59 protein-coding genes and 2 tRNA genes (1 of these 61 cut by a window edge) are annotated in these 54379 nt (G+C 72.9%); 18 read left to right on the top strand and 43 right to left on the bottom strand.

The features are described from left to right. On the bottom strand, positions 1–647 hold the beginning of the coding sequence (locus ABZ806_RS27445) for an MFS transporter (RefSeq protein WP_500220276.1). 988 nt of this gene lie to the left of the window's left edge; 647 of the gene's 1635 nt are visible here — the first part of the coding sequence; its start codon is at positions 645–647; its stop codon lies off the left edge, out of view. A 10-nt stretch (positions 648–657) separates the two neighbouring features. Then, positions 658–1341, bottom strand: coding sequence for an LppX_LprAFG lipoprotein (locus ABZ806_RS27440; RefSeq protein WP_500220275.1), 684 nt, complete (start codon positions 1339–1341; stop codon positions 658–660). Between the two features lie 156 nt (positions 1342–1497). Between ABZ806_RS27440 and ABZ806_RS27435 the strand changes: the two genes are divergently transcribed. Continuing rightward, positions 1498–1571: transfer RNA gene (locus ABZ806_RS27435), tRNA-Ile, on the top strand. A gap of 188 nt (positions 1572–1759) precedes the next feature. On the opposite strand, the gene ABZ806_RS27430 is transcribed toward ABZ806_RS27435, so the two are convergent. Continuing rightward, entirely contained in the window at positions 1760–2533 is a 774-nt protein-coding gene (locus ABZ806_RS27430) for an enoyl-CoA hydratase-related protein (protein WP_500220274.1), read from the bottom strand. A gap of 65 nt (positions 2534–2598) precedes the next feature. Between ABZ806_RS27430 and ABZ806_RS27425 the strand changes: the two genes are divergently transcribed. Continuing rightward, complete coding sequence (locus ABZ806_RS27425; protein WP_500220273.1) at positions 2599–2985, top strand: DUF7715 family protein; 387 nt, start codon at positions 2599–2601, stop codon at positions 2983–2985. Between the two features lie 17 nt (positions 2986–3002). Further along, on the top strand, positions 3003–3293 hold the full coding sequence (locus ABZ806_RS27420) for an MTH1187 family thiamine-binding protein (RefSeq protein WP_500220272.1): 291 nt from the start codon (positions 3003–3005) through the stop codon (positions 3291–3293). On the opposite strand, the gene ABZ806_RS27415 is transcribed toward ABZ806_RS27420, so the two are convergent. Together ABZ806_RS27415 and ABZ806_RS27410 are read right to left on the bottom strand one after the other, a co-directional pair. Next, the gene (locus tag ABZ806_RS27415; protein ID WP_500220271.1) at positions 3286–3636 is read right to left on the bottom strand and encodes an STAS domain-containing protein; all 351 of its coding nucleotides are present in this window, start codon (positions 3634–3636) and stop codon (positions 3286–3288) included. The genes ABZ806_RS27420 and ABZ806_RS27415 overlap by 8 nt on opposite strands. Before the next feature lie 32 nt (positions 3637–3668). Beyond that, positions 3669–4394 carry a neutral zinc metallopeptidase gene (locus ABZ806_RS27410; RefSeq protein WP_500220270.1) on the bottom strand — a complete coding sequence of 242 codons (726 nt, stop codon included), beginning with the start codon at positions 4392–4394 and terminating at the stop codon, positions 3669–3671. A 172-nt stretch (positions 4395–4566) separates the two neighbouring features. On the opposite strand from ABZ806_RS27410, the gene ABZ806_RS27405 reads away from it, so the two are divergent. The 5 genes from ABZ806_RS27405 to ABZ806_RS27385 are packed head-to-tail and all read left to right on the top strand — an operon-like array spanning position 4567 to position 9508. Beyond that, positions 4567–5367: an ABC transporter ATP-binding protein gene (locus ABZ806_RS27405; RefSeq protein WP_500220269.1), complete on the top strand. Its 801-nt coding sequence runs from the start codon at positions 4567–4569 to the stop codon at positions 5365–5367. A 50-nt stretch (positions 5368–5417) separates the two neighbouring features. Continuing rightward, positions 5418–6263, top strand: a complete 846-nt coding sequence (locus tag ABZ806_RS27400; protein WP_500220268.1) for an ABC transporter ATP-binding protein — start codon at positions 5418–5420, stop codon at positions 6261–6263. Then, positions 6260–7150, top strand: coding sequence for a branched-chain amino acid ABC transporter permease (locus ABZ806_RS27395; RefSeq protein WP_500220267.1), 891 nt, complete (start codon positions 6260–6262; stop codon positions 7148–7150). Before ABZ806_RS27400 ends, ABZ806_RS27395 begins: the two co-directional genes overlap by 4 nt. Beyond that, the gene (locus ABZ806_RS27390) at positions 7143–8243 is read left to right on the top strand and encodes a branched-chain amino acid ABC transporter permease (RefSeq protein WP_500220266.1); all 1101 of its coding nucleotides are present in this window, start codon (positions 7143–7145) and stop codon (positions 8241–8243) included. The genes ABZ806_RS27395 and ABZ806_RS27390 overlap by 8 nt, the downstream gene beginning before the upstream one ends. Beyond that, positions 8240–9508 carry an ABC transporter substrate-binding protein gene (locus tag ABZ806_RS27385; RefSeq protein ID WP_500220265.1) on the top strand — a complete coding sequence of 423 codons (1269 nt, stop codon included), beginning with the start codon at positions 8240–8242 and terminating at the stop codon, positions 9506–9508. Before ABZ806_RS27390 ends, ABZ806_RS27385 begins: the two co-directional genes overlap by 4 nt. A gap of 14 nt (positions 9509–9522) precedes the next feature. On the opposite strand, the gene ABZ806_RS27380 is transcribed toward ABZ806_RS27385, so the two are convergent. The 5 genes from ABZ806_RS27380 to ABZ806_RS27360 all read right to left on the bottom strand — a co-directional run bounded on the left by ABZ806_RS27380 (position 9523) and on the right by ABZ806_RS27360 (position 14523). After that, positions 9523–10032: a MarR family winged helix-turn-helix transcriptional regulator gene (locus ABZ806_RS27380; RefSeq protein ID WP_500220264.1), complete on the bottom strand. Its 510-nt coding sequence runs from the start codon at positions 10030–10032 to the stop codon at positions 9523–9525. Next, positions 10029–11516, bottom strand: a complete 1488-nt coding sequence (locus tag ABZ806_RS27375) for an MFS transporter (protein ID WP_500220284.1) — start codon at positions 11514–11516, stop codon at positions 10029–10031. Before ABZ806_RS27375 ends, ABZ806_RS27380 begins: the two co-directional genes overlap by 4 nt. A gap of 61 nt (positions 11517–11577) precedes the next feature. Then, complete coding sequence (locus ABZ806_RS27370; protein ID WP_500220263.1) at positions 11578–12384, bottom strand: ABC transporter ATP-binding protein; 807 nt, start codon at positions 12382–12384, stop codon at positions 11578–11580. Further along, positions 12384–13433, bottom strand: a complete 1050-nt coding sequence (locus ABZ806_RS27365) for a FecCD family ABC transporter permease (RefSeq protein ID WP_500220262.1) — start codon at positions 13431–13433, stop codon at positions 12384–12386. Before ABZ806_RS27365 ends, ABZ806_RS27370 begins: the two co-directional genes overlap by 1 nt. A gap of 52 nt (positions 13434–13485) precedes the next feature. After that, the gene (locus tag ABZ806_RS27360) at positions 13486–14523 is read right to left on the bottom strand and encodes a FecCD family ABC transporter permease (RefSeq protein ID WP_500220261.1); all 1038 of its coding nucleotides are present in this window, start codon (positions 14521–14523) and stop codon (positions 13486–13488) included. Between the two features lie 99 nt (positions 14524–14622). Between ABZ806_RS27360 and ABZ806_RS27355 the strand changes: the two genes are divergently transcribed. Continuing rightward, the gene (locus tag ABZ806_RS27355) at positions 14623–15651 is read left to right on the top strand and encodes an ABC transporter substrate-binding protein (RefSeq protein WP_500220260.1); all 1029 of its coding nucleotides are present in this window, start codon (positions 14623–14625) and stop codon (positions 15649–15651) included. An 11-nt stretch (positions 15652–15662) separates the two neighbouring features. Next, positions 15663–16493 (top strand): siderophore-interacting protein, encoded by an 831-nt coding sequence (locus tag ABZ806_RS27350; protein ID WP_500220259.1) that lies wholly within the window; start codon positions 15663–15665, stop codon positions 16491–16493. Between the two features lie 18 nt (positions 16494–16511). Here the strand turns inward: ABZ806_RS27350 and ABZ806_RS27345 are convergent, their stop codons facing one another. The 4 genes from ABZ806_RS27345 to ABZ806_RS27330 all read right to left on the bottom strand — a co-directional run bounded on the left by ABZ806_RS27345 (position 16512) and on the right by ABZ806_RS27330 (position 19547). Beyond that, positions 16512–16784: a DUF397 domain-containing protein gene (locus ABZ806_RS27345; RefSeq protein WP_500220258.1), complete on the bottom strand. Its 273-nt coding sequence runs from the start codon at positions 16782–16784 to the stop codon at positions 16512–16514. Then, positions 16781–17668 carry a helix-turn-helix domain-containing protein gene (locus ABZ806_RS27340; protein WP_500220257.1) on the bottom strand — a complete coding sequence of 296 codons (888 nt, stop codon included), beginning with the start codon at positions 17666–17668 and terminating at the stop codon, positions 16781–16783. The genes ABZ806_RS27345 and ABZ806_RS27340 overlap by 4 nt, the downstream gene beginning before the upstream one ends. Positions 17669–17796: 128 nt before the next feature. After that, positions 17797–18411, bottom strand: a complete 615-nt coding sequence (locus tag ABZ806_RS27335; protein WP_500220256.1) for a response regulator — start codon at positions 18409–18411, stop codon at positions 17797–17799. Further along, entirely contained in the window at positions 18399–19547 is a 1149-nt protein-coding gene (locus ABZ806_RS27330) for a sensor histidine kinase (protein ID WP_500220255.1), read from the bottom strand. Before ABZ806_RS27330 ends, ABZ806_RS27335 begins: the two co-directional genes overlap by 13 nt. Before the next feature lie 84 nt (positions 19548–19631). Between ABZ806_RS27330 and ABZ806_RS27325 the strand changes: the two genes are divergently transcribed. Continuing rightward, positions 19632–19814, top strand: coding sequence for a hypothetical protein (locus ABZ806_RS27325; RefSeq protein ID WP_500220254.1), 183 nt, complete (start codon positions 19632–19634; stop codon positions 19812–19814). Between the two features lie 39 nt (positions 19815–19853). Here the strand turns inward: ABZ806_RS27325 and mnhG are convergent, their stop codons facing one another. Genes mnhG through mbhE form a run of 6 tightly spaced genes read right to left on the bottom strand, consistent with a single transcriptional unit; the run spans position 19854 to position 25758 of the window. After that, entirely contained in the window at positions 19854–20183 is a 330-nt protein-coding gene (gene mnhG / locus ABZ806_RS27320; protein WP_500220253.1) for a monovalent cation/H(+) antiporter subunit G, read from the bottom strand. After that, positions 20180–20464: an MrpF/PhaF family protein gene (locus ABZ806_RS27315; RefSeq protein WP_500220252.1), complete on the bottom strand. Its 285-nt coding sequence runs from the start codon at positions 20462–20464 to the stop codon at positions 20180–20182. Before ABZ806_RS27315 ends, mnhG begins: the two co-directional genes overlap by 4 nt. Next, positions 20461–21033: a Na+/H+ antiporter subunit E gene (locus ABZ806_RS27310; RefSeq protein ID WP_500220251.1), complete on the bottom strand. Its 573-nt coding sequence runs from the start codon at positions 21031–21033 to the stop codon at positions 20461–20463. The genes ABZ806_RS27315 and ABZ806_RS27310 overlap by 4 nt, the downstream gene beginning before the upstream one ends. Beyond that, the gene (locus tag ABZ806_RS27305) at positions 21030–22550 is read right to left on the bottom strand and encodes a Na+/H+ antiporter subunit D (protein WP_500220250.1); all 1521 of its coding nucleotides are present in this window, start codon (positions 22548–22550) and stop codon (positions 21030–21032) included. The genes ABZ806_RS27310 and ABZ806_RS27305 overlap by 4 nt, the downstream gene beginning before the upstream one ends. Continuing rightward, complete coding sequence (locus tag ABZ806_RS27300; RefSeq protein ID WP_500220249.1) at positions 22547–22975, bottom strand: Na(+)/H(+) antiporter subunit C; 429 nt, start codon at positions 22973–22975, stop codon at positions 22547–22549. The genes ABZ806_RS27305 and ABZ806_RS27300 overlap by 4 nt, the downstream gene beginning before the upstream one ends. Then, positions 22972–25758: a hydrogen gas-evolving membrane-bound hydrogenase subunit E gene (gene mbhE, locus ABZ806_RS27295; protein WP_500220248.1), complete on the bottom strand. Its 2787-nt coding sequence runs from the start codon at positions 25756–25758 to the stop codon at positions 22972–22974. The genes ABZ806_RS27300 and mbhE overlap by 4 nt, the downstream gene beginning before the upstream one ends. A gap of 147 nt (positions 25759–25905) precedes the next feature. On the opposite strand from mbhE, the gene ABZ806_RS27290 reads away from it, so the two are divergent. From ABZ806_RS27290 to ABZ806_RS27280, 3 genes are read left to right on the top strand one after another with little or no spacing between them, the layout of a single operon-like run. After that, positions 25906–26337, top strand: coding sequence for a hypothetical protein (locus ABZ806_RS27290; RefSeq protein WP_500220247.1), 432 nt, complete (start codon positions 25906–25908; stop codon positions 26335–26337). Between the two features lie 18 nt (positions 26338–26355). Beyond that, entirely contained in the window at positions 26356–26766 is a 411-nt protein-coding gene (locus ABZ806_RS27285) for a peptidase inhibitor family I36 protein (RefSeq protein WP_500220246.1), read from the top strand. Between the two features lie 10 nt (positions 26767–26776). Further along, the gene (locus tag ABZ806_RS27280; protein WP_500220245.1) at positions 26777–27166 is read left to right on the top strand and encodes a peptidase inhibitor family I36 protein; all 390 of its coding nucleotides are present in this window, start codon (positions 26777–26779) and stop codon (positions 27164–27166) included. A gap of 48 nt (positions 27167–27214) precedes the next feature. Here the strand turns inward: ABZ806_RS27280 and ABZ806_RS27275 are convergent, their stop codons facing one another. The 3 genes from ABZ806_RS27275 to ABZ806_RS27265 all read right to left on the bottom strand — a co-directional run bounded on the left by ABZ806_RS27275 (position 27215) and on the right by ABZ806_RS27265 (position 29285). After that, positions 27215–28036, bottom strand: coding sequence for an AfsR/SARP family transcriptional regulator (locus ABZ806_RS27275; RefSeq protein ID WP_500220244.1), 822 nt, complete (start codon positions 28034–28036; stop codon positions 27215–27217). Positions 28037–28190: 154 nt separating this feature from the next. After that, a complete protein-coding gene (locus ABZ806_RS27270) occupies positions 28191–28934 on the bottom strand; it encodes a hypothetical protein (RefSeq protein WP_500220243.1) in 744 nt (247 codons plus the stop codon). A gap of 278 nt (positions 28935–29212) precedes the next feature. After that, positions 29213–29285: transfer RNA gene (locus ABZ806_RS27265), tRNA-Asn, on the bottom strand. A 143-nt stretch (positions 29286–29428) separates the two neighbouring features. On the opposite strand from ABZ806_RS27265, the gene ABZ806_RS27260 reads away from it, so the two are divergent. Next, positions 29429–29701 (top strand): YtxH domain-containing protein, encoded by a 273-nt coding sequence (locus ABZ806_RS27260; protein WP_500220242.1) that lies wholly within the window; start codon positions 29429–29431, stop codon positions 29699–29701. Here the strand turns inward: ABZ806_RS27260 and ABZ806_RS27255 are convergent. From ABZ806_RS27255 to ABZ806_RS27210, 10 genes are all read right to left on the bottom strand, one after another. Further along, positions 29698–30189: a hypothetical protein gene (locus tag ABZ806_RS27255; protein WP_500220241.1), complete on the bottom strand. Its 492-nt coding sequence runs from the start codon at positions 30187–30189 to the stop codon at positions 29698–29700. The two genes, ABZ806_RS27260 and ABZ806_RS27255, sit on opposite strands and share 4 nt — an antisense overlap. Positions 30190–30206: 17 nt before the next feature. Next, a complete protein-coding gene (locus ABZ806_RS27250) occupies positions 30207–31526 on the bottom strand; it encodes an amylo-alpha-1,6-glucosidase (protein ID WP_500220240.1) in 1320 nt (439 codons plus the stop codon). A 123-nt stretch (positions 31527–31649) separates the two neighbouring features. Continuing rightward, entirely contained in the window at positions 31650–32456 is an 807-nt protein-coding gene (locus ABZ806_RS27245) for an HAD family hydrolase (RefSeq protein WP_500220239.1), read from the bottom strand. Next, positions 32453–33589: a cysteine protease StiP family protein gene (locus tag ABZ806_RS27240; protein WP_500220238.1), complete on the bottom strand. Its 1137-nt coding sequence runs from the start codon at positions 33587–33589 to the stop codon at positions 32453–32455. The genes ABZ806_RS27245 and ABZ806_RS27240 overlap by 4 nt, the downstream gene beginning before the upstream one ends. Further along, entirely contained in the window at positions 33586–34938 is a 1353-nt protein-coding gene (locus ABZ806_RS27235) for a phosphoribosyltransferase family protein (RefSeq protein WP_500220237.1), read from the bottom strand. The genes ABZ806_RS27240 and ABZ806_RS27235 overlap by 4 nt, the downstream gene beginning before the upstream one ends. After that, the gene (locus ABZ806_RS27230) at positions 34935–36104 is read right to left on the bottom strand and encodes an HpcH/HpaI aldolase/citrate lyase family protein (RefSeq protein ID WP_500220236.1); all 1170 of its coding nucleotides are present in this window, start codon (positions 36102–36104) and stop codon (positions 34935–34937) included. Before ABZ806_RS27230 ends, ABZ806_RS27235 begins: the two co-directional genes overlap by 4 nt. A gap of 17 nt (positions 36105–36121) precedes the next feature. After that, positions 36122–36700 carry a TerD family protein gene (locus tag ABZ806_RS27225; protein ID WP_500220235.1) on the bottom strand — a complete coding sequence of 193 codons (579 nt, stop codon included), beginning with the start codon at positions 36698–36700 and terminating at the stop codon, positions 36122–36124. Positions 36701–36752: 52 nt separating this feature from the next. Beyond that, positions 36753–37877 (bottom strand): DUF475 domain-containing protein, encoded by a 1125-nt coding sequence (locus ABZ806_RS27220; RefSeq protein WP_500220234.1) that lies wholly within the window; start codon positions 37875–37877, stop codon positions 36753–36755. Positions 37878–37939: 62 nt separating this feature from the next. Continuing rightward, positions 37940–38518: a TerD family protein gene (locus ABZ806_RS27215; protein WP_500220233.1), complete on the bottom strand. Its 579-nt coding sequence runs from the start codon at positions 38516–38518 to the stop codon at positions 37940–37942. A 97-nt stretch (positions 38519–38615) separates the two neighbouring features. Continuing rightward, complete coding sequence (locus tag ABZ806_RS27210) at positions 38616–39191, bottom strand: TerD family protein (RefSeq protein WP_500220232.1); 576 nt, start codon at positions 39189–39191, stop codon at positions 38616–38618. Between the two features lie 196 nt (positions 39192–39387). Here ABZ806_RS27210 and ABZ806_RS27205 point away from each other — a divergent pair, with 196 nt between their 5' ends. Continuing rightward, positions 39388–40638: a molecular chaperone DnaJ gene (locus tag ABZ806_RS27205; protein WP_500220231.1), complete on the top strand. Its 1251-nt coding sequence runs from the start codon at positions 39388–39390 to the stop codon at positions 40636–40638. Between the two features lie 15 nt (positions 40639–40653). Here the strand turns inward: ABZ806_RS27205 and efeB are convergent, their stop codons facing one another. The 5 genes from efeB to dnaG form a co-directional block, all read right to left on the bottom strand. Beyond that, positions 40654–41880, bottom strand: coding sequence for an iron uptake transporter deferrochelatase/peroxidase subunit (gene efeB / locus ABZ806_RS27200; RefSeq protein ID WP_500220230.1), 1227 nt, complete (start codon positions 41878–41880; stop codon positions 40654–40656). Between the two features lie 33 nt (positions 41881–41913). After that, a complete protein-coding gene (efeO, locus tag ABZ806_RS27195) occupies positions 41914–43044 on the bottom strand; it encodes an iron uptake system protein EfeO (protein WP_500220229.1) in 1131 nt (376 codons plus the stop codon). 112 nt (positions 43045–43156) lie between these two features. Next, positions 43157–43627 carry a YbjQ family protein gene (locus tag ABZ806_RS27190; protein ID WP_500220228.1) on the bottom strand — a complete coding sequence of 157 codons (471 nt, stop codon included), beginning with the start codon at positions 43625–43627 and terminating at the stop codon, positions 43157–43159. Positions 43628–43763: 136 nt separating this feature from the next. After that, the gene (gene rpoD / locus ABZ806_RS27185) at positions 43764–44909 is read right to left on the bottom strand and encodes an RNA polymerase sigma factor RpoD (protein ID WP_500220283.1); all 1146 of its coding nucleotides are present in this window, start codon (positions 44907–44909) and stop codon (positions 43764–43766) included. A 71-nt stretch (positions 44910–44980) separates the two neighbouring features. Next, positions 44981–46936 carry a DNA primase gene (dnaG, locus tag ABZ806_RS27180; RefSeq protein ID WP_500220227.1) on the bottom strand — a complete coding sequence of 652 codons (1956 nt, stop codon included), beginning with the start codon at positions 46934–46936 and terminating at the stop codon, positions 44981–44983. Between the two features lie 253 nt (positions 46937–47189). Between dnaG and ABZ806_RS27175 the strand changes: the two genes are divergently transcribed. Beyond that, positions 47190–48464 carry an ABC transporter ATP-binding protein gene (locus ABZ806_RS27175; RefSeq protein ID WP_500220226.1) on the top strand — a complete coding sequence of 425 codons (1275 nt, stop codon included), beginning with the start codon at positions 47190–47192 and terminating at the stop codon, positions 48462–48464. Positions 48465–48899: 435 nt separating this feature from the next. Here the strand turns inward: ABZ806_RS27175 and ABZ806_RS27170 are convergent, their stop codons facing one another. Beyond that, positions 48900–49283, bottom strand: coding sequence for a MerR family transcriptional regulator (locus tag ABZ806_RS27170; RefSeq protein ID WP_500220225.1), 384 nt, complete (start codon positions 49281–49283; stop codon positions 48900–48902). A gap of 128 nt (positions 49284–49411) precedes the next feature. On the opposite strand from ABZ806_RS27170, the gene ABZ806_RS27165 reads away from it, so the two are divergent. Beyond that, positions 49412–50281: an LLM class F420-dependent oxidoreductase gene (locus ABZ806_RS27165; protein WP_500220224.1), complete on the top strand. Its 870-nt coding sequence runs from the start codon at positions 49412–49414 to the stop codon at positions 50279–50281. A 7-nt stretch (positions 50282–50288) separates the two neighbouring features. On the opposite strand, the gene ABZ806_RS27160 is transcribed toward ABZ806_RS27165, so the two are convergent. The 4 genes from ABZ806_RS27160 to ABZ806_RS27145 all read right to left on the bottom strand — a co-directional run bounded on the left by ABZ806_RS27160 (position 50289) and on the right by ABZ806_RS27145 (position 54269). Beyond that, on the bottom strand, positions 50289–50750 hold the full coding sequence (locus ABZ806_RS27160; RefSeq protein WP_500220223.1) for a GtrA family protein: 462 nt from the start codon (positions 50748–50750) through the stop codon (positions 50289–50291). 56 nt (positions 50751–50806) lie between these two features. Beyond that, on the bottom strand, positions 50807–52039 hold the full coding sequence (locus tag ABZ806_RS27155) for an NAD(P)/FAD-dependent oxidoreductase (protein ID WP_500220222.1): 1233 nt from the start codon (positions 52037–52039) through the stop codon (positions 50807–50809). A 121-nt stretch (positions 52040–52160) separates the two neighbouring features. Further along, positions 52161–53435, bottom strand: a complete 1275-nt coding sequence (locus ABZ806_RS27150) for a deoxyguanosinetriphosphate triphosphohydrolase (RefSeq protein ID WP_500220221.1) — start codon at positions 53433–53435, stop codon at positions 52161–52163. A 48-nt stretch (positions 53436–53483) separates the two neighbouring features. Further along, the gene (locus tag ABZ806_RS27145) at positions 53484–54269 is read right to left on the bottom strand and encodes a YdcF family protein (protein ID WP_500220220.1); all 786 of its coding nucleotides are present in this window, start codon (positions 54267–54269) and stop codon (positions 53484–53486) included. Positions 54270–54379 lie beyond the last annotated feature (110 nt).

Raw genomic sequence — 54379 nt, 5'->3', positions numbered from 1 at the left:
AGCAGCCCCAGCCCGAGCGCCAGCAGCACGCCCCCGACGACGTCCACGCCGGGCCGCTCCCCGCTGTCGGGCGCCGCGCCGCGCCCGCCCGGCACCGCGACCTGCACGGCCGCCATCGCCGCCACCACCAGCGGCACGTTGATCCAGAAGATCGCCCGCCAGTCCAGCACCGCCGCGATCCCCGCCCCGTACAGCGGGCCGAGCACACTCCCCAGCTCCTGCGCGGCCCCCACCGCGCCGAGCACCACCGGCCGCTGCCGCTCCTCCCACAGATCCCCGGCCAGCGCCATCGTCACCGGCAGCAGCGCGCCGCCCGCGATGCCCTGCACCACCCGGCCCGCCGTCAGCACCGGCACGTCCCCCGCCAGCGCCGTCACCACCGAACCCACCGCGAAGAACAGCAGGCACACCTGCAGCAGCGGACGCCGCCCGAACCGGTCCGACAGCTGCCCGAGCAGCGGCATCGCCGCCACATACCCCAGCAGGAACCCCGTCAGGACCGGCGTCACCCGCTCCAGCCGGTTGATCGGGATCCCGACGTCCTTCACCATCGGCACCAGGACCGTCGTCACCACATAGGCGTCCAGCGCGGCCAGCAGCACCACCGCGCCGCCCGCCCCGATCGCGACCCGGCGCCGCGTCCTCATCCCCGCCGCCCTACTTCGGCGCGCTGATCTTGTACGGGGCGTCGAACTCGGTGAACGAGATCACCACCGCGCCGCCCTTCGGGAACTGCCCGCGCACCTTCAGCAGCCGGTGATCGGCCTTCCCGACCCACACCTGGCCGTCCATGTCCGCGCTGATCCCCGGAATCAGGCCCGCGATCTGCGCCTTCGGCAGCTTCGCGCCCACCCGGTAGGCGTCCTCGCCGTCCACCTTCTCCACCGCCTGCGGCTCCGGCGCCGCCGCCGACGACAGCAGCATCGGAATCCCCCGCTGCGGATCCAGCACCGCCGACGGGTCGTACACCGACGCCGCCAGCGCCTTCGGCAGCTTCCGCCAGCCGCCCGTCCCCGCGTCCAGATAGATGCTGTCGCCCACCGCGACGACCTTCATCTCGATGTTCTGGCCCTGCTGCTCGACCGTCAGCGTCCCCTCCGCGTCCCCGCTCCGCAGCAGCTTCATGTCGCCGCCCTTCACGATGACCGGCGTCTTCCCGTCCGACTCCAGCGTGAACCCGACACTCTTCAGCGCCCCCATCGCCTGCGCCGCCTGCCGGAGCGTCCCCGCGGCGTCGAACTCCGCCTTCTTCCCGCCACCGCCGTCGTCCCCGTCATCACACGCACCGGTGAACACCAGCGCCAGCAGAACGGGAACGAGAACGAGCATGCGTCTGGACATACGCGGGACCCTACCGACGAGTCACCACACCCGTCACTCGCCTTCTGGTATGACTTCGCCCCGCCAAAAGGAGGACATCACCACGCGTCACAGCGCCCGCCCCCGCTAAGATTGCACGCGGCAAAACCCCCACCGGCACCCCGGGGGAACGGCCTCGGGGCGGTAGCTCAGCTGGTCAGAGCAGAAGACTCATAATCTTCCGGTCGCGGGTTCGAGTCCCGCCCGCCCTACAGCGATGGGACACGTGTGTCCGCGGAGAGCGCGGACCATGTCGCTTCCGCCATGCCTTTCCGGGGGGCGACCCCCGGACCCCCGATGTGGGGGCCTCCGCCCCCACGCCCCTCCCGGCCCAGGTCAGTGCGTATCCTCCGCTCCGCGCGGGGTTGGGCGTCTTGGGGCTCCGACCCTCCCGGTCGGGTTAGGCGGGCCAGGTGGGGTGGCGTTTTTCTAGGAACGCCTTCATGCCCTCTTGGGCCTCTGGGGTTTGGCTGGAGGCGGCCATTACCTCGATCGCGTAGGTGTAGGCGTCTTGTTCCGGGCGGTCCAGCTGGGCGTACATGGCCTGTTTGCCCAGGGCCTTGCTTCTCGGGCTGCCCTGGGTGGCCCGGGTGAGCAGGTCCAGGGTCGCCTTGTCCAAGTCGGCGTCGGGGACCGCGTAGTTGATCAGGCCCCAGTCGGCCGCCGTTCGCGCGTCGAAGATCTCGCCGGTCAGGGCCATCTCGGCGGCCCTCTTGCGGCCGATGTTGTGGGAGATCGCCACCAGGGGCGTGTGGCAGAACCAGCCGCCCTTGCCGCCCGGGGCCGCGAAGCCCGCGCTCTCGGCGGCGACCGCGAGATCGCAGCTGGCCACCAGTTGGCAGCCCGCGGCGGTGGCCAGGCCGTGGACCCGGGCTACCACCACTTGCGGGACGGCCTGGATCGTCCGCATCAGGTCCGTGCAGACCTGGAGGAGGTCGCGGACGTCGGCGTGCGGCGCCCCCGCCATGTCGGCGAAGTCGTGGCCGGCGGAGAAGACCGGGCCGTTCGCGGCCAGGATGATGCCGCGGGCGTCGGTGCCCGCGGCCTGCTGGAACGCGGCCGTCAGTTCGTGGAGGAATGTCTTGGAGAGCGCGTTGCGGCGTTGGGGACGGTTCATCGTGATCGTGGTGAACGGGCCGTCGCGGTCCAGCAGGACGTCCTTGTCTTCGCTCATGCTTTGAACGTTATGTCAGACCCCCGTCGTACGGTGGGCGGGTCCGAGGACCGAGGGGGTCTGCCTTGAAGCTGCTCACCGCGACCAACACCGGCCAGGGATTGCGCGACAACGACTTCGACTGGTGCGTCGAGGGGGAACTCGTCCACATCGGGATGGTGTGCGCCCGCGACCGGGACGACCCGGACGGGGGCTGCGGCTGCGGCCGGTCCTTCGCCGGGCTCAACTCGCACCGCGCCACGACGACCGCGATGGTCCGGGAGATACCCGGGTTCACCGAGGCCGACCATGTCCTGGCGATCCGGTCCAGCCTTGAGCAGCAGGGCTGCGATCCCGCGTTCGCCGAGCACGAGGCCGCGCTGCTGCGGTGCCTCGTGCGCGACTGGCCGGTGGGGGTGATCGTCGAGCGGCGGCTGGATGAGATCGTGGTGAGGCAGGTCGTCCAGCCATAGATTTCGGGAGGTGCCCGATGCTCGTCGCGTTCTCGGTGACCCCGCTCGGGGCGGGTGAGGAAGTCGGCGAACTCGTCGCGGAGGCGGTCCGGGTGGTGCGGGCCAGCGGCCTCCCCAACCGGACCGACGCCATGTTCACCACGATCGAGGGTGACTGGGACGAGGTCATGGCCGTGGTGAAGGACGCCACCGACGCGGTGGCGGCTCGGGCGCCGAGGGTCGGTCTTGTGCTGAAGGCCGACATCCGGCCGGGGGTGACCGGTGCCCTTGACGGCAAGGTCGAGTCGGTGGAGCGGCACCTCAGCTGAGCCAGTCCCTGATCTCGTCGTCGGTGGGCGGGAGGAGGCACCACAATGCCTCCTCCATCGAGCGGCACAGGGGGATCTCCAGGCGGAGGATCCGGAACAGCTTCGCCACGAACGGATGCACGCCCACCAGGGCCAGGTCTGTCCCACGGGCGCACTGGTGGACCATGCGCAGCCCGTCCACGTCGATGAAGGAGACCCCGGAGAAATCGAGGACGAGCGGCCGGCCGCACAGCGCCCGCAGCCTGGGCCCGACGTCACGACACGACGCCCGGTCCAGTTCCCCGGCGAGCATGACGGTGGTGTGGCGGTCGCTCTCGATGACGACGATGTCGGCGGCGGTCATGACGCCATGATGCTCGGCGGAGGCGTCCCCCGTCAGCTGAAGCAGGCCGGCACGCCGTTCTCGCCGCCGCGCGAGAAGCTGCGGAGGCGCTGGACGGCCGTGCCGTGGTCCCCCGGCTTCGTCCACGGGGCCTTGTCGCCGATGACCTGGAACGCGTCCACCAGCTCCTGCTCGTCGCCCGCCTCGAACCGCAGCGTGCCGTCGTCGGACGAGCCGTAGAGGACGGCCCCCGCCAGGCAGTCGGCCTGGAGCTCGGCGGCGGACGACACCAGGCCCCGGCGGAGCCTCGCCTGGATCGCGTGCCCCCACTCGTGCGCGATCACCAGGTACACCCACGCGTCGCCGCGCGCGTAGCCGGAGCGCATGAGGTGCGCGTCCCACGCCACGTAGTCGCCGGACGGGCAGTACGCCGCGTTGTCGCGGGTCAGCCGTTCCCTGCCGCAGCGGGGAGCCGAGGCCGGGTCGCCGCCGTCGTACAGGCCCACAACGCGCGGTGAGCTGTAGGAGCCGGTGAACAGCTCCGTCCAGTGCCGCCGCCAGTAGTCGTCCGTGGTCGTCTCGGCGGTGGCCAGGTCCTCCTGGAAACCGGCCTCGTCGAACGTGCCCGGCCCGGTCCGCTGCGGCACGGGGGTGCCCTGCGCGGCCGGGCGCACCTGGCCGGGCGGCGGCCGCAGGTCGAACTGGCAGGCGCCGGTCAGCGCGAGCGCGGCGGCGACGGCCGCTCCGGTGCGCCATCGCCGCTGAACATTCTCCCTCATGACGGGACATACGCACGCGCGCCGCCGATGGGTCGAACGGCGCCCCGACTGTGCTCGCCGCACAACCCGGGCGATCGCCGGTTGGACCCCCGCCACGTCTTGCCCCGGCCCCGTAGACGCAGGTCGGCGGCCCGTGCTGGGCTGCCCGCCACACGAACTTACGGAGGGGCGAATGGCGAACGGGACCCTCGCGGTCCGCGATCTGTCGGTGAGCTACGGGCGGGCGGTACGGGCCCTGCGCGGCGTCTCGCTGGACGTCCCGGCGGGCTCGGTCACGGCCGTGCTCGGCGCGAACGGGGCGGGCAAGACGACGCTGCTCCGGGCGATCTCGGGGACGCTGCCGTTCCATCGCGGCGCGGTGGACGGCGGCGCGGTCCGGCTCGGCGACCGGTCCCTCGTCGGGCTGCACCCGGCCACCATCGTGGCGGCCGGCGTGGTGCAGGTGCCGGAGGGGCGGCGGGTGTTCGGCCGGCTCAGCGTGGAGGAGAACCTGCGGGCGGGGGCGCTCGGCGCGCCCGGCCGCGGCGCCGCGGCCAAGGCGCACGGGCGGGTGCTGGAGCTGTTCCCGGTGCTCGCCGAGCGGGCCCGGCAGCGGGCCGGGCTGCTGTCCGGCGGCGAGCAGCAGATGCTCGCGATCGGGCGGGCGCTCATGGCGTGCCCGTCGGTGCTGCTGCTGGACGAGCCGACGCTCGGCCTGGCGCCGCTGATGGCCGAGCGGATCGCCGACACCGTCCGGGAGATCAACCTGCAGGGCACCGCGATCCTGCTGATCGAGCAGAACGCCGCGCTGGCGCTGGAGCTGTCGTCGGAGGCGCACGTGCTGGAGGTCGGCGCCGTCACGCTGCACGGGCCGTCGGCGGAGCTGGCCGCGAGCGACGAGGTCCGGCGGCGCTACCTCGGCGTCGGCGCCGAGGAGGACGAGGGCGACGGCGATTCCACGCCGCCGCCGTCGCTGGAGCGGTGGGCCGGATGAGCGGAGCGAACCGGGGGGAGCGGGGGGTCGTCCCCCCTCGGGAAACAGGGTTGAGCGAAGCGAACCGGGGGGGCGTCCCCCCTCGGGAAACAGGGCTGGGCGAGCTGGTGGTCGAGGGGCTCACGGTGCGGTTCGCCGGGCTGACGGCGCTCGACGGGGTCGGCTTCACGGTGGCGGAGGGCAGTGTCCACGCGGTCATCGGGCCGAACGGGGCGGGCAAGTCGACGTGCTTCAACGTGCTGTCCGGGGTGTACCGGGCGAGCGAGGGCAGCGTCCGGTTCGGCGGCGCGGAGCTGACCGCGCTGCCGCCGCACCGGATCGCCGGCCTCGGCGTGGCCCGGACGTTCCAGAACATCGCCCTGTCGCGGCATCTGTCGGTCGAGGACAACCTGATGCTCGGGCGGCACCGGCTCACCAGGGCCGGGTTCGCCTCGGCGGGGCTGCGCCTGCCGCGGGCGCGCCGCGAGGACGCCCGGCACCGCGAACGGGTCCGCGACATCGCCCGGTTCGTGGGGGTCGATGAGCATCTGGCGGCGCCGGTGGGGCTGCTGTCGTACGGCGTCCAGAAGCGGGTCGAGCTGGCCCGCGCGCTCGCGATGGAACCCCGGCTGCTGCTCCTGGACGAGCCGGTGGCCGGGATGAACGGCGCGGAGCGGCGCCGGATGGCCGGGGTCATCGGCCGGGTCCGCGCCGACCTCGGCGTCTCGGTCCTGCTGGTCGAGCACGACATGGGCATGGTCATGCGGCTGGCCGACGAGGTCACCGTGCTGGACTTCGGCCGGCGCATCGCGGGCGGCGCCCCCGAGCGGGTGCAGCGCGACCCGGCCGTCGTCCGCGCCTACCTCGGCGCCGCGCACGAGCCGCGCGAGGCCGCCGATTCGGAGGGAAACCCTTGAGCACGTTCATCGAGCTGGTGGTCAACGGGGTCTCGGCGGGGTCGGTGTACGCACTGATCGCCCTCGGCTTCGTGATCATCTTCAAGGCCACCGAGGTGGTCAACTTCGCGCACGCGTCGCTGCTGCTGGTGGGCGGCTACGTGACGGCGGTCCTGCACGACGACATCGGGTTCCTCGCGGCGCTCGGCGCGGGCGTCGCCGCGGCGGCGGTCGCGGGCGCGCTGGTGGAGTTCGTGGTGCTGCGCCGCGCCCGCGTCGAGGACCAGGCGGTGCTCGCGATCGTCACGATCGGCGTCGACATCGTGCTGACGACCGCGCTCACGCGGGAGATCGGCACGCAGGTCCTGTCGATGGGCGACCCCTGGCAGAACAAGATCGTGGAGGTGGCGGGCGTCGGCATCGCGCAGACCCGCATCGCCGCGTTCGCGGTCGCGTCGCTGCTGATCGCGGCGTTCCTGCTGGCGTTCCGCTACACCTCGTGGGGCGTGGCGATGCGGGCGGCGGCCGAGGACGGGGAGACGGCGGCGCTGATGGGCGTCCGGCTGACCCGCGTGTCGCTGGCCGCGTGGGCGGTCGCGGGGGCGCTCGCGGCGGTCGCGGCGCTGTTCCTCACCGTGTTCCCCACGCCGGGCCTGGACCGCAGCACGTCGTTCGCGGCGATGAAGGCGTTCCCCGCCGCGATCCTCGGCGGGCTCGACTCGACGACGGGCGCCCTGGTCGGGGGGCTGATCGTCGGGCTCACCGAGTCGCTGGTGACCGGCTACCAGGGCGACCTCGCGTTCATGGGTCGCGGCATCGGGGAGGTGGCGCCGTTCGTGGTGATGCTGCTGGTGCTGCTGGTCCGCCCGGCCGGGCTGTTCGGGACGAGGGAGCTGTCGCGTGTCTGAACGTCCGCTCCGCACGGCGGCCGCGCTCGGCGGCACCCTCGTCCTGCTCGCCATGCCCTTCTACCTGGACGCCTTCTGGCTCCAGACCGGCCTGTTCGCGATGTCGGCGGCGATCGGCGCGATCGGCCTGAACCTGCTGACCGGCGCGACCGGGCAGCTGTCGATGGGGCACGCGTTCTTCCTCGCGGTCGGCGCCTACGGGTATGTGTACCTGGCGTCCGACGGCGGGCCGCACGCCGCCGGCCTCGGGCTGCCGACGCCGCTGGCCTTCCTCGGCGCGATCGTCCTCACCGGCGTCGCGGGCGGCCTGTTCAGCCCCATCGCCGGACGGCTGCGCGGCGTCTACCTCGGCATCGCGTCCCTCGCGCTGATCTTCATCGGGCAGCACGTCCTGTTCAACGCCGAGACCGTCACCGGCGGCTTCAACGGCCGGGACGTCCCGCCGCTGGAGGTGGCCGGGTTCCGCTTCGACGACTCGCCCGAGCTGGTGCTGTTCAACGTGCCGCTCGGCGCGCTGGAGCGGCTGTGGTTCCTCGCCGTGCTGCTGCTGATCCCGGCGGCGTGGATCGCGCGCGGCATCCTGCGCGGCCGGCCGGGACGGGCGATGAACACGATCCGCGACCACGAGACGGCGGCGGCCGTGATGGGCGTGCCGGTGGCGCGCTACCGGGCCGGGGTGTTCGTGCTGTCGTCGATGTACGCGGGCGCCGCCGGGGCGCTGCTCGCGCTGGCGTTCCGCCGGACCGTCCCGGAGTACTTCGGCATGTTCCTGTCCCTGGACTACCTCGCCATGATCGTCATCGGCGGGCTCGGCACCGCCGCCGGGGCGATCGCCGGCGCGGTGTTCGTGTCGGTCCTGCCGCAGCTCCTCACCCGCTTCGGCGACGACCTGCCGCTCGTCGCCGCGCCGGGCTCCGCCGGGGTCTCCCCCGCCGAGGCCGCCCGGATCCTGTACGGCGCCGCCGTCGTCGCCGTCGTCCTGTTCCTGCCCGGCGGCCTGGCCGGGATGTGGCCGCGGCTGCGCACCGCCGCGTCCCGGCGCCGGGCCGCCCGTCCCCTCACCCGTCTCGAACAAGAGGAGCAACCCACATGAACCGAACGGCACGTCTCACGGCGGTCGCCGCCCTGGCGCTCGCGCTGCCGCTGAGCATGGCGTCCGGCTGCAGCAGCAAGGCGACCGGCGAGTCGGGCGGCACCGGGAAGGACGGTGTGAAGACCGGCCCCGGTGTCAGTGACGACACGATCCGCGTCGGTGCCGCGACCGACCTGACCGGCGTCTACGCCCCGCTCGGCAAGAGCCTCACCCAGGCTCAGCAGATGTACTTCGAGCAGGTCAACGCGCAGGGCGGGATCTGCGGGCGCAAGGTCGAGCTGGTCGTGCGCGACCACGGCTACGACGTGCAGAAGGCGGTCGCCGGGTACAGCGAGATGCAGTCGAGCGTCATCGGCCTCGCCCAGTTCGTCGGGTCGCCGATGGTGACGGCGCTCAACCAGCGGATCACCTCCGACAAGATGTTCGTGATCCCGAACGCGTGGGCGACGACACTGCTCGGCAACAAGTACATCCAGGTCACCGGCACGACCTACGACGTCGACATGATCAACGCCCTGGACTTCCTGACCAAGGAGAAGGGGATCAAGAAGGGCGACAAGATCGGGCACGTCTACTTCGAGGGCGACTACGGCGAGAGCGCGCTCGCCGGCTCGAAGTACGCGGCGGGCAAGCTCGGGCTGACGCTCGTCGAGCAGAAGATCAAGGCGACCGACAACGACATGACCGCGCAGGTCTCGGCGCTGAAGGACGCCGGCGTGAAGGCGATCCTGATGAGCGCCGGGCCGAAGCAGTCGGCGTCCCTGGCGGGCGTCGCGCGGGCCAAGGGGATCATGGTGCCGATCGTGGCGAGCAACTCCGGGTTCTCCCCGCAGCTGCTGCAGACCCCGGCCGCGCCCGCGCTGCTGAAGGACTTCTACCTCGCCAGCGCCGGCGCGCCGATCTCGTCCGACCTGCCCGCGATCACGAAGCTGGCCGAAGACTACGGCAAGAAGTACCCGGGGCAGCCGCGCGACAGCGCGGTCGTCAACGGCTACACCGGCGCCGTGATCTTCGCGGACGCGCTGAAGAAGGCGTGCCAGGCCAAGGACCTCACCCGCGAGGGCGTGATCACGGCGCACCGGTCGACGACCGCGCACGACGGCGGCTACGGCACCCCGATGGACTTCTCGAAGGTGGACGAGCCGGGCACCCGCAAGACCTACATCCTGCGGACCGACGCCAAGGCGCTCGGCGGCCTGGTCGTCGAGCGGGACGCCCAGGAGTCGGAGAACGCCGAGACCTACAAGGTCCCGTCGGGGGCCTAGGTCCCGTCCGGGGCTTAGGTCGCGTTCGGGGGCGGGGGGTCTCCCAGTAGGTGCAGGGCGATCCGGTCGAGGGCGGCGAGGTCCTCGGCCGGGACGCCGTACAGCTCCGGCGGCGGGGTGGCGAGGATGCGCTCGGCCTCCGCCGCCGCGGCGCGCCCGGCCTCGGTCGCCGTGACGAGCTTGGCGCGCCGGTCGGCCGGGTTCGGGGCGCGCTCGACGAGGCCGCGTCCGACCAGGTCGTCCACCACGACGGTGGCGTAGGGGCGGTCGGTGAGCAGGAGCCCCGCGACGTCGCCGAGCGTGAGCGGCTCGGGCGCGGCGGCGATGCGGCGCAGCGCCTTGGTCCGGAAGAAGCTCATGCCGAGCGCCTCGGTGACCTCCCGGCGCCGGTCGTTCCGCTCGTGGAACACGATCCCCAGGTTGCGCCAGGCGCGCGCGGCGACCTCGGCGGACGGCTCGGCGGCGGACTCGGCGGGCGGCCCGACGGAAGGCTCGGTGGCGGGCTCGGTGGCGGGCTCGGTCATCGGGTGCTCGCTCCCGTCACGTGGGGTCCCTCCGGGGCCGGGTCTCCGGCGTCGAACAGCTCGGTCACGTGCGCGGTGCTGCGCGCGGCCCGCCGGCCGGTGGTGACCGTGCCGAGCACGAGGACGGCCGCCGCGCATCCGGTCAGGATCCAGTATGCCGGGCCGGCGGCGGACACGAAGGCGTCCGCGCCGGACCCGCCGGACGCCGCGGACGCGGCGCCGGACGTCCCGGCGGCGAGCACCGCGCCGATCACCGCGACGCCGAGCGCCTGCCCGATCTGCCGGCTGGTGGAGGCGACGGCGGCGGCGACCCCGGCCTGCGCGCGCGGCATCCCGGACACGGCGGTGTTCGTGATCGGCGAGTTCACCATCCCGAACCCGATGCCGAACAGCACGTAGGACGCGAACAGCGTGACGTCGCCGGTCTCGGCGTCGAACGCCGCGAACAGCAGGCCGCTGGCCAGCATCGCCGCCCCGGCGATCTGCAGCGGCAGCCGGGGGCCGCGGCCGCCGACCAGGCGCCCCGACAGCGGGGAGACCGCGGCGGTCATCGCGGCCATCGGCAGCAGGTACAGCCCGGCGTGCAGCGCCGACAGGCCCCGGACGTTCTGCAGGTAGAGCGTGTTCAGGAAGAGGAACCCGCCGAGCGCCGCGAACCCGCTGATCGCGATCAGCGTCGCGCCGGAGAACGGGAGGCTGCGGAAGAAGCGCAGGTCGATCAGCGGCTCGGGGGCGCGCAGCGCGTGCAGGACGAACCCGGCGAGCGCCGCCGCGGCGAGCAGCGCGGCGCCGTAGACGGCCGGATCGCCGATGCCGCGGCCCGGCGCCTCGATGATCGCGTAGGTCAGCGTCCCGAGCAGCACGATCATGAGCGCCTGGCCGAGCGGGTCGGGCCGGCGCGGCCGCTCGGCGCGCGACTCGGGGACGAACAGCGCGGTCAGCGCGAGCGCGGCGAGGCCGATCGGCACGTTCAGCCAGAAGATCGACCGCCAGCCGACGGAGTCGACCAGGAGCCCGCCGACGAGCGGCCCCATCGCCATGCTGAGCCCGACGACGGCGCCCCACACGCCGATGGCGCGGGCCCGCTCGCGCGGCTCGGTGAACACGTTCGTGATGATCGACATGGCGACCGGGTTGAGCATCGACCCGCCGACGGCCTGCACGACGCGGGCGGCGACGAGCCAGCCGAGGGACGGCGCGAGGCTGCACAGCACCGACCCGGTGACGAACAGCGCGAGGCCCGTCTGGAACACCCGGCGGCGCCCGATCCGGTCGGCGGTCGCGCCGGCGAGCATCAGCAGCGAGGCGAGGACGATCAGGTAGGCGTCGATCGTCCACTGCAGCCCGGACAGCGAACTGTCGAAGTCGTGCTGCAGCGTGGGCAGCGCGACGTTGAGGATCGTGTTGTCGAGGCTGACGATGAGCAGGCTCATGCAGCAGATGCCGAGGACCAGTAACCTGCGGCGATGGCTGAGTTCGGGCACCGCGGTCCAATCGTTGTAAGCGTACAAACATTATAAGCCTACAACTAATTCGCGGCGGCGGTCAGCGCAGCGCGGGAACCCGGCCGCGCGCGGCCGGGATCACCAGCGGCGTCCCGGTCTCCGGGCACTCGATCACCCGGCACGGCAGCCGGAACACCTCCTCGACCAGCTCCGACGTGACGACCGCGGCCGGGTCGCCCGCCGCGACGATCCGGCCCTCCCGCATCGCGATCAGGTGCGTGGCGTACCGGGCGGCGTGGTTCAGGTCGTGCAGGACGGCGACGACCGTGCGCCCCTCCTCGTGCAGCCGGGCGCACAGGTCGAGGACCTCGATCTGGTGGGCGATGTCGAGGTAGGTCGTCGGCTCGTCCAGCAGGAGCAGCGGGGTCTGCTGGGCGAGCGCCATCGCGATCCACACGCGCTGCCGCTGGCCGCCCGACAGCTCGTCCACGTGCCGCTCGGCGAGGTCCTGGACGCGGGTCGCGGCCATCGACTCGGCGACGACCCGCTCGTCCTCGCGGGACCACTGCCGCAGCAGGCTCTGGTGCGGGTACCGGCCGCGCGACACCAGGTCGGCGACCGTGATGCCCTCCGGCGCGATGGACGACTGCGGCAGCAGCCCGAGCGTCCTGGCGAGCTTCTTGGCGGGCCAGCCGGCGATGGGCCGGCCGTCGAGCACGACCGTCCCGGCGGCCGGCTTCAGGATCCGGGCGAGCGCCCGCAGCAGCGTCGACTTGCCGCACGCGTTCGGGCCCACGACGACCGTGAAGGACCCGTCCGGCACGGCGACGTCGAGGTCCTCGGTGATCGTGCGCCTGTCGTAGGCGAGGGTGAGGCCCGTGCCGGTGAGGCGTGCGTTCGCGTCCATCAGATCCGTCCCGTCTTGCGTTCGGTCACGAGGAGCCAGACCAGGTACCCGCCGCCGAGGAGGCCGGTCACGACGCCCACCGGGAGCTGGCGCCCGGGGAAGGCGTGCTGCGCGGCCCAGTCGGCGGCCACCAGCAGCGCCGCGCCCATGCACATCGCGGGCAGCAGGTTGGGGCCGGTCGTGCGGGTGAGGCGGCGGGCGAGCTGCGGCGCGGTCAGCGCGACGAACGCGACCGGCCCGGCCGCCGCCGCGGCGAGCGAGGTGAGCAGCACGGCCGCGGCCAGCATGATCAGCCGGATCCGCTCGATGGGGACGCCGAGGCCGTGCGCGGCGTCGTCGCCCATCTCCAGCATCCGCAGCGCCCGGCCGCAGCCGACCATGACCAGCGGCCCGAGGACGGCGAGCGCCGCGAGCACGGGCGCGGTGTCGGCCCAGTCGCGGCCGTCGAGGCTGCCGGTCAGCCACAGCACGGCGCGGGCCGCCTCGGTGATCTCCGCCTGGGTGATCAGGTAGCCGTTCACGCCGGTGAGCATCGCCGCCACGCCGATGCCGACGAGGACGAGCCGCTGCCCGTGCGCGCCGTGCCGTCCCGCGACCGCGAACACGACCAGGCCGGTGAGCAGGCCGCCGCCCGCCGCGCCGGCCGCGACCGCGGCGGTGCCGCCGCCGGTCAGCACGATCGCCGCGAGGACGCCGCTCGCCGCGCCCTGGGTGAACCCGAGGATGTCCGGGCTGCCGAGCGGGTTGCGGGTCAGCGACTGGAAGATCGCGCCCGCCAGGCCGAGCGCGGCGCCGACGGCGAGCCCGGTCGCGACCCGCGGCAGCCGGATCTCGTTGACGATCAGCGAGTCGGCGGGCGCGCCGTGACCGAGCAGGGTGCGGACGACCTCGGCGGGGCTCATCGGGAAGTCGCCGCTGCCGATGAGCAGGACGCCCGTCCCGAGCGCCACCGCCAGGCAGGCCGCGGCGACGGCGAACGCGCGCGGGCGGAACCGGAACGACGCCCCGGCGGGCGTCCGGACGACGGCGAAGCGCGGCGAGCGGCTCACGGCCGCACCCCCCGCGCGGGGGCGGCGCCCCGCACGCCCCGGTCCGCTCCGCTCATCGCAGGCCCTTCCTCGGACGCCGGACGAAGTACAGGAACACCGGCCCGCCCGCGACGACCATCACGATGCCGACCTGGAGTTCGGACGGGCGGACGACGACGCGCCCGAGGACGTCCGCCGCCAGCATCAGCGCGGGCGACAGGATCGCGCAGTACGGCAGCAGCCGGCGCAGGTCGGGGCCGGTCAGCGCGCGGACGAGGTGCGGCACCATCAGCCCGACGAACATGATCGGCCCGCACGCCGCCGTCGCCGCGCCGCACAGCAGCGTGACCGCGGCGATCGCGGCGATCCGGGCGCGGCCGGGGTCGGCGCCGAGCGCGCGGGCCGCGTCCTCGCCCATCGCCATCGCGTTCAGCGGGCGGGCGAGCAGCAGCGCGAGCACGAGGCCCACCGCGACGAACGGGGCGACGCGGACGACGGTGTAGTCCTGCGCGGCGGCGAGGGAGCCGACCGTCCAGAAGCGCATCCGGTCCAGGGACGCGGTGTCGAGGAGCTGCACCGCGTTCACGTAGGAGTACAGCGCGGCGTTCAGCGCGGCCCCCGCCAGCGCGAGCCGCGCGGGGGTGGCGCCGCGCCCGCCGCCGACCGCGTAGAGCAGCACGGCGACCGCGCCGGCGCCGGCGAACGCGAACCACACGAAGCCGGTGAACGAGGTGATCCCGAGGAACGAGATCGCCGACACGACGGCGGCCGCGGCGCCCGCGTTGATGCCGAGGATGCCGGGGTCGGCGAGCGGGTTGCGGGTGAGCGCCTGCATCACCGCGCCGGCCAGCCCGAGCGCCGTCCCGGCGAGCAGGCCGAGCAGCGTGCGCGGGAGCCGCATCTCGTGGACGAGCGTGTACGCGGCCGAGCCGGGGTCGACGAGGCCGTCCCACGCCTGCCCGAGCGACAGCGGCTTGGCGCCGACGGCGAGGCTGAGCGCGATGGTGGCGAGCAGGAACAGGACGCCGCCGAGGAGTCCGGCCGTCCGCCAGGCGCGACCGGGTGGTGCGGCCGGCCGCTCGGCGAGCGGTCGCGGCGTGGTCGACAGCACGCTGGCGGGCCTCCTCTGGACAAGATCTTAGGTTAGGTTAACCTAAGTTCTCATCGGCCCACCATTCGGTCACCGTAGTTGATTCAGGAGAACGTTCGCATGTCGCATACCGGTGCTCGCCACCTCTCCCGCCGCGCCGTCCTGGGCGCCGGCGGCGCCTTCGCCCTCGGCGCGCTGATCAGCGCCTGCGGCGGCGACGACGGCGCGGGCGGTACCACCTCCCCCGGCGGCGGCGCCTGGACGTTCACCGACGACCGCGGCACGACGGTTCACCTCAAGCAGCGCCCGCGGCGGATCGTCGGCTACTCCGCCACCGCCGCCGCCCTCTACGACTTCGGCATCGACGAGCAGATCGTCGGCGTGTTCGGTCCGACGAAGCTGACGGACGGCAAGCCCGACCCGCAGGCCGGGAACCTGCCCGTCGACCGGCTGGAGATCATCGGCAACGCGTTCGGCGAGTTCAACATCGAGAAGTACGCCGCGCTCCGCCCCGAGCTGCTCGTCGACAACATGTTCATTCCGGGCGACCTGTTCTACGTCCCCGAAGAGAGCAAGGACAAGATCTACGCGCTGGCGCCGAGCGTCGCCATCGCCGCCGGAACCGTCGCGCTGCCGAAGCCGATCGAGCGGACCGCCGCGCTCGCCGCCGCCCTCGGCGCCGACCTGAAGTCGGCGAAGGTCACCGCCGCGAAGGCCCGGTTCGAGAAGGCCGCCGAGTCGGTGCGCGCGGCGGCGAAGGCCAAGCCGGGGCTGAAGGTCCTCGCCGCGTCCGCGAGCCCCGACCTGTTCTACGCCTCCAGCCCGGCCAAGAACACCGACCTCGTCTACTACACCGAGCTCGGCGTCGACCTCGTCGTCCCGGACAAGCTCGGCAAGGACGACTACTTCGAGAGCCTGAGCTGGGAGAACGCCGACAAGTACGACGCCGACCTCGTCCTCCTCGACTCCCGCACGCAGGCGCTCCAGCCGAAGGACCTCGGCGCCAAGCCGTCCTGGCAGGAGCTGCCCGCGGTGAAGGCCGGCCAGGTCATCCCGTGGCAGCCCGAGCCCCGCTTCTCCTACGAAGGCTGCGCGCCGCTGCTCGAAGCGCTCGCCACCGCCATCAACTCCGCGAAGAAGACCTCCTGAAAGGCGGCACGATGACGACTCCGGCCCACTCCTACGCCTTCTTCGACGTGCACGTCGTCCGCTCCGAACGGCTCGGCCCCTCCATGGTCAGGGTCACCCTCGGCGGGACGTCCCTGGACGGCTTCGCGACCGGCGGACGCGACCAGCGCTTCAAGCTGTTCCTCCCCCACCCGCACCAGGACGCGCCCGTCATGCCGGCCAACAGCGACGGCGCCACCTGGTACAGCGACTGGCGCGCGCTGGACCCGGCCGAGCGCGGCATCATGCGCTCGTACACGGTCTGCGACCACCGTCCCGGCGAACTCGACGTCGACTTCGCGCTGCACGGCGACGGCACGTCCGGCGCGGCGTCGCAGTGGGCCTCGGCGGCCGGCGCGGGCGACCGCGTCACGATCCTCGGCCCGACCGGCCCGGACAACGGCGGCTTCGACTTCCGCCCGCCGCCCGGCGCCCCGGTCGTGATCGCGGGCGACCTGACCGCGCTGCCCGCCATCGCCGGGAACCTCGCCTGGCTGCCCGCCGGGACGTCCGCGCAGGTCTTCGTCGACGTCCCGCACCCGGAGGACCGCCGCGACCTGCCCACCGCCGCCGACACGGAGATCACCTGGGTCGCCCCCGGCACCCTCGCCGACACCGTCCGCGACGCGAAGATCCCGGACGGCGCCTACGCCTGGATCGCCGGAGAGTCCGCCGTCGTCAAGGCCCTGCGCCGCCACCTGGTGAAGGACCGCGGCCTGGACCGCCGCGCCGTCACCTTCACCGGCTACTGGCGCCGCGGCGCCACCGAAGAAGACCTCCTCGCCGAATTCGAGGCAGGCGCCACCCCCGCGACCGAGGAGTAGGGCACGGGATGCGGCGGGTCAGCCCAGGTCGAGCCCGCCGCTCTTCACCCGCCGCGCGAACGAGCGCCATTCGGCGGACGCGAACACCAGCTTGGGCCCGTCCGGATCCCTGGAATCCCGCACCCCGACCGCCGCGGCAATCCCCACCACCTCGACACAGTCACCACCGGTGTCACCACTGCGGCTGCTCTTCCGCCAAGGAAGGCCTGCCACCTCGACGCATTGGCCTCCGGTGTCACCACTGCGGCTGCTCTTTCGCCACTGGATCTTCGACTCGCTACGGCCACTCACAGATCCTCCAAGATCGTATGAAGGAGCTTCAGGGACTCATCGGTACATAGCGCCGCGCCCCTGATCAAGTCGAAACGTAGCGCATATGCCCGAACCGTGCTTGCGCGCTCGATCAACTGCCCGCCCACGTGGCCCTCCACATAGGCGGCATCCGGCTCCTCGTCGAAGCCGAGAATCGTGAACGCACCCATGATCCCCGGATAGGCGCCCTTCGCGCTCGGGACGATCTGCAGCGTGACGTTCAGGCGGTCGGACATAGCGATCAGGTGCTGTATCTGACCGCGCATGATCTCCGCTCCCCCGACGGGCCTCCTGAGTGCGTACTCGTCGAAGACCACGACGACGTGGCAGGGGTCCTCTCCTTCGAGGATCGCCTGGCGAGCGAGCCGCGTCGTGACGAGTTCCTCGGCTTCTTCGGGCGACCGGCCCGCCTTCAGTTGCTCGTATGCGTACTCCCGAGTCTGAAAAAGACCGGTCACAGCCATTGCCTCGAACTTATGGATCACCCGCGCGACGGCCTCGCGCTGGAGGAATTCGGCGAAGCCGGGCGGAAGGAGCTGGAGTTGACCGACGCGCTGCATCCACTCCCAGATGCGAAGGAATGTCCCATTCGTCTCGAAGAACGTGTCGCAGTCCTTCGCGAAGTTCTCGGACGGTGCGCCGTCGCCCCGCTCGACCTGGCCGATCCGCTGGGGCGAGTAACCGAGCTTCGCGGCGAGCCGCGGGCAGCCGAGGCCCGCCATCTCACGGTGTGCGCGCAGTTCGGCACCGAAGTAGTCGACGGGGGACTTCGGAACACCGAGTTCGCGGGGACGGCGGGGCATCATCGCCTCCAGGGGGTGAAAGCGGCGGTGGTTCCGGTCACGCGAGAGGGGTGTCGCCACCTGCCGTCTCGCTCTTTACCGACCATAGAGTCATGACGATGGCCAGGGAAGCAATTACGCAAATAAAGCACTTCACGAAGTGCGGATTGCCGCCATTACGTCCCGAAATGGCACGGGCGGGGAGAAGGTCAGGGGGCGGGGATGAGGCCGTGTTGGAGGGCGGTCATCACTGCGGCGGTGCGGTCGGAGACGCCTAGTTTGGTGAAGATGCGCAGGAGGTGGGTCTTCACCGTCGCCTGGCCTATGTAGAGGCGTTCGCCGATCTGGGCGTTGGTGAGGCCCTCGGCGACGAGGGCGAGCACCTCCGCCTCGCGCGTCGACAGGACGGGCGGCGCGGGGGTCTCGCCGGCCGCCGCGAGGCGCGCCGACACCTCGGGCGACAGGACGCGCCGGCCCGCCGCGACGTTCCGGACGGCCGCGGCGAGGTCGGCGCGCGAGGCGTCCTTCAGCAGGTAGCCGGCGGCGCCCGCCTCGATCGCGCGGACGATGTCGGCGTCGTCCTGGAACGTCGTCAGGACGAGGACCCGGTGGCCGGGCAGGCGCTCGATCGCGCTCACGCCGTCGCCGGACGGCATCCGCAGGTCCATCAGGACGACGTCCGGGGCGATGCGGGGCACCAGGGCGACGGCCTCGTCCCCGGACGCGGCCTCCGCCGCGACCTCGATGTCCGGCTCGGCGGCGAGCATGCCGCGCAGACCCTCCCGGACGATCGGGTGGTCGTCCACGATCATCACGCGGAGCACGGGATCACCGCCTCGACCACGGTGCCGTCGCCGCCGGTGACGGTGAACGTCCCGCCGGCCTGCTCGACCCGGCTCCGCATGCCGCGCAGCCCGAACCCGCGTCCGACCTCCTCCGGCGCGAACCCGCGCCCGTCGTCGGCGACCGTCAGCCGCACCGCGTCCCCGTACTCCAGCCGTACCTTCACCTGCGTCGCCTCCGCGTGCTTGCGGACGTTCGCGAGCGCCTCCTGCGTCACCCGCAGCAGGACGACCTCGACGGCGTCCAGCGGCCGCGGCTCGCCCTCGACGGCCAGGCCGGCGGGCAGGTCGAAGTCGCGGGCCATCCGCCGCAGCGCCTCCACCAGGGAGCCGCCGTCCAGCGCGGGCGGCGCCAGCGCCGCGACGAGGCCCCGGGTCTCGGCCAGGTTCTCGCGCGCCGACCGCAGGGCCAGCTCCAGGTGCCGGTTCGGCCCGACCTCGGCCTCCGCCGCCTGCAGCAGCATCGTGATGGAGGTGAACCCCTGCGCGATCGTGTCGTGGATGTCGCGGGCCAGCCGCTCCCGCTCGGCGAGCACGCCCGCCTCGCGGCTGACGCCGGCCAGTTCGCCACGCGTCCGGTCCAGCTCCTCGATGAGGCGCTTGCGCTCGTGGTTCTGATGGCCCATCCGGCCGATGAACACCGCGAGCAGCACGCTGCAGGCGATGCCCGCCGCCACGATGACGACCGTCGCCGCCGTGCCCGCCCCTGACTCCGCCAGCCCTCGCCCGACCGGCCCGGACAGCAGGACGAGCAGCAGCGCGAACCCGCGCCCCGCCCCGTACATCATGTAGACCTGCGGGGCCAGCGCGGCGAGGGCCGTCGCCGTCACCGGCGCGAGCACCGTCGCGGGCACGAACATGCAGATCACCGCGATCGCGTAGATCTTGCATCCGGGCCGGGGCAGCTCCTGCGAGCGGAGCGCGTTCCGCCCGATCGCCACGTACGCCACGCTGAGCAGGACGAGCAGCGCGATCGCCGCCGACCGCCGTCCCGGCGGCAGCTCGTCGGCGGCCGTCGCGGCGATGGTCCCGACGAGCACCATCGCGAAGTAGGCGTCCCAGAACGGGTACGAGCGCCGCCAGACGTTCTCCGCCCGCGCCACCGGCTCCCCGGCCATGCCGCACCCCTCCGGTCACCGGCGACCCGCTGTCCACCGACCGGTGGATACTACTGGCCTCCAGGTCACGACAAGATCGAGGACATGAACAAGGACATCGCCCGGAAGGCCCTCTTCGCCCTCACCGTCCTCTACGGGCTCGCGATCGCCCTCCTCGCCATGCTGGACGTCGCGGCCGTCGGCGTCGTCGCGGCCGTCGGCGCCGTCCTCATCGGGCTCGGCTGGGGCTGCTCGGGCATGTTCGCCCGCGGAGGCGCGCGGTCCTGAACCCGCCGCGGGCACCCCGCGGGGGCGGGTGCCCATCCCTCACGGGTCGCGGCGGGTCTCGTCGATGGTGAGGGTGGCTGGGTCGATGACGCCGGCGCGGTAGGCGGCGCCGGCGATCGTCTGGGCGGTCACCGGCGCGGTGATCAGCTGGAAGACGGCGACCAGCAGCAGCGGGGTGGCGGCGGTGACCGAGCCGGTCTGCGGCGCCACCCCGGCGAGGACGAGCAGCAGCCCGATCGTCTGCGGTTTCGTCGCGGCGTGCAGCCGGGTGAGCAGGTCCGGGAACCGCAGCATGCCGAGCGCGCCGACCGCGCTGAACCCGGACCCGGCGAGCAGCAGGACGGCGCTGGCGGCGTCGGCGGCGGTCACGCCCGCCCCTCCCGTTCCCGCCGCTCCGCCCGCGCCGCCGCCAGGTGCGCGGCGCTGACCGATCCCACGAACCCCATCAGCGCGACCGCGACGAGGATCGTCGCGTTCGCCGTCTCCTTGTGGACGGCCGCGTGGATCGCGATGCCGCTCAGCAGCAGGACCGCGAGGATGTCCCCCGCCATGACGCGGTCGAACGTGGAGGGCCCGCGGACGAGGCGGGCGGCGGTCATCAGGAACGCGGCGCCCAGCAGCGCCATGGCCGCGGCGTAGACGATGCTCATCGGTCCTCCCTGGTCTCCCTGGTGGATACGTCTTCCCCGGCTGCTTCCCCGGCCGCGTCCTCGGAGGCGACGAGGGCGCGCATCAGCCGGTGCTCGGTGCGGAGCACGCCGTCCCGCGCGGAGTCGGCCTCCCGCCGGGACCGGACGGGCATGGCGTGGATGTGCAGCACGTGCCGGTCCCAGTCGAGGTCGACCAGCAGCGTGCCGGGGCGCAGCGAGATGCTCGTCGTGACGGCCAGCAGGATGATCTCCGAGCGCGTCCGGGCGTCCACCTCGACGATCGCGCCCTTCACCGCGCGCGGCCGGTAAAGGGCGTGCCGGGCGATGACCAGGCTGGACAGCAGCAGGTCCCAGGCGAACTCGAGCGCCGCCAGGACCAGCCACAGCGGCCGGACCCGCCGGAGCGTCGGGACGGCCGGCAGCCGGCTCACCCGGTAGGCGACGGCGACCGCGATGACGCCGCCGACCGCGACGAGGGCGTCGGCCCGTCCCCACAGCAGCAGCCAGACCGCGAACAGCCACACGCCCATGCCCACCCGCGAGACGATGCCGCGGACGTCCGTGCTCATCGCTTCCCTCCGTCCAGGACGGCGTGCCGGTAGGCGTCTCCGCTGACGAGGTCGCTCGCGGCGTGCCTGCTCCAGGACGCGAGCGGCCCGGCGAGCGCGGCGATGAGGAGCCCGGCGACGACCAGCACCGTGGTCACCGACTGCATGAGGCGCACGCCCCCGCGGGTGTAAGACTCGGACTTGGGAGGCTCCTGCGCGCCCTCCGGGCGGGTGCGCCAGAACCCGAGCGTCCAGATCCGGCTCATCGCCATGAGGGTGAGGACGCTCCCCACCACGGCCACGCCCGTCACCGCGTACGCCAGGACGCTGCCCGAAGCGACGCCCGCCTGGAACAGCGCGAGCTTGGCGACGAACCCCGACGTCGGCGGCACGCCGCTCACGCTCATCGCGGGGATGAAGAACAGCACGGAGATGAACGCCGACAGGCTCACCAGCCCGCCGAGCCGGTGCAGCGACGTCTCCCCCGTGTGGCCCTGGATCAGGTCGCTGACCAGGAAGAGCGTCGCCTGCACGACGATGTGGTGGACGAGGTACAGGATCGCGCCGGTGAGCCCCGCGACGTCGAACAGGGCGAGGCCGAACAGCATGTAGCCGATGTGCCCGACGAGGATGAACGAGAACACGCGGTGGATGTCATCGTGCGTCAGCGCCCCCAGCGTCCCGATGACGATCGTCGCGGCAGCGAGGACCAGCATCACCCAGGAGCCGTGCTCACGCGGGAACACCAGCGTCTCGACGCGGATGAGCGAGTACACGGCGGCCTTCGTCAGCAGCGCCGCGAACACCGCGGTGATCTTCGTGAGCGCGACGGGGTAGCTGTCGGGCAGCCACATGTGCATCGGCACGATCGCGCCCTTGATGCCGAACACCACGAGGAACAGCAGCCCGAGCGCGGTGCGGGTCGCGCCGGGCAGCTCGGGGACCCGCGTCGACAGGTCGGCGAGGTTGACCGTCCCCGCCGCCGCGTAGGTGAGGCCGAGCGAGGTGAGGAAGAGGATCGAGGACGTGAGGCTGACCACGGTGTAGGTCATCCCGGCCCGCACCCGCTCCCCGGTCGGGGTCAGCGTCATGAGGACGTAGCTCGACGCGAGCATGACCTCGAACGCGACGAACAGGTTGAACAGGTCCCCGGCGAGGAAGACGAGGCTGACCCCGGCGGTCAGCGTCAGGTAGGCGGGATAGAACACGCCGGGCTCGTGCCCGTCCGTCCCGCCGGCGCCCTCCCCCACGGCGTGCAGCATGACCGCCAGCAGCACCGTGCCGGACACCACCAGCAGCAGCACCGACAGCCGGTCGGCGACGAGCGTGATGCCGAGCGGCGCGGCCCAGCCGCCGAGCTGGACGGCGAGGACGCCGTCGCGCGCCACCGCCGCCAGCAGCGCCGCGCTCGCCGCGACGCCCCCCGCGGCGGCCAGCGGGCCGAGCACCCGCAGCCAGGCCCCCCGCCGCCGGGCGATCATCGCCAGTGCCGCGCCGAGCAGCGGCAGCACGAACGGCAGCGGGACGAGGACGTTCATGCGCCGTCCTCCGGCCCGGGGTTCTCCTGCTCCAGCGGCGTGGCCCGCGGCGTCTCGCCGGGGCGGTGCCGTTCAGCGCAGATCCGGCGGTCCTCGACGTCGTCGCGGACCTCGTCCCCGCCGCGGAGCCGCCGGCTCCGGTAGGCCAGGGCCAGCAGGAACGCCGTGACGCCGAAGGTGATCACGATCGCGGTCAGCACCATCGCCTGCGGGAACGGGTCGACCGCCGCGCCCGGCCCCTTCGCGCCGAGCAGCGGCGGCGTGCCGGCGGCCCCGCCCGCGAGCAGCAGGACGAGGTTGGCGCCGTGCCCGAGCAGCGAGAAGCCGATCACGATCCGGATGAGGGACCGCTGCATCAGCAGGTCGAACCCGGCGGCGAACAGCACGGCGACCACCACCACGAGGACGAGTCCGGGCCCGGTCACGACGGCTCCTCCGCGGCCTCGGGCTCCTCCGGCTCCTCCAGGCTGGCCCCGAGCGTGGTGAGGATCATCAGCACCAGCCCGAGCACCAGGAAGTAGACGCCCGCGTCGAAGAGCAGGTTGGTGGAGATCTCCACCGGGCCGAGCACCGGCACGGTGCCGCCGAGCTTCCGGGACGCCAGGAACTCCCCGCCGGACGCCCAGCCGCCCGCGCCCGTGGCGACCGCGATCCCCAGCCCGCCGCCGAGCAGGACGGCCGGGCGGACGGGCAGCGCGGCGGCGAGCTCGCGCCGCCCGCCCGGCAGGTACCGCAGCACGAACGCCATGCCGGCGACGAGGCCGCCGACGAACCCGCCGCCCGGACGGCCGTGCCCGGCGAAGAACAGGTACACCGAGAACACGAGGATCGTCGGGGTGAGCAGCCGCGCCACCGCCTCCAGCAGGACCGAGGAGCCGCCGAGCGGCGGACGGCTCGGCGCGGCCAGCCAGCGGCTCGGCGGCCCGGGGCCCGCCCCGGCCCGGCCGGGCCGCCGCACGTCCGGCCCCGTCAGCACCAGGCTCGCGACGCCCAGCGCGGTCGCGGCCAGCACCGTGATCTCGCCCAGCGTGTCGAGCGCGCGCAGGTCCACCAGGATCAGGTTCACCACGTTCTTCGTGTGCTCCTGCGCGGCGAGCCGGGTGTAGCCGGGACCGACCGGTGCGGAGTTCCGGCTCAGCGCCGCCACCGTCAGGAACAGCCCGACGAACCCGCCCATGCCGAGGCTGATCACGGCGGTGGCCGCCCGCGCGGGCGCCTTGCGCAGCCGCGGCGGGAACCGCTCCGGCAGCCGCCGCAGCACCAGCACCAGCATGAACAGCGTCAGCGTCTCCACGACCACGAGGGTGAGCGCGAGGTCGGGCGCGCCGTGCACGGCGAACAGGCCCGTCATCCCGTACCCGGTGCCGGACAGCAGCAGCACCGCCGACAGCCGGCCGCGCGCCCACATCGCCCCCAGCGCGCCGGCGATCACGATCGCGGCGAGGACGAGCTGCGCCGGATCGCCCCAGGCCCGCGGCGGCGACCACCCCGGGCCGGTGCCCCGGACGAGCCCCGCCACGAGCGCCGGCCCCGGCACGACCAGCACCATCAGCGCGATGACGCCGAGGTACACCGGCAGCGAGCCGATCTGCACCCGCCGGGTCACCGCGAGCGCGGCGGCCATCGTCGCGCCGACCACGGCGTCGTAGCCCTTCTGGACGTCGGGGAGCCACCACCGCCCGGACCGTCCGGGGAACGACCGGCCGAACGCGCCGTACAGCCCGGCGCCCGCCACGATCGCGGTCACCGACATCCAGAGCGGCAGCCCGAGCCCGTGCCAGATCGCCAGCTCGTACCCCGGCCCGTCGCTCCGCAGCGTCCCGGCATAGGGCCCGATGAGCCGCTGCAGGGCCCCGGGGACGAGCCCCAGGGCGAACCCGGCGGCGGACAGCACCACCACGGGGACGACCAGGCCCCAGGGGTCGTCGGGCCCCTGGTCCGTCGCGCCGGAGAAGGCGCCGTGCAGGAACCGCGCCCCGTAGGCCACGGTCAGCGCCGACCCGGCGACGGTCCCCGCGAGGACGGCGATGTCCCAGCCGCCGTGGGCGAACGCCTCGAACGCGGCCTCCTTCGCCACGAACCCGAGGAACGGGGGGATGCCGATCATGGACGCGACCGCCGCCGTCGCCGCGACCGCGAGGACGGGCAGCCGCCACCCGGCGCCCGACAGGTGGTCCGCGCGCCGCGTCCCCGTCTCGTGCTCGACCGCGCCGACCGTCAGGAACAGCGGCGCCTTGAACACCCCGTGGGCCAGCAGCAGCGCCCCGCCGGCCAGCGCCGCCGTCCGCGTCCCGTTCCCCAGCAGCACCATGAGGAAGCCGAGCTGGCTGATCGTCCCGTACGCCAGCAGCCGCTTCAGATCGTCCTGCCGGAGCGCGACCAGGCCCGCCACCACCAGGCTCAGCAGCCCGACCGCCAGCACCAGGGGCCGCCACGGAGCGACCCCGGCGAACCCGGGCGCCAGCCGGGCGACCAGATAGACCCCCGCCTTCACCATGGCCGCCGCGTGCAGGTAGGCGCTCACCGGCGTGGGCGCCACCATCGCCGCCGGCAACCACCCGTGCAGCGGGATCTGCGCCGACTTGGCGAACGCCCCCAGCAGCACCAGAACCACACCGACCCGGGCCGCGGTGCCCCCGGGCGGATCCGCCACCAGCGCCGAGATCCGGTACGTCCCCCCGGCCTGCCCCAGCACCACGAACCCGACGAGCATGACCAGCCCGAACGCGGTGGTCGTCAGGAGCGCCTGCGTGGCGGCCCGCCGGTCCGCCACCTGATCCGGACGCGTGTGCCCGATGAGGATGAACGAGCTCAGCGTCGTGAGTTCCCAGAAGACGTACAGGACGAGCAGGTTGTCGGCGAGCACCAGCCCGGTCATCGCCCCGGCGAACGCGACGAGCGTCCCGATCATCAGCCGCTCGGACCGCTGGAAGTACCACCCCGCGTAGCAGAGGACGACGGCCCCGACCCCGCCCACCAGGAGCAGCATCACCACGGCCAGCGCGTCCACCCGGAAGTCGAACACGAGCCCCAGATCGGACGACCACACGACCCGGGTGGTGAACTCCCGCCCCACCCGAGTAGCCGCCCAGGCGGCCGTGGCGGCGGGCAGAACGGCCGCGGCGCACCCCATGACCCGCCGGTACCGCCCCAGCCCCCAGGGAACGGCGACGGCCACGACGGCATAGACCCCGACCAACGCCAGCATGCCGCCCGCAGCCCCCTCCCAACGTCACAGGCGATCTACCCAGCAGGCGCACCCGAAACGGGACCCCCGCGCGGGCGGCGATAAGAGTTCGATAACGGGCGTCCCTAGCGTGTCCGATATCCGAGCACATCGACGGGGAGAGAACGGATGACGACAACGCGCATCCTCGGGGCCGCCCTCGCGGCGGCCGCCGCGCTGGGAGCGGTGGCGCCGGCCGGGACGGCGTCGGCCGACGGCGCGCCGAGCACGGCACGAGCCGCCTGCTGGACGGACGCGAAGATCGACGGGAAGCAGTGGGTGCGGACGTTCGACAAGGCGTTCGCCAACCCGAACTACCTCAAGTGCGGGTCTCCCGTCGGCTACCTCTACCAGGGCGAGAACTACGTCTACTGCAAGAAGTGGGGCCAGGAGTACACGGGCGCCTACGGCACCAACCACTGGTGGCTGTACACCGACCTCGACCAAGGCGCCACGCGCGGCTGGGTGTCGGCCTACTTCCTGACGGGGGCCGGAAACGGCGACGACAAGGCCGTCGACATCAACGGCACGACCATCAAGACCTGCTCCAAGGTCTACTGACGGGGAAACGGGGAGACGATGAGCAAGATCAGGATCGGGCTGCTGGCCGGAGCGGTCGCTGCGGGGGCCGTCGCCGCCATGGCGCCGTCGGCCGCGCTGGCCGCCGCGCCCGCCGGCACGGCGGCCGCCACCGACGGGACCTGCCCGAAGGGCGACGTGTGCGTGTGGAGCGGCCGGAACGCCACCGGCACCCGCTGCAACTGGACCGGCGACGACCCCGACTGGCAGGGCGGGGCGATCCGCTGCCGGCCGTACGGGTTCAAGGTCAACAGCATCTGGAACAACGGGTACACGAGCAACCCGTACAACAAGGTGCGCTTCTTCAAGTACGCGGACTACAAGGGCGAGATCTCCGACCCGGTCTCCGTCACCGCCAAGCCGATCAACGCGGCGAACGTGTCCATCCGCTCGCACCAGTGGTCGAAGTAGGGAGGCGCCCATGCACGCGATCAGGATCGCGGTGGCCGGGGTGGCCGCCGCCGGGCTCACCACCGTCCTGGCACCGGTCACGGCCCAGGCCGACGCCGGCGCCGCCGCCTGGCAGGGCTCCTGCGCCAAGGGGGACTTCTGCGTCTGGAGCGGGCAGAACGGCACCGGCACCAGATGCGCCTGGGACGGCGACGACCCCGACTGGCGCGGCGGCGACGTCCAGTGCAATCCGAGGTTCCTCGTCGCGTCGTACTGGAACAACGGCTACACGGGTTCGTACAGCAAGGTGAAGGTGTACCACTTCGCCGGCTACGACGGTTACTGGGGCACCATCCCCGCCGGCAAGCGGAACAGCTTCTGGGAGGGGCAGCTCATGAACTCCCACAAGTGGGTGAACTAGCCTCCCCCCGCAGGGCCGCCGGGCACCGCGCCCGGCGGCCCTCCGCCGTCAGCAGGAGCGGACGCCCCGGACGGGCACCGCCGTGCGCCGCCACCGGACCGCGCGGCCCCGCCCCCGCAGCAGGCCGGGCTCCCCCGGCCGCACCAGCGGATCGTCCCGCAGGATCCCCAGCTGGAGTTCGCGCAGCTCGCGGCCCGGCTCCAGGCCCAGCTCCCCGGCCAGCCTCCGGCGCCCCTCCCGGTAGACGCCGAGGGCCTCGCCCTGCCGCCCCGCCCGGGCCAGCGCCAGCATCAGCAGCGCCCGCAGCCGCTCCCGGTACGGGTGCTCCTGCACCGCCCCGATGAGCTCGCCGACCAGTTCGCGGTGCCGGCCGAGGCCCAGCTCCACGTGCGCGGCCTCCTCGATCGCGGTCAGCCGCAGCTCCTCCCAGCGCAGCGCGGCCACCTCGATCGCGCCGCGGCCGAGGCCGGCGAGGACGGGGCCGTCCCACAGCGACAGCGCCGCCCGGAACCGCCCGGCGGCCTGCTCCAGCCGCCCCGCCGCGACGTCCCGGCGCGCCTCGCCGATCCGCTCCGCCGCCACCGAGGCGTCGATCACGCCCGCCTCCGCGGGCAGCCGGTACCCGGGCCGGACGGTCTCGATCACGCGCTCGCGGCCCGCGTCCCGGAAGGCCCGCCGCAGCCCCGACACGGCGATCGCGACCTGGGTGCGGGCCGAGGACGGCGGGCGGTCCCCCCACACGACGTCCACCAGCCGGTCCACCGGCACCGGCCGGTCCGCTTCGAGGAGGAGCGCCGCCAGCACCAGCCGGGCCCGGCCGCCGCCGAGGTCCACCGGCGCTCCCCCCACCCCGGCGCGCAGCGGTCCCAAGATCCGAAAGCTCACCCGTTCCGTCACCGTCGCCTCTCCCCTTCCATGGCGGTTCGATGCGGGGTGCGGGGTATGCCCCGAACGTTAGATGCCGGACCGCCCGGACAGTTCCGAGCGGCACCGTTCTGAACGTTCAGAACAACGAAGGCCCAGGTCAGCAGCGCCGGGTGATCGCGGGGTCGGGCGCCGCCCCGACCCGCAGCTCGGACGCGGGGACATAACCCCACCCGTGCAGTTCGGGCCGTCCCGTCGCGCGGTCGCCCTGCGTGTAGTACCAGACGTCGTTGCCGCCGGGATGCGCCTGGCCGCGCGTCCAGCAGATGAACCAGCTCGGATCGGTCTCCAGCACGGCGACCTCGGTGCCGAACGCCGCCCCCTCGTACACACCGACGCGGGGCCGGTTCGGGCACTGGAACATGTACGGCCACGTCCGCTGCGCCCGCGCGTCGTCGATGGTGCCGCTCAACCGCTGGCACCCCTCTTCGGAGCCGCCGCGGACGCCCACCCAGACCGCCCCGGCCACGACCACCACGCCGACACCCGCGACCGCGACCCAGCGGCCGCGCCGCCACCGTCCCCGCCCGCCGGCCGGGCCGGCCCCGGCGAGAAGCCGCCACTGCGCACTCCACCGCTCGGCCTCCGCCTCGGCCGAGGGCCATTGCGCGTACCGCAGGCACGCCTCGACGAACCGGACCGTGGCGGTCTCCGGCGGCATGGTCAGCGGGTTCCGGCCGATCAGCGTCGAGACGGCGGCGGGCGAGAGCCCGTCACTGCGCCCGCAGAGCGCGCGGTACTTGGGCCTTCCACACCATTCGTGCAGGGCACGGAGCTCAGCGGTGAACTCCGTCCAGGTGGAGGCGTCCTCGGGAGCGGGCGGGGAGCCGGGCAGAGCGGGCAAGAAGCACTCCTGGGGGGTCAGGCGGGGCGCACTCCCTGTGCCTACCCATCCACCCTCGACCAGCGAACCCACCAGGGCCACACATCTCGCCGGAGCCGTTATGAAGGCCAACGCCACGGACCCGATCAAACCCAACCCGTGCGCACGCCCCGAAAGGGGCGGGCGGGCGGGGGATGGCGGCGGCACCCGGGGGGCTCCGGGGGTCGCCCCCCGGAAAAACACTGCGGGCCGACGCGAAGGCGAGCCAAAGGCTCACCGAGCAGGGTGAGCCGCCTCGGCTCCCGCGATTGGACTCGAACCAATAACCTGCCGGTTAACAGCCGGCTGCTCTGCCGATTGAGCTACGCGGGATCGTGCGTCCGACGGGGTGTTTCCGCCCCTGTCGGCGGCACCAGGTTAGCGCATGTGGGGGGTCTTCGCGCACACGTCAGGGGTGGGGGCGCCGCTGACGGGTATGGGGGGTGTCACGATTCCGCCGTCAGTGGGAGTTGGACATGAAGACGCGCATGATGTTCATGGCAGGCGCCGCGGTCGGCTACGTCCTCGGGACGAAGGCCGGGCGCGAGCGGTACGAGCAGATCAAGCGGCTGTCGCAGCAGGTCTCGGAGAACCCGAACGTGCAGGAGGCGGCCGGGATGCTGCGGGCCAAGGGCGAGGAGTTCGCCGGTGCGGCGCGCGGCAAGGCGAACCATCTGAAGGACCGGGTGCCCGAGCAGGTGCCCGGGCGCGGCAAGGCCGAGGACCAGCCGACGGCGTACCCGGGTTAGAGGCCGGTCTGGCGGCGCAGTTCCTCCAGGGCCTGTTCGGCCTGGGCGCGCAGCCCCGGGTCGGACGGGTCGAGGCCCGCGTCGAAGACGAAGGTCCAGCGCACGTCGCCGCCGGCGGCGGGGCGCCGGGCCGCTATGCGGACCTTGCCGCCGGGGAGTTGCACGTGGTGGCTGACGGCGATGGTGGCGGTGACGCGTTCCCGGACGGTTTCGGGGACGGAGCCGGGGTCGGTGAGCCGGACGTGGTGTTCGGGGCCGGCGGAGGTCTCGTGGACGTGGAGCCACCCGTCCTTCCAGGTGGCGTGGTCGACGTGTTCCCAGGGGATGCGGGTGAAGCCGCCTGCGGGGTCCGGGACGTGCAGGGCCGTGGTGGTGGCGATGACGTGGGATCCGCCTCGCGTGGGGGCGGTCGCGAGGACGCGTTCGCCGCGGTCGAGGGTGAGCGCGGCGCGGACTTCGGCGGGCAGGGTGCCCCGGAGCAGGCGCATGTCCTCACGGTAGGCGATCAGGCGGCCTGGGGGGCACGGCGGGCCCCGAGGAGGTCGAGGACGAGCGCGGCGGACCAGGCGTAGTCGTGGCTGCCGCGTCCGGTGCCGTCGAAGGGGTCGAAGAACTCCCGGAAGCCGGACTGGCGGACGAGCCGCATGGTGGAGCCGTAGAGCAGGTCGGCGACGACGGGCAGGCCGTGGCCGAGGGCGCCGTACCAGACGAGCCAGTTGGTGCTGATCCAGGTGGGGCCGCGCCAGTAGCCGCCGCGGTCGAAGGCGGGGGCCTGGATGTCGCAGCTGGGGACGGGGTAGCCGGCGGCGCCGGCGAAGCGGGCGGACAGCAGGAGGTCGACGAGGCCGCGGACGATGGGGGCGGGCAGTTCGGGGTCGAGGAGGGGGCCGAAGGAGCCGACGGTGATGACGGGCAGCAGCCGGTCGTCGCGCAGGTCGCGGGCGCGGAAGCAGCCGGTCTCGGGGTCCCAGAGGCGGTCGAGGACGGCGCGGTGGACGCGGTCGGCGTGTTCGCGGTGCGGGGCGGGGTCGGCGCCGATGATCTCGGCGATGCCGGCGAGGGCGTGGGTGGAGGCGAGGTAGACGGCGTTGACCAGGGGGTCCTCGACGGCGAACGGGTGCGCTTCGCGGAGGTAGCCGGGCCGGTAGCCGGCCTCCCGCATGAGGGCGACGAGGCGGACGTAGCGGTCGTAGTCCTCGCCGGTGGGGAGGGTGCGGGGGCGCTGCGCGGGCGCGTAGGAGGACGGCGGGAGCCGCAGGGCGGCCAGCGGCCGGTCCCAGGCGGGGCTGTTGTCGAGCCCGGACTCCCAGGGGTGGCAGATCGCGATGAGGCCGCTGGAGTCGAGGTCGCGGGCGCGGGCGAGGTAGCGGTGCTGGGCGGTCAGCATCGGGTAGAGGCGGGCGAGGAACGCGCGGCTGCCGTCGAGGTCGGTGGCGCATTCGTGGAGGCGGAGGGCGGCGAGGGCGTGCAGCGGCGGCTGGGTGAGCCCGGAGGTGTGGACGCCGCGCGGCGCGTCCGGCTGCCGTTCGCTGCGCCACAGGTCGGGGCCGGGGAAGAACGCGCGCCGGGCGAGGCTCGTGTTGAAGACGATGTGCGGGAGCATCCCGTCGGCCCACTGGCCGCGGAAGAGGGAGAGCAGTTCGGCTTCGGCGCGGTCACGGCGGTGGCGGGCGAGGCCCATGCTGATGAACGCCGCGTCCCAGCTCCACTGGTGGGGGTAGAGGCCGGGCGACGCGGCGGTGGCCGTTCCCGTCCAGTTGGCGTCGAGGACCCTGGCCGCGGCCTTCCACAGCGCGGTCTCGTCACCGGTGAGGCGGGAGCTCATGTGGTCCAGGTGACCTCCTCGGTGGGAGAGGGGCTCACCATGATTGTCACCTCAGATCGCGGCGGCGGCGACCCCTGCGGGAGTGTCGATTCTCTACGGGGGCGGGAGGGGCGTCGTGATTTTTCACGGTTCCGTCGCACGTTCCAGGAGCCATTCCGCGATCTCCTCGCCCGCGGCGATGCCGCGGGCGGCGGTGACGGTGGTGCGGGGGGACGTCCAGCCGGTGTCGTGCAGTTCGCCGTGGGCGGGACGGACCGCCAGGTCGGCGGCTTCGAGCAGTTCGATGTCGAGGAGGGAGTCCCCGGCGGCCAGCGTCGTGGACGCCCCGGTGCGGCGGGCGACCTCCTCGGCGGCGGCGGCCTTGGTGAGGCGGGCGGGCAGGCAGTAGACCTTGCGGCCTTGCAGGGACGTCCGCCAGCCGCGTTCGGCGCACCAGCCGGTGAGGTCCTCGACCCACCCGGCGGGCAGTGCGGACCTGTCGACGACCGTGTAGGCGAACAGGTCGGACGCCGTGCGCTGCTTCAGCACGAAGTCGCCGCCCGACTGGGCGAGATGGTGCTGGACGTCCGCGAGCGGCGCGCACCCGTCCGCGATGCGGGCACGGACGGTCTCGGCCCATGCCGGGTCGTCCTCGCCGTCCACGAGGAGGTGGCCGCCGTTCGCGCAGATGGCGTACGCGGGCGGCTTCTCCAGCAGGTGGACACGCCGGTACTGCTCCGGTGTGCGCGTCGTCGTGGGGACGAGCGTCGCGGCCGTCGCGAGGGTTTCCAGCGTGCGCGCGGAAGCCTCGGTCATGTAGGAGAGCGGCGCGCCCTGGTAGAACTCCACGCACAGCAGGCGGGGCATCGCCTCATCGGGCCCGTCCAGGGCGAACGCGGCCGCTGAGTAGATGAGCGTACGGTCGAGGTCCGAGCACACCAGGACGGTCACTGAACGGCTCCCTGGCCGAAGCGAGGATGGATGAACCCCATGCACGCGTAGGGGAACCGGTCGGGCTCGACCTCGTGGACGGGCACGCCGCGTTCGCCGGCGAGCAGCCGGATGTGCGTCACCTCGGGACCGGCGTCGGCCCGTACGAACACCTTCCACGGGACGCGCCGCAGCAGTACCCGCGTCGTCTCCCCGATGCCCGGCTTGACGAGGTTGAGGTCGTCGATCCCCTCCGCCTCGGCACAGCGCCGGACGGCCTCCCAGCCGGACCAGTCGGGCGCGCGGTCGGCGGCGCGGAGTTCGGGCAGGTCCTTGGCGACGCGTTCGGCGACGTCCGGGAACCGCGCGGCGACGGCGTCGAGGAACACCGCCGACACGTCGTCGCCCGCGAGGTCCCGGTAGAACTTCGCGCCGTGGAAGTCGCCGGGCCCGATGAGGGAGTCGTTCAGGACCGTCCGGCTGACCAGGCCCGACACCGTCGAGTTGAGGCACGCGGACGGGATCAGGAAGTCGTCGCGCGTCCCGTAGAGCGGCGTGCACCGCCCCGGGTCGGCGAGGACCGCGAGGTCGGGGCGGAACGGGTGCGGCGCCAGCGCGGCGGTCAGCTCCCGCGTGATCGCGCCCTTGCCCGTCCAGCCGTCCACGAACATCACGGACGCGGGGTCGTGGTGCCCGGCGAGGTATCGCAGCGCCGCGGTGTCGATGCCCCGGCCCCGGACGATGCTGGCGGCGTAGTGCGGGACGTCGAGGCCGTGCGCGTACCGCGCCCAGCGGCGCATCAGGATCCCGACGGGCGTCCCGGCCCGCGCCAGCGACACCAGGACGGCGCCCGGTCCGCGCTCGGCGAGGATCATCTCGGTGACCAGCCCGGTCGCGTACGCGAGCCGCTCCGCCGACGCGTCCAGGGCCCGGTGGAACAGCCGCCGGTACTCCGGGCCGGGCTGGTACTCGACCGGCAGCGACTCGGCGTAGTGGGCGCGCCCCGCCTGGATCGCCGCCTCCCGCTCCTCCGTGGAAGCCTCCAGGCTCACGTGCGAGAGGTCCTTGAGCAGCCAGGCGACGTCCTCCGCCGGGTAGCTGCCGAAGGACGGCCCGTACAGCGGCCCGTGCACCGGCCCGTCCAGCGGCTTCACGAATCCCTCCCATGGGCGGGGACGACGGCGAGCAGTACCGGCGCGAGCGCGCGCAGCCGTTCCAGGAGGCCGCCGGCGAGCGCCTCGGTGTCGCCGGCGTCGTCCACCACGAAGATGATCTGGTCGAACCCGCGCTGACCGGAGCCGGCGACCACGTTGTAGGCGTACCGCTCCCCCGGCCCATCGGCGGGCTCGTCATGCGAGGGGAACACCAGCCGCGTTCGTATCGCGTAACCGGGGTCGTCCACGGCGAGCACGGGCGAACGCGTGGTCGTCGAGTAGCGGACGTCCACGGACGGCAGCGCGTCGGCAAGCGCCTCCGCGAGACGCAGCGGCGTGTACATCAGCTCCTCGAACCCCAGCACGAGCACCCGCGAGACGTCGCCGAGCCCCGCGGCGAGGACGTCGGCCATCCGGGCGAGGTCCTTCTCCAGCCGCGCCCGATGCTCGGGCCGGAAGCCGTGCCGTCCGCCGTCGGGCAGCCCGGCGGGCCACTCCAGCTCCGCCCGCGCCACCTCGAACGGCGGCCCGTCCGGGACGGCGGAACCGCCGGGCAGGCCCGCCACGAGGGCCTGCCCCGCCTCCAGGACGCCTTCGGGAAGCTCGACCCGCCCCCGGGCCAGCGCGACGGCGTCGATGCGGGCGCCCAGCCGGCCGGCGAGATCGTCCATGCGCGCCCGGTCCTCGGCGCCGCGCAGGTCGACCAGTGCCGCCAGGACGTAATGGCCCCTCGGCCGGACGGCGTGCAGTGCCTCGATGGTGTTCAGCACCGTCCGGCCCGTGGACAGCTCGTCGTCGACCAGCACCACCGGCACGTCCCGGTCGAGCATCGCCGGGTCGGCGGGCAGCAGCAGATGGCTCGTGGCGTGGCTGTGCTCCTCCTCGAACCCGCCGTAGGTCGCGAATCCGGGCACGGGACGCCGCGTCGAGTGCAGGTAGTAGGCGCCGCCCAGCGCGTCCGCCACGGAATGCCCCAGGGCGGTGGCGGTCTCGGCGTAGCCGAGGACGATCGCGTCCACGGGGACCCGGGGCGCGCGCATGAGGTCGCGCAGCGCGGCGGCGGCCCCCGGCGCCCCGTCCAGCGCGTCCGGCAGGAGCGGACCGGGACCGGCCGCCTCCTCGCCCCGCAGGCGCCCGCGCACCAGCTCGCCCAGCAGCAGCCCGGACCCGTAGACGAGCCGGGGATCGGTCGGGACGTGCTTGCCCAGCACGGCCGACACCAGCAGGTGCGCGCGGCGCGGATTGCGGCGCACGGCCAGCCCCACGAGGGACGACAGCCCGGCCCCCACCGGGCGGGAGCCGTCCGCGAGCCGCACCCCGAGGCGCGAGGAGACCCAGGAGGACGTCACCGGCTGCCCGCCGCTTCCAGCAGCTCGACGAACGTGACGCCCTCCGCCGCGACCCCGAACACGCGCGCCCGCAGCATCAGCCGCTGCGCCCACGCGCGGTGCGGTTTCGCCTCGTTCATCTTGTTGGCGTACGAACTGGCCATCGCCCCGCCTCCGGCGACGCCGAGGATGTCGGCGGCGTCGCAGTACTCCTCGTGCGTCACGACCGACAGGGCGTGCACGGCCGCGACATGGCTCGGATGGATCACGGTCTTCCCGAGCAGGCCGTTGGCCTTGTCCAGGTGGACCTCGCGGATCAGCCCGTCCAGGTCCGCGGTGATCAGCCGCTGCCGCAGCGGCGCCGCCTGCTGCGCGTCGAACGGCGACTGGCGCAGCTGCGGCTTGAACATCCGCTCCCCCGCCGAGAAGTACTCCCACACCGGCCCGGTCACCACGTACCCGGTGCCGTCGGCGCGGCCGAGCACGTTCACCACGTCGCAGATGACGCCGGCGACGGGCCGGATGTCGTAGATCGTGAGGTCGGGCGGGCGGCGCAGCCCGTACGCCGCCGACATGTCCGTGGCGCCGAGCCGGACGGCGAGGATCCGCGAGCGGTGCTTGGCCAGCAGCCGCGCGATGTCGTCCAGCATGTCCGCGCGGGTCTCGGCGTACACCGCCTCCGGGCTCTCGATCACCGGCATCGCGAGCAGCCGCTGCCCGGTGCGGGCGGCGGCGTCCGCCAGCGCGTCGAGGAACGCGCCGCCGTCCGCCGGGGTGAACTTCGGCAGCACGAACCCGCTGACCAGCGCGGCGGCGCCGCCGAGCCGGCCGAGCAGGTCGCCGATCTGCCGGGGGTCGCGGATCCGGACGAACAGCAGCGGCACCTCCGCGCCGCGCTCCCGGCAGGCCGCGTCCAGGTCGCGGAGCTGCGCGACCAGGTTCGCCTCGCCGGCCTCGACCTCGTCGTCGCCGATCGCGTCCTCCAGGCACACGACCATGCTCATCACGCCCCGCCGCGCGGACCGCTCGATGTCGGCGGCGAGGCCGGGCCGGGTGGCGGGGCTGTACAGCGTCGCGCCGAGCGCCACCGCCAGCACCGCCGGGTCGCCGTGCCGGTCGAACGGGCGCGGATGCCGGTAGAACAGGTGCTTGCGCCGGGCGGTGTCGATGTGGTCGAAATGCCGCATGGACGGCTGTCAGCCCGTCACAGGTGGGCGGACACGGCCGGCAGCAGGTGCTGGAACGTGCGGCCGGTCGCGGTCGCGCCGATCGCCGTCATCGACCAGCCCTGCCCGTCCCGCGCCACCTTGGCCATGATCTGCGCGTTGTGCTGGCCGGCGCCGCTCAGGTCGTAGCGGGCGATCTCCTCGCCGGTGCCCTCGTCCACCAGCCGGCAGAACGCGTTCGCGATCTGCGAGAAGTCCTGCCCGGTGAAGGAGTTGACCGTGAACACCAGCTGGACGACGTTCGCGGGGACGCCCTGCAGGTCGACGTTGATGACCTCGTCGTCGCCCTCGCCCGCGCCGGTCAGGTTGTCGCCGGTGTGCTGGACGGACCCGTCCTTGCTGCGCAGCTGCCGGAACCACACCTGGTCGGCGAGGTTCCCGGCGGCGTCGAACAGCAGGCAGGACGCGTCCAGGTCGATCGACTGGGCCTTGCCCTTGCCGAACAGGCCCTTCTTGGCGACGGCGTCCCAGCCGAGCCCCATCCGGACCCGGCTGAGGGTGCCGCCGCCTGGTTTGGCGAGCGAGACCTTCTGCCCCTTCTGCAGCGAGATCGACATCGTTCGGCTCCTTCGGTGGATCGATGCTGGTCGCGGGGTGGGGTCGGCCGGGTCAGACGTTGCTGGAGTGCAGCTGCTTGTCGCCGCCGGACGGCGAGCCGGAGGCGTCCCCGTCCGCGCCGCGGTTGCGGACGATGGAGCTGACGAACGCCGCGATGATCAGCCCCGCGCCGAGCCCGCCGGTGATCCACTCGGGCACGTGGTGGCCGATGCTGATCAGCATGCAGGTCGCGAGCGCGCCGATCGCCCAGTGCGCGCCGTGCTCCAGGTAGACGTACTCGTGCAGGGTCCCCTTGCGGACGAGGAAGACCGTCAGGGACCGGATGTACATGGCGCCGATGCCGAGGCCCAGCGCGATGACGATCGGGTCGGTGCTGATCGCGAACGCGCCGATGACGCCGTCGAAGCTGAACGAGGCGTCCAGCACCTCCAGGTACAGGAACAGGAAGAACCCGGCCTTGCCGGTGGCCAGCGCCAGCGAGCTCGGCCCGGACTTCGCCGGTGCGGCCGCGCGCTCCTCGCCGTCGCCGTCCTCGTCCTCCTCGTCGTCCCCGCTCGCCTCGGAGAACAGCTCGCCGAGCCCGTTGACCAGGATGTAGGTCACCATGCCGAGCACGCCCGCGATCATGACGTTGCCCGGGTCCTCGGCGGTCAGCCACGCCACCAGCGCCAGCGAGCCGCCCGCGACGACCACCGCGAGCTGGTCGAGCTTGCCGATGCGGGCCAGCGGCCGCTCCAGCCACGGCAGCCACTTCTCCGCGCGCTCCTCGAACACGAAGTTCAGGAACAGCATCATCAGGAACATGCCGCCGAACGCCGCGATCATCGGGTAGGCGCCGTTCATCAGCTCGTGGTAGCGGTGCTGGTCGTTGAGCGCGAGGTCGAACGCCTCGACCGGCCCCAGCTTCGCGGTGATGCCCACGATCAGCAGCGGGAAGACCAGCCGCATGCCGAACACCGCGATCGCGATGCCGACGGTGAGGAAGATCTTCTGCCAGAAGGGGCTCATCCGGTCGAGCACCTTGGCGTTGACCACGGCGTTGTCGAACGACAGCGAGATCTCGAGGATCGCCAGCACGGCGACCAGGGCCAGCCCGGTCGGCCCGTCGTAGAAGAAGGCGGCCAGCAGCCCGAGGGCCGTGATGCCGAAGGACCAACCGAAGGTGCGAAGAATCATGCGCGTATCTCTGCTAGTGAGGACGGCCGGGCGTGGCGGCCGCGTGCGGGGTGCGCCGGCCGTCAGCCGACGTTGACGCCGAAGTCCGTGGCGATACCCGCCAGACCCGAGGCGTACCCCTGTCCGACGGCCCTGAACTTCCACTCGCCGTTGTGGCGGTACAGCTCGCCGAAGACCATCGCCGTCTCGGTGGAGGCGTCCTCGGTGAGGTCGAAGCGGGCGAGCTCGTTGCCGTCGGTCCGGTTGACGATCCGGATGAAGGCGTTGCGGACCTGCCCGAAACTCTGGTTCCGGTTGTCGGCGTCGTAGATCGACACCGGGAACACGATGCGGTCGCACTCGACCGGCACCGCGTTGAGGTCGACGTTGATCGACTCGTCGTCGCCCTCGCCCTCACCGGTGAGGTTGTCGCCGGTGTGCTCGACCGAGCCGTCCGGGCTCTTCAGGTTGTTGAAGAACACGAAGTGGTGGTCGGACATGACCTTGCCGGTGCCGCCGAGCATCAGCGCGGACGCGTCCAGGTCGAAGTCGGCGCCGGTGGTGGCGCGGACGTCCCAGCCGAGGCCGACGGTCACCGCGGTGAGGTTGGGGGCGGCCTTGGTCAGCGAGACGTTGCCGCCCTTGGCGAGTGAGACTCCCATGTTCGGGCCGTTCCCTTCCTGGTGTTCCTGTTCGGTTGCGCGGCACGGGGGGCCGCGGGATCGGGCGTTCCGGCCGGTCGCCCGGCCGGACGCCCGATCAGAGGTTGACGCCGAAGTCCGCCGCGATGCCGGCCAGCCCGGAGGCGTAGCCCTGGCCGACCGCGCGGAACTTCCACTCGGTCCCGTTGCGGTACAGCTCGCCGAAGACCATCGCGGTCTCCATCGAGGCGTCCTCGGACAGGTCGTAGCGGGCCATCTCGACGCCGTCGGCCTGGTTCATCACCCGGATGTAGGCGTTGCGGACCTGCCCGAAGTTCTGCCCGCGGCTGTCGCCGTCGTAGATCGACACGGCGAACGCCACCCGCTCGGCCCCGGCCGGCATCGCACCGAAGTTCACCTTGAGCTGCTCGTCGTCGCCCTCGCCCGCGCCGGTGGTGTTGTCGCCGCTGTGCTCGACCGCGCCGTCGGGGGTGCGCAGGTTGTTGAAGAAGACGAAGTGCTGGTCGGTGATGATCTTGCCGGAGCCGTCCAGCACCATGGCCGAGGCGTCGAGGTCGAAGTCCGTGCCGGTCGTGGTGCGCAGGTCCCAGCCGAGACCGACGATCACCGCGGTGAGTCCGGGTGCCTGCTTGGTGAGCGAGACATTGCCGCCCTTGCTCAGGCTGACGGGCACGATGGGCCTCCAAGATCGCATGCTGTGGCGGACGCCGACCCGGCGCCCAGCATTATCGACGTAGCAGCGATGCTATCCGTTCCATGCGTTGTGAACCTGTGACGGCATTCCACGTCACACCGGGCGGTCGCGCGCACCCGGGGCGCGAAACACCGGCCGTCTGGGCCAGACTGGGCAGGGACGAGAGGAGGCCGCGTTGCGGGGACCGGGCGACCAGCGCCGCCGGGGCGGCCGGGGTGCGCAGGCGGCTGCCGCGGCGACCGAGGCCAGGGAGGCGGCCGCGACCGCCTTCTACGACATGGACCAGGCGCAGAAGTACATCGACGGGCGCGTCACCGTCTTCGAGGACCTGGACGCGGCCGCCGCCGCGCCCGTCCGGCGGGAGTTCGGCCTGCTGTCGGAGTCGGCCGACGCCGCGTCGGTCGCCTACATCTCCGTCCTGGACGCGCACGACCTCGATGACCGGGACCGGTCACCGGCCGAGTACGACGCGGCCCGCCGCGCGTTCGTCGCGTCCGCCGAGCGGCTGGGGCAGGTCACCGGGAACCTGAACGGGTTCGCCGAGCGGCTCGCCCCCAAGATGGCCCGGCTGGAGGCGGCCCTCGACCAGCTCCCGCCCCGGCTGACCGCCGCCCGGGACGCCGTGGCCGCCGCCGGCGCCGCGCTCGCCGCCGCGAAGGACGCGGGGATGGACGCCTCCGAGCCGGAGGCCGAGCTCGCCCGCGCCAGGGAGATCCTCGCGCGACTCGGCTCCAAGGGGCTCGGCGGCGTCGGGCTGGACGGCGCGATCCGCCGGGCCGAGGAGGCCCGCGAGATCGCCGGGCGGGCCCGGGAGGCCGCCGCGGAGCTGCCGCAGCTCGCGCAGAAGGTGCGCAACTCGCTCGCCTCCGTCCGGACCCGGTCGGACGCCGTCGCGAACCGGGCCGGGCCCGTCCGGGAGGCGATGCGGGTGCTGCTGCGCGGCTACTCACAGGCCTGCTGGCAGGATCTCAGGGGCGCGCCCGAGGCCATCGAGGGGGCCGTCACGCGGGCCCGGGAGCGGCTGAACGAGGCGTCCGCGCACGTCTCGCGCACCGAGTGGAAGGAGGCGCAGCGGGCGCTCACCGCCGCGCGCACCGAGCTGAACGCCGCGGACCGCCGGGCCGGCCAGGTCACTGGCCGGGTGGAGGAGCTGAAGGAGGTCGCCGCGGACCCGGCGAAGCCCGCGGAGAAGGCCCAGTTCGCCGTCCGCGACGCGCAGCGGCTGGCCATGGCCCAGCCGGGCGGTGCCCCGCCGCAGCACGCCCGGGTGCTCGACGGGCTCGTCGAGCGGCTGGAGAACGCGCCGAAGCGGCTCACCGGCGTCCACCCCGACTACTGGGCCTACCTCCAGGAGCTTGAGGCGATCAAGACCGCCGCCGGCGACGTGGTGAGCCGCATCCGCGCCGAACGCGCCGGGCCGGGGTAGCCGCTAGGCGAACCGCTAGGCGAACAGGGTGTCGCCCCAGTGGCCGCCTTCGCGGACGCCCGGCGGGCACGCGTAGACGCCGGACCCGACGTGCTGGATGTACTCGTTCAGCGCGTCGGTGGCCAGCGACTGCTGGACCGGGATGAAGCCCTTGCGCGGGTCGCTCTGGAACGCGATGAAGAACAGCCCCGCCTCCAGCCGGCCGAGGCCGTCGGACCCGTCGGTGAACGAGTAGCCGCGCCGCAGGATCCGCGCCCCGTGGTTGGAGTCGGGATGGGCGAGCCGGACGTGCGCGTCCGGCTTCATCCGCGCGAGGACGGGCCTGTCGCGCTCCTTCTCCGCCCCGACCGGCGCGCCCTCGCCCTTGCTGCGGCCGAAGATGTCCTCCTGCTCGCGCAGCGACGTCCGGTCCCAGGTCTCGATGTGCATCCGGATGCGGCGGGCGACGAGGTAGGAGCCGCCCGCCATCCAGCCGTCGCTTTCGCCCGCCCACACGTGCTCGTCCAGCAGCGCCCGGTCGCCCGACCCGATGTTGTCGGTGCCGTCCTTGAACCCGAACAGGTTGCGCGGGGTCTGCGCGTCCGGCGTCGTCGAGGACGTCTTGCCGAACCCGAGCTGCGACCAGCGGACCGAGACCGTGCCGAACCCGATCCGCGCCAGGTTCCGGATGGCGTGCACGGCGACCTGCGGGTCGTCCGCGCACGCCTGCACGGCGATGTCGCCGCCGCTGCGGTCGGGGTCGAGGTTGTCGCCGGGGAAGTGCGGCAGGTCGACGAGTGCGGCGGGGCGGCGGGCCCTGAGGCCGAACCGGTCCTTGCCGTCCTTCTCGAACAGCGTCGGCCCGAACCCGATGGTCAGCGTGAGCCGGGACGGCGGCAGGCCGAGCGCCTCCCCGGTGTCGTCGGGCGGCGCCACCGGCGACCCGGCGACCGCGCCGTCGCCGACGGGCCGGCCGGCGGTCATCGCGGCGGCCGCGTCCGTCCACTCCTTGAGCATCCGGACGAGCCGGTCGCGGTCGTCGGTCGTGACGTCGAACGCCGCGAAGTGCAGCCGGTCCTGGACGGGCGTCGCGATGCCCGCCTGGTGCGCTCCGCGGAACGGGACGGCGTCGCCGGCGCCGGTGTCCTCGTCGGCGAACGCCATCCGGTCGATGCCCGCGCCGGCGGCGGCGCCGGCGACCAGGCTCGCGCCGGAGAAGGTCAGCATCCTGCGCCGGGACATCCCCGGCCGCGCCTCGGTCATCCCGCCGCCATCCCTTCGGTCGTGTCGCCCGCGCTACTCGGCGACGACTTCGGCGAGCTTGGACAGCGGCTCGCCCAGCGCGTTCACCGCGTCGGCCAGGTCCTTGCGGTCGTCCTTGCCGACCTTGTCATAGGAGACGTAGCCGTCGCCCTTCTCGTGCTTCTTCAGCAGCGCCCCGACCTTGGCGAAGCCCGCGTCGAGGTCGCTGGCGAGCTGGGCGTCCCGCTCCTGGACGACCGGCTTGAGCAGCTCGTAGATCTTCTCGGCGCCGTCGACGTTGGCCTTGAAGTCGACGAGGTCGGTGTGGCTGAACGCCTCCTCCTCGCCGGTGACCTTGCCGGTGGCGACCTCGTCGAGCAGCTCCTTCGCGCCGCCCGCCATGTCGTTCACCGGGTCGAGGGTGAGGCCGGGCAGCCGCGACTTCAGCGTCTCCAGGTCCTCCAGCAGCCGCTCGCCGTACTTCTCCTTGCCCTTGACCGAGCCGTCCTCCCAGAGGGCCTTCTCCAGCAGGTGCCAGCCGGACCAGTCCTTCTTCTCCTCCGGCTTCAGGTCGGCCTCGCGGGCGTCGACCTTCGGGTCGATGTCGCCGAACTTCTCCGCGACCGGCTCGATCGTCTCCCAGCCGACGCGGGACGGCGCGTACAGCTCCTTGGCCTTCGGCACGTCGCCGGCCTTCACCGCGTCGACGAACTCCCGCGTCTTGGCGATGGTGTCGTCGAGCTTCACGATGACGAACGCCTTGTAGTCGGCGGCGGCCTTGGTCAGCCGCGCGTCGTCGCCGCCCGCGGCCTCGCCGGTGACCGTCACGTTCTGGGTCGGGCCCTTGCCGGTCTGCCCGGCGCTGCACAGCAGCGTGAACTGCCCGGCGGGCAGGTTCACCACGAAGTCGACGCTGGTGCCGGGGCCGATGTTCTCCCGCTCGGCGAGGATCTTGCCGTCCGCCTTGAGGACCTCGAACTCGTTGACCTTCGATCCCTTGTTGCTGACCTTGAAGGTGATCTTGCCCGCGGTGAGGTCGGTCTTGGCCACCTCGCAGGAGTCGTCGGTCGCCGTCACCGGGATGGCCCCCGCAGCGTCCGCATCGCCGTCACCGCCGCAGGCCGAGAGCAGGGACATCGACACGGCGGCGGCACCGGCCAGAGCGAGGGCGGACACAGGACGCATGGGGGTCTCCAGGGGCGAGCAAATAGTTAGGCTTACCTAAATTAGCGAAGCCTGTCCTCAGCCCGTCAAGTGCCCCCCGCGACAGTGAGCCATCGCACGCCCGCGGGGCCGGTCAGCGGGGCCGGTCGCGCAGGCCCATCGTGAGGTTGCGCGCCGCCATCGGCGGGCCGCCCGGCTGCGGGTCCCCGTAGGGCGGCAGGTGGCCCTGCTGCGGCGGCCGCTGCTGCTGGTACTGCGGCGGCTGCTGCTGCCCCGCCGGCTCCGCCCAGACCGCCGTCCCGTACGCGCAGACCTCGAAGCCGCCGCCCACGTGGGCGGTGTCGAAGCGCATGCCGACGACCGTGTTCGCGCCCTTGCGGCGCGCCTCCTCGCCGAGCCGGTCGAGCGCCTCCCGGCGCGCGGCGGCGAGGCTGACGGCCGGCCGCTCCCCCGTCACCCGGAACGTCGAGCTGCTCCCGCCCTGCGCGGGCTGGCCGGGCTGCGCGGGCGCGCCCTGCTCGGCCTGGAGGGACGTCCCGAAGACCTCCCCGAGCACGCTCCTGATCTCGTACCCCGGCACGCCGTCAGTCGTCACGATCAGCATGCTCACCACGGTAGATGACCGCCCGCACGAAAAGCGACGAATCACCGCGAGTCGCCCGGACGGCGCCGCCGGAGGACGACCGTCCCCCCGGCCGCGCGGCCGGGGGGACGGTCGGTCGTTCCGGATCCGCCGCCCGTCACTCCAGGTATTCGCGGAGCATCTGGGCGCGGGACGGGTGGCGCAGCTTCGCCAGCGTCTTGGACTCGATCTGGCGGATCCGCTCCCGCGTCACGCCGAACTCGCGGCCGACCTCCTCCAGGGTGCGGGGGTGGCCGTCGGCCAGGCCGAAGCGCAGCTGGATGATGCGCTGCTCCCGGTCCGACAGGGTGCCGAGGATGTCCTCCAGCTGGTCCTGGAGCAGGATGAACGCCGCGGCCTCGATCGGCACGACGGCGTCCGCGTCCTCGATGAAGTCGCCGAGGTCGGAGTCCTCCTCGCCGATCGGCGACTGCAGCGAGACCGGCTCCTGGGCGATCCGCTGGATCTCCACGACCCGGACGGGCGACAGCCCCATCTCCAGGCCGATCTCCTCGGGCGTCGGCTCCCGGCCGAGGTCCTGGTGCATCTGCCGCTGCACCCGGACCAGCTTGTTGATCGTCTCCACCATGTGGACCGGGATCCGGATCGTCCGGGCCTGGTCGGCGATCGCCCGGGTGATCGCCTGCCGGATCCACCAGGTGGCGTAGGTCGAGAACTTGAACCCCTTGGTGTAGTCGAATTTCTCGACCGCACGGATGAGCCCGAGATTTCCCTCCTGGATCAGGTCGAGGAACAGCATTCCCCGGCCGACGTAGCGTTTGGCGATCGAGACCACGAGCCGCAGGTTGGCCTCGATCAGGCGTTGCTTCGCCCGCATGCCTTCGCGGGAGAGCAGTTCGAGGTCGAGCAGCTCGCCGCGGGCGAGGACGGCGGTGCGCGCCATCTTCTCCTCGGCGAACAGTCCCGCCTCGATCGATTTCGCGAGTTCTACTTCATCTTCTGCCGTGAGAAGCGGTACGCGACCGATCTCTCTCAGATAGATCCGGACCAGGTCGCTCGTCGGCGCCCGCTTGCCGAGGTCTCCCTCGTCCGCTCGCGTGACGTCCTCGGTCTCCTGCTGAGACTCGAGGACCTCCACCCCCTGCTCCGCGAGCATCCGGACGACCCGTTCCATGGAGTCGTCCGGCAAGTCCGAGCGATCGAGTGCGGCAGCGACGTCCTCGACGGTCACACCGCCGCGTTCTCTGCCACGTGCGACAAGGTCCGCCACCTGATCAACCGATGGCGCCTCGCTTGGCAGCACCGAAGGGCCCACGTGGACAGTCTGCGACAAAGGGGGCCTAGATCACAGGACCCATTTTGCGCTCACTTGCCTTACTGTGATCCGAGCCCTCGCTCGCGCAACACCCGTCTCTGCTGCTCAAGCGCGACAAGATCGCCGAAGAGCTTGTGGTACTCCTCCTGCGCCTCGACCGGATTCAGCCGCCCGAGTTTAGATTTCGCATCCGCGATCATGCGGGTGAGCTGGCGCTCCTGTATCCGGGCGAGCAGTTCCATGGCATAACGGTCATCCGATTCATGGGACGACCGCACCGGTTCCACGCCGAACTTCGTGATCAGGTCTCTGACCTGGTCGTTGGGGGCGCCCTCCAGCAGCAGCGCCACCCACTCGGCCGCGTTGCCGGCCGCCGTCACGCCGCCCGCGGCCGCGAGCACCGCCCGCACCGCCGCGTGCGGCGGCGCGATGAACGCCTCGGCGGGGACCTCGTCGAACACCGGCCCGAGCAGCGCCGGCCGCTGCACGGCCAGTTTCAGCAGCTCGCGCTCGCGCTGCACCTCCGGATCGGACGGGTCGAACGCCGGCCGCCGCGGCGGCCGCGCCTCGCCGGGCCCGTCGCCGGGCCGCCCGTTCCCGGGCCCGCCGTCGCCGGGGTGCCCGTCCCGGCGGCCGTTCCCGGCCGGGCCGCGCCCGTGGCCGGCCCGCTCGCGGGCGTGCCGGCGGTTCGCCAGCTCGCGGACGCGGCGCAGCACGAACTGCTCGTCCATGATGCCGAGCCAGCGGTCCAGGTTGACGGCGTACATGTGCCGGCGGGACCGGTCCTTGATGGCGGCGACGACCGGCGCGGCCGCGTCCAGCGCGGCGAGCCGCCCCTCGACCGTGTCGAGGTCGTGCTGCTCGATCGCGCTGCGCACCGCGAACTCGAATAGCGGCAGCCGGGCCGCGACCAGGTCGCGCACCGCCGCGTCGCCGTTGCGGATCCGCAGGTCGCAGGGGTCGAGCCCGTCCGGCTGGACGGCGACGAACGTCTGCGAGACGAACTTCTGCTCGTCGTCGAACGCGCGCAGCGCCGCCTTGCGCCCGGCGGCGTCGCCGTCGAAGGTGAAGATCACCTCGCCGCGGAACTCGTCCTGGTCCATCAGCAGCCGGCGCAGCACCTTGATGTGGTCGTCGCCGAACGCCGTGCCGCAGGTGGCGATCGCCGTCGGGACGCCCGCCAGGTGGCAGGCCATCACGTCGGTGTAGCCCTCCACCACCACGGCCTGCCGGCGCCGCGCGATCTCCTTCTTCGCCAGGTCGGCGCCGTACAGCACCGAGCCCTTGTGGAAGAGCGGCGACTCGGGGGTGTTCAGGTACTTGGGGCCGTCGTCGTCCTCGTAGAGGCGGCGCGCGCCGAACCCGATGACGTCGCCGGACAGGTCGCGGATCGGCCACATCAGCCGGCCGCGGAACCGGTCCATCGGGCCGCGGCGGCCCTCCTTGGCGAGGCCGCCGGCGACGATGTCGCGGTCGGCGAACCCGCGCCCGCGCAGGTGCCGGACGAGGCCCTCCCACTCGCGGGGCGCGAACCCCACGCCGAAGCGGGCGGCGTCGGCGGCCTCGAAGCCGCGCTCGGACAGGAACGTGCGGCCGATCGCCCCCTCGGGGGACTCCAGGTTGCCGGTGTAGTACTCGGCGGCGGCCTTGTGCGCCTCGATCAGCCGGGCGCGCTGGCCGCCGTCCTGCCGGGGGCCGCGCCCGCCGCCGTCCTCGTAGCGCAGCTGGAGGCCGGCCTGGGCGGCGAGCCGCTCCACCGCCTCGGAGAACGACAAGTGCTCGATCTCCTGGACGAACTTGATGACGTCGCCGCCAGCCTCGCAGCCGAAGCAGAAGTACAGCCCGCGCGATGGCGTCACGTTGAACGACGGCGACTTCTCGTCGTGGAACGGGCACAGGCCCTTCAGGTTGCCCCCGCCCGCGCTGCGGAGCTGCAGGTACTCGCCGATCACGGCGTCGATGGACGCCCGCTCGCGGACGAGCGCGATGTCCTCATTGCGAATCCTGCCTGCCACGACGAAGGAGTCTACGGCGGGGGCGCGACATCCCGCGCTTCCGCACCCGAACCCGCTCCCGGAGCGGGACCGGACCGGCTCCGGAGGCGCCCTCCGGATGGCCGGGGAGCCGCTCGTCCCGGCGGGAACGCCGTGGTCGATGGCCGGACTCGGCCGGATCCGCACCCCGTAACCACGGATTTACTCTGGACAACACGGACCGTCGCGCGGTGTGATGACTGACCGAGATTTTGCTCACACCCAGGCGGACGCGATGACGGATGTTGTGCTCGACGGCGTCGACAAGGTGTATCCGGGCGGGTTTGTCGCCGTCCGGAAGGTCCGCCTGCGCATCAACGACGGCGAGCTGTTCGTCCTGCTCGGGCCGTCCGGCTGCGGCAAGTCCACCATCCTGCGCATGATCGCCGGACTGGAGGAGATCACCTCGGGCGACCTGTGGCTGAACGGGAGCGTCGCCAACGACCTGCCGCCCCGCGACCGGAACGTCGCCATGGTGTTCCAGGAGGGCGCGCTCTACCCGCACCGCACGGTCAAGGGCAACATGATGTTCCCCCTGGAGGTGTCCGGCGACGACCGGGCCGAGGCCGGCGCGAAGGTCGTCGAGCTGGCCCGCGCGCTCGGCCTGAACACGATGATCGACCGGCTGCCGCGCACGCTGTCGGGCGGCCAGCGGCAGCGCGCCGCGATCGGCCGGGCGCTGATCCGGGAGCCGTCGCTGTTCCTGATGGACGAGCCGCTGTCCAGCCTGGACGCGGGGCTGCGCACCGAGCTGCGGGTCGAGATCGCCGCGCTGGTCCGCTCCACCGGCACCACCACCGTGTACGTCACGCACGACCAGGTCGAGGCCATGACGATGGCCGACCGGATGGCGGTGCTGCGGGACGGCGTCCTGGAGGACGTCGGCACCCCCGAGCAGATCTACGAGGACCCGGCGACCGTGTTCGTGGCCGCGTTCCTCAGCTCCCCTCCGATCAACCTGATGCAGGCCACCCTGTGGGCGATCGAGGGCGAGGGGCTGCTGCTCGACTTCGGGCCGCAGCGGCTCCTGGTCCCCTGGGACGATCCCCGGGCGTCCGCGCTGATCAGCCACCACGGCCGGCCGGTGATCGTCGGGATCCGGCCGGACACCCTCGTGCCGATCGCGCCGGGCGCGCCGGCGCCGCACGGGTCCGTGCTGTCCGGGCAGGTCCGGGCGCTGGAGTTCCACGGGCACGAGTGGCTCGCCTACGCCGAGGCCGGCATCCCGACGGTCGACGCGGCCGAGGTGGGCCGCCCGCCGCAGGCCCCGTCCGCCACGGCCGAGCGCCCCGGATGGCGCGACCGCATGCGGGAGATGATCGGCAGGCCGCCCCCCGACGAGCCCGCCCCCGAGGAGCACTCCGGCCACCACCGCCGCTCCGACCTGGTGTTCCGCATCGCACCCGGCGACCGCCCGAACCGCGGCGACCACGTGGCGCTGACCGTGGACCTCGGCCGCGTCCTGTTCTTCGGCGACGACGGCCGGCGCATCACCCCCGTCCAGCGCTGATCACGCGACGACCCCGCGCAGCCCGCGCAGCCCCGCCTCGATCCGCGGCAGCGGCACGGCCCCGTGGCCGAAGACGAGCCCGGGGACGGCCGGCCCGGTGACCGCGAACTCCGACAGCGCGAACAGCCCGATGCCCGCATCGAGCGCCCGCGGCGACCGCCGCCTGCGCTGGCAGCCCGGCGTGCCAGGGCGAGACGTAGCGCGCCATCCGGAACGCGCGGTGCAGCGACGGCGGCGCCGCCAGGAACCCGAGCCGCAGCACCGGCCGCATGATCTTGGAGAAGGTGCCGGTGTACAGCACGCGGCCGTCCTCGTCGAGGCTCTGCAGCGGCTCGATCGGCCGCCCCCGTACCCCGGCCATGATCGCGGCGCGCAGCCGCGCGTAGATCTGCCCGGCGAGGCGGAGACGTGGGCGCGGGCCGAGCGGGTGCTCGGTCAGGCGGGCGCGGGAGCGGCCTCGCAGACCGCCTCCCGGTAGAGGTCGATCTTCCACTTGATGTGCTGCTGCTGGGCGCGCAGGCCGGCGATCTGCTCCTCGACCCGGCGGTCGTGCTCGCGCAGCAGCTCGAACCGCTCCTGGAAGGTCTCGGTGCCGCCGCGGGCCAGTTCGGAGAAGCGCAGCATCTCCGCGATCGGCATCCCGGTGACGCGCAGGCACCGCAGCATGCCGAGCCAGGCGAGGTCGTCGTCGGTGAACACGCGCCTGCCGGACGCGTTGCGGGCGATGCCCGACAGCAGCCCGATCTTCTCGTAGTAACGCAGCGTGTCGATGCTGAAACCGCTCTTCTCGGCGGTCTCGCCCGGGGAGTAGGAGCTCACGCCGTCCAGGATCGCACCTGGAGCGCACTCCAGGTCAACGTCCGCCCGGCGGGGCGGCTTGACCTGGAGTGCGCTCCAGATCGCAGAGTGGAGGGGAAGGCGGACGACGAACAAGCGGAGGGACTGCCATGCGCATCGGACTTCAGGTTCCGAGCTTCACCTTTCCCGGCGGGCCGGAGCAGATCGCCCCGACGTTCGGCCGGATGGCCCGCGACGCCGACCAGGGCGGACTGCACTCGCTCTGGGTGATGGACCACTTCTTCCAGATCCGCGGGGTGGGCCCGTCGGAGGAGCCGATGCTGGAGGGGTACACGGCGCTCGCCTACGCTGCGGCGCTGACGGAGCGGATCACCCTCGGCACGATGGTCACCGGCGTGACCTACCGGCACCCCGGCATCCTGGTCAAGACCGTGACCACGCTGGACGTCCTGTCCGGCGGGCGCGCGTGGCTCGGCATCGGCGCGGCGTGGAACGACGAGGAGTCGCGCGGCCTCGGCGTCCGGTTCCCGCCGACCGCCGAGCGGTTCGAGCGGCTGGAGGAGACGCTGCGGATCGCCCACCGGATGTGGGAGGGCGACGAGTCGGCGTTCGAGGGCGAGCACTACGCGCTGGAGCGGCCGCTGAACTCGCCGCCCGCGCTGCGCCGCCCGCATCCGCCGGTGCTGATCGGCGGGGGCGGGGAGAAGAAGACGCTCCGGTTCGTCGCCAGGTACGCCGACGCGTGCAACCTCTTCGACGGCGACGAGCTGCCGCACAAGCTGGACGTCCTGCGGGAGCACTGCGAGCGCGAGGGACGCGACTACGGCGAGATCGAGAAGACGTCCCTCAGCCTCGTCACCGGCACGCCGTCCGTGGACGAGGTCGTCGACAGGGTCGGGCGGCTCGCCGAGCGCGGCATCGACCACGCGATCTTCTCCCAGGGCACCGGGCAGGACCTCGCCGGAGTCCTGTCCGAGGCCCTGGCCCAGACCGGAGAGCTCGTCCCGGCGGGGCGCTGAGCCCCGCTCACGCGGCCGCGGGGGTGAACACCCACTTCTTGTAGGACCAGTAGCGGAAGGCCGAGCCGAGGCCGACGCCGGCGAGCAGGCCGAGGTTGTAGGCGATCCCGCCGTGCAGGCCGAGGGTGTAGTAGGTGAAGCCGGTGCACAGCACCTGGATGAGCAGCCCGACGCCGTTCAGCGCGAAGAAGATCGCGACCTCCCGGCCGGAGCCGTCGCTGTCCCGGTGCCGGAACGTCCAGTGCCGGTTGAGCAGGTAGGAGGTCAGCGTCGACACGATGGTCGGGACGACCACGCTGGTGACCGGGCTGCCGCCGAGCCACGCGCGCATCAGGTTGGCGCCGAAGATCATGATGAGCGTGCCGACGCACCCCACCAAGCCGAAGCTCAGCAGTTCGCGGAGGAAGGTCCGGTACGCCGGGGCGGAGGAGACCGATTCGACCGGTCTCGACCGCTGCACAGTACTCACTCGCCCAGACCTTACCTGAGTAGGACATATGCGAAAGTCGCTATCCCCCTAAAAGATCAGTTATGCCGCGTGTCGGCCAGCGGCACCTTCGGGTCGGCGAGGCGGGCGGCGTCCACGGGGCGGCCGGAGCGGATCAGCGCCTGGACGTCCCCCGTGACGTCCCACACGTTCACGTTCATCCCCGCGACGACCCGGCCGCCCGACAGCCAGAACGCGATGAACTCCCGGGATTCGCGGTCTCCCCGGTACACGACCTCGTCGTACTCCCCCGGCGAAGCGACGCCCGACATCTCCATGCCGAGGTCGTACTGGTCGCTGAAGAAGTACGGGATCCGGTCGTAGACGACCTCCTGGCCGAGCATGGCGCGGGCGGCGGCGGGCCCGCCGTGCAGCGCGTTCGCCCAGTGCTCCACGCGGATCCGGCGTCCGAGCAGCGGGTTGTAGGCGTTGGCGACGTCGCCCGCGGCGAAGATGTCGGGGTCGGACGTGCGCAGCGACTGGTCGACGAGGACGCCGTCGGACACCTCCAGCCCGGCCTCCTGCGCGAGCGCGGTGTTGGGCCGCACCCCGATCCCGACGATCACGACGTCCGCGGGGACCTCGGCGCCGCCGGAGGTGACGACCGCCGACACCTGCCCGGCGCCCCAGAACCCGGCCACGCCGTCGTCCATCCGCAGGATGACGCCGTGCTCGCGGTGCAGGCCGGCGAACATGCCGCCGAGTTCGGGCCCCACGGCGGCGTGCAGCGGCGTCGGCTCCGGGTCGATGAGCGTGACCTCGTTGCCGTGGGAGCGGGCGGCGGCGGCCGTCTCCAGCCCGATCCAGCCCGCGCCCGCGATCACCACGCGCCGCCCGCCGTGCGCGAGCGCCTGCTTCAGCGCCGCCGCGTCGGCCATCGTGCGCAGGTAGTGGATGCCCTGCAGCTTGGAGCCGGGCACCTCCAGATGGCGCGGCGACGCACCGGTCGCCAGCAGCAGCCTGTCGTAGGCGACCGGTTCCTTGGTGGACAGGCGCACCTGGTGCGCCTCCCGGTCGATCGCGGCGACGGACATGCCGAGCCGCAGCTCCACGTTGTGCCCGTCGTACCAGTCGGGCTCCTGGACGTGCGCCTTCTCGCGGGGCTCCCGGCCCAGCAGGAAGCCCTTGGACAGCGGCGGACGCTCGTACGGCCGCTCGATCTCGTCGCCCACCAGCAGGATCCTGCCCGTGAAACCCTCCTCGCGGAGCGTCTCCGCCGCCTTGGCTCCGGCCAGGCTCGCGCCGGCGATGACGAACGTCTCCTCGGGCATGGCGACCTCCTGTAGTTGACTTGTAGCTATCCCTACAGGCGCCCCTGGGACGAGACAAGAGCCGTCAGCGGGCGCGTCCGCACGTATTTCCACGCCGCGCCGGCCGGGAGGCAGGCGCCGATCAGTGCGGACGGCCGCCGAGCATCCGGTGCCGGGCCATCGCGGAGAGATCGGTCAGCGAGGCGATCTGGTCGACGACGGCGCGCAGCCGGGCCGCGTCGTCGGCGGCGCGGGTGAACGCCTCCCGGAACCCGGGGTCGAGCGTGCCGGGAGCGCCGGCGAGCATCAGCTCGGCCAGCTCGGTGATCAGCGTCCGCTGGCGGGCCCTGATCTCCTCGTGGCTGATCCACACGTAGTGCGCCGTGATGCCCTTGAGCAGCGCGTTCTCCATCCGCGGCACGCGCGGGACGATCAGCTCCGCCGCGTACCGGGTCAGCGGCCGGTCGCCGTAGGCGTCCCTGGTCGCGGCCTCGGCGGCGAGGCAGAACCGCCCGATCAGCGTGCTGGTCAGGTTCTTCAGCGCGGCCAGGCTGCGCGGCGTGCCGTCGTAGCGGTCCGGCCAGCACGGCTCGGCGAGCAGCGCGGCGAAGCGCTCCTCGAGCTCGCCGAGGTCGGCGCCCGGGCAGTACAGCTTCGCCGCGGTGGCGGCGACGAGCCGGCGCTCGGCCGGGTCGGCGAGCCGGGCGAAGTCGATGTGCCCGGCGACCAGCGCGTCCTCCAGGTCGTGGACGGAGTAGGCGACGTCGTCGCTCCAGTCCATGACCTGCGCCTCGAAGCACGTCCGGCCCTCGGGCGCGTCCTCGCGGACCCAGGCGGCGACGTCCATGTCGTCCTCGTAGACGCCGAACTTCCCGTTCACCGCCTCGGCCTGCGACCACGGGTACTTCATCGCGGCGTCCAGCGCCGCGCGGGTCAGGTTGAGGCCGACGCTGCGGCCGTGCAGGGGCGGGCCGTCCGGCGCGAACGACTTCGGCTCCAGCCGGGTCAGGACGCGCAGGCTCTGCGCGTTGCCCTCGAAGCCGCCGCAGTCGCGGGCGACGATGTCCAGCGCGTACTCGCCGTTGTGGCCGAACGGCGGGTGCCCGATGTCGTGCGACAGGCACGCCGCCTCGACCAGGTCAGGGTCGCAGCCGAGGGCCTTGCCCAGCTCCCGGCCGACCTGCGCGCATTCCAGCGAGTGGGTCAGCCGGGTGCGCAGGCTCTGCACGGTGTCGGCCGCGGCGTCCGCGCCGGGCGAGGCGACCTGGGTCTTGGCGGCGAGCCGCCGCAGGGCCGCGCTGTGCAGGACGCGGGCGCGGTCGCGTTCGAACGCCGTCCGGTCGCGGCGCTTGGCCGGTTCGGGCGCCCACCGCCGGCGGTCGCGTGCGGTGTAGCCCTCGATGATGTTGCTCGTCATGGCCCTATCCAGGGTAGGCGGGCGGGGCCGGGGTCGGGGCCCGCCGGTTCAGCGGCTCGGCGGGACGGAGGACGACGGCGCGGGAGTCCCGGAGGGGTCGATGCGGATGCGCTTGATGGTCTCGTCCGGCACCTGGACGCTCTTGCCCAGCAGCACGTACGACAGGTAGCCGCCGGTCTCCCGGACGATGTAGTTGAACTGGGTGTCGCGGGTCTGCACGCTCGGACCGCTGCGGGTCGGCGAGGCGGCGGCCTCGATGCCCTGGTCGGCGGCCATCTTCTTCGACCGGAGCCCGTGCCACGGGTCGGTGACGATCACCGCGGAGTCCCAGTGGTGCCGGTCGAACTCGGCGCCGGCCGCCTTCAGGCTCTCCAGCGTGTCCCGCCCGACGGGCACCGCGAAGACCTTGGACGCGGGGACCCCGCCCTCCTTGATCAGCCAGGCGCGGCCGGCGCCGGCCTCGGTGTAGTCGTCGCCGGGCGCCTTGCCGCCGACCGTCACGATGGCGGGCGCGACGCCGTCGCGGTAGAGGTCGAGGGCGTGCTGCAGCCGCCACTTCAGCGTCGGGGACGGCACCCCGTTGTACTGCGCGGCGCCCAGCACGATGATCGCGTCGGAGCGGGGCCGCTCGTCCTGCCGGGCCTGGTACCAGATCCGCGCGCCGACGGTCAGCGGGGTCAGCACGACGATCGCCAGCAGGCCGAGGAAGACGCTCATCGGAATCGTGAACCACGGCGACCGCCGGCGCCTGCGCGGGCGGCCGCCGCCGTCCTCGCGGTCCTCGGCGGCGGGCTCTTCGGGCTGGTTCTCCGGCAATTCCACTTCCAACGTCATCGCATCGGACACACTATTGAGATGGTCCGGCTCGCGTCCGAAGTTCACACATACCGCGTGTAACGGAACCCACACCCGCGCCGGCGGCCGTTTTCCAGAGAGTTGGTATT

The organism is Spirillospora sp. NPDC047418, assembly GCF_040643275.1.
Lineage (GTDB): Bacteria > Actinomycetota > Actinomycetes > Streptosporangiales > Streptosporangiaceae > Spirillospora.
Note: the sequence above shows the minus strand (reverse complement) of the source record. Positions and strands in the feature narration are given on the sequence as shown.

Coding starts and splice junctions, on each gene's coding strand:
- ABZ806_RS27155 (WP_500220222.1), bottom strand. CDS start 52,039: ATGCCCGAGGAGACGTTCGTCATCGCCGGCGCGAGCCTGGCCGGAGCC.
- ABZ806_RS27305 (WP_500220250.1), bottom strand. CDS start 22,550: ATGAACGTCCTCGTCCCGCTGCCGTTCGTGCTGCCGCTGCTCGGCGCG.
- ABZ806_RS27405 (WP_500220269.1), top strand. CDS start 4,567: ATGGCGAACGGGACCCTCGCGGTCCGCGATCTGTCGGTGAGCTACGGG.
- ABZ806_RS27175 (WP_500220226.1), top strand. CDS start 47,190: ATGACGGATGTTGTGCTCGACGGCGTCGACAAGGTGTATCCGGGCGGG.
- ABZ806_RS27255 (WP_500220241.1), bottom strand. CDS start 30,189: ATGCGCCTGCTCCGGGGCACCCTGCCCGCCGAAGTCCGCGCCGCGCTC.
- ABZ806_RS27430 (WP_500220274.1), bottom strand. CDS start 2,533: ATGAGCGAAGACAAGGACGTCCTGCTGGACCGCGACGGCCCGTTCACC.
- ABZ806_RS27150 (WP_500220221.1), bottom strand. CDS start 53,435: ATGACGAGCAACATCATCGAGGGCTACACCGCACGCGACCGCCGGCGG.
- ABZ806_RS27440 (WP_500220275.1), bottom strand. CDS start 1,341: ATGTCCAGACGCATGCTCGTTCTCGTTCCCGTTCTGCTGGCGCTGGTG.
- ABZ806_RS27410 (WP_500220270.1), bottom strand. CDS start 4,394: ATGAGGGAGAATGTTCAGCGGCGATGGCGCACCGGAGCGGCCGTCGCC.
- ABZ806_RS27355 (WP_500220260.1), top strand. CDS start 14,623: ATGTCGCATACCGGTGCTCGCCACCTCTCCCGCCGCGCCGTCCTGGGC.
- ABZ806_RS27280 (WP_500220245.1), top strand. CDS start 26,777: ATGCACGCGATCAGGATCGCGGTGGCCGGGGTGGCCGCCGCCGGGCTC.
- ABZ806_RS27260 (WP_500220242.1), top strand. CDS start 29,429: ATGAAGACGCGCATGATGTTCATGGCAGGCGCCGCGGTCGGCTACGTC.
- ABZ806_RS27315 (WP_500220252.1), bottom strand. CDS start 20,464: ATGAGCATCGTCTACGCCGCGGCCATGGCGCTGCTGGGCGCCGCGTTC.
- mbhE (WP_500220248.1), bottom strand. CDS start 25,758: ATGCTGGCGTTGGTCGGGGTCTATGCCGTCGTGGCCGTCGCCGTTCCC.
- ABZ806_RS27215 (WP_500220233.1), bottom strand. CDS start 38,518: ATGGGAGTCTCACTCGCCAAGGGCGGCAACGTCTCGCTGACCAAGGCC.
- ABZ806_RS27380 (WP_500220264.1), bottom strand. CDS start 10,032: ATGACCGAGCCCGCCACCGAGCCCGCCACCGAGCCTTCCGTCGGGCCG.
- ABZ806_RS27310 (WP_500220251.1), bottom strand. CDS start 21,033: ATGAGCACGGACGTCCGCGGCATCGTCTCGCGGGTGGGCATGGGCGTG.
- ABZ806_RS27145 (WP_500220220.1), bottom strand. CDS start 54,269: ATGACGTTGGAAGTGGAATTGCCGGAGAACCAGCCCGAAGAGCCCGCC.
- ABZ806_RS27370 (WP_500220263.1), bottom strand. CDS start 12,384: ATGGACGCGAACGCACGCCTCACCGGCACGGGCCTCACCCTCGCCTAC.
- ABZ806_RS27420 (WP_500220272.1), top strand. CDS start 3,003: ATGCTCGTCGCGTTCTCGGTGACCCCGCTCGGGGCGGGTGAGGAAGTC.
- ABZ806_RS27250 (WP_500220240.1), bottom strand. CDS start 31,526: ATGAGCTCCCGCCTCACCGGTGACGAGACCGCGCTGTGGAAGGCCGCG.
- ABZ806_RS27225 (WP_500220235.1), bottom strand. CDS start 36,700: ATGTCGATCTCGCTGCAGAAGGGGCAGAAGGTCTCGCTCGCCAAACCA.
- ABZ806_RS27325 (WP_500220254.1), top strand. CDS start 19,632: ATGAACAAGGACATCGCCCGGAAGGCCCTCTTCGCCCTCACCGTCCTC.
- efeO (WP_500220229.1), bottom strand. CDS start 43,044: ATGCGTCCTGTGTCCGCCCTCGCTCTGGCCGGTGCCGCCGCCGTGTCG.
- ABZ806_RS27230 (WP_500220236.1), bottom strand. CDS start 36,104: ATGCGGCATTTCGACCACATCGACACCGCCCGGCGCAAGCACCTGTTC.
- ABZ806_RS27290 (WP_500220247.1), top strand. CDS start 25,906: ATGACGACAACGCGCATCCTCGGGGCCGCCCTCGCGGCGGCCGCCGCG.
- ABZ806_RS27415 (WP_500220271.1), bottom strand. CDS start 3,636: ATGACCGCCGCCGACATCGTCGTCATCGAGAGCGACCGCCACACCACC.
- ABZ806_RS27330 (WP_500220255.1), bottom strand. CDS start 19,547: ATGGCCGGGGAGCCGGTGGCGCGGGCGGAGAACGTCTGGCGGCGCTCG.
- ABZ806_RS27220 (WP_500220234.1), bottom strand. CDS start 37,877: ATGATTCTTCGCACCTTCGGTTGGTCCTTCGGCATCACGGCCCTCGGG.
- ABZ806_RS27190 (WP_500220228.1), bottom strand. CDS start 43,627: ATGCTGATCGTGACGACTGACGGCGTGCCGGGGTACGAGATCAGGAGC.
- ABZ806_RS27385 (WP_500220265.1), top strand. CDS start 8,240: ATGAACCGAACGGCACGTCTCACGGCGGTCGCCGCCCTGGCGCTCGCG.
- ABZ806_RS27285 (WP_500220246.1), top strand. CDS start 26,356: ATGAGCAAGATCAGGATCGGGCTGCTGGCCGGAGCGGTCGCTGCGGGG.
- ABZ806_RS27165 (WP_500220224.1), top strand. CDS start 49,412: ATGCGCATCGGACTTCAGGTTCCGAGCTTCACCTTTCCCGGCGGGCCG.
- ABZ806_RS27350 (WP_500220259.1), top strand. CDS start 15,663: ATGACGACTCCGGCCCACTCCTACGCCTTCTTCGACGTGCACGTCGTC.
- efeB (WP_500220230.1), bottom strand. CDS start 41,880: ATGACCGAGGCGCGGCCGGGGATGTCCCGGCGCAGGATGCTGACCTTC.